This window comes from Amycolatopsis sp. NPDC043889, from assembly GCF_056435645.1.
Genome location: NZ_JBWKEC010000043.1, coordinates 1 through 54,455 on the forward strand (window position 1 = coordinate 1; position 54,455 = coordinate 54,455).

The 54,455-nt window shown below is 69.5% G+C and carries 29 protein-coding genes, 1 tRNA gene and 1 pseudogene; 13 read left to right on the forward strand and 18 right to left on the reverse strand.

Annotation, left to right across the window (positions count from 1 at the left end):
* A pseudogene (locus AC0685_RS40105) lies at window positions 1–77 on the forward strand (helicase-related protein); the annotation flags it as partial.
* Between the two features lie 315 nt (window positions 78–392).
* Here the strand turns inward: AC0685_RS40105 and AC0685_RS40110 are convergent.
* Window positions 393–848, reverse strand: a complete 456-nt coding sequence (locus AC0685_RS40110) for a hypothetical protein (RefSeq protein WP_478230277.1) — start codon at window positions 846–848, stop codon at window positions 393–395.
* 674 nt (window positions 849–1,522) lie between these two features.
* On the reverse strand, window positions 1,523–1,738 hold the full coding sequence (locus AC0685_RS40115; RefSeq protein WP_478230278.1) for a hypothetical protein: 216 nt from the start codon (window positions 1,736–1,738) through the stop codon (window positions 1,523–1,525).
* 50 nt (window positions 1,739–1,788) lie between these two features.
* Between AC0685_RS40115 and AC0685_RS40120 the strand changes: the two genes are divergently transcribed.
* Window positions 1,789–2,757: a tyrosine-type recombinase/integrase gene (locus AC0685_RS40120; RefSeq protein ID WP_478230279.1), complete on the forward strand. Its 969-nt coding sequence runs from the start codon at window positions 1,789–1,791 to the stop codon at window positions 2,755–2,757.
* 120 nt (window positions 2,758–2,877) lie between these two features.
* Here AC0685_RS40120 and AC0685_RS40125 read toward each other — a convergent pair.
* The 4 genes from AC0685_RS40125 to AC0685_RS40140 all read right to left on the reverse strand — a co-directional run bounded on the left by AC0685_RS40125 (window position 2,878) and on the right by AC0685_RS40140 (window position 7,708).
* Window positions 2,878–2,951, reverse strand: a tRNA-Pro gene (locus AC0685_RS40125).
* Between the two features lie 139 nt (window positions 2,952–3,090).
* On the reverse strand, window positions 3,091–4,260 hold the full coding sequence (locus AC0685_RS40130) for an alginate lyase family protein (RefSeq protein ID WP_478230280.1): 1,170 nt from the start codon (window positions 4,258–4,260) through the stop codon (window positions 3,091–3,093).
* A gap of 133 nt (window positions 4,261–4,393) precedes the next feature.
* On the reverse strand, window positions 4,394–5,419 hold the full coding sequence (locus AC0685_RS40135) for a lactonase family protein (protein WP_478230281.1): 1,026 nt from the start codon (window positions 5,417–5,419) through the stop codon (window positions 4,394–4,396).
* Between the two features lie 72 nt (window positions 5,420–5,491).
* Window positions 5,492–7,708, reverse strand: coding sequence for a glycosyl hydrolase family 18 protein (locus AC0685_RS40140; protein WP_478230301.1), 2,217 nt, complete (start codon window positions 7,706–7,708; stop codon window positions 5,492–5,494).
* Window positions 7,709–7,929: 221 nt separating this feature from the next.
* Here AC0685_RS40140 and AC0685_RS40145 point away from each other — a divergent pair, with 221 nt between their 5' ends.
* Complete coding sequence (locus AC0685_RS40145; RefSeq protein ID WP_478230282.1) at window positions 7,930–8,532, forward strand: RNA polymerase sigma factor; 603 nt, start codon at window positions 7,930–7,932, stop codon at window positions 8,530–8,532.
* Window positions 8,525–9,430, forward strand: coding sequence for a CU044_5270 family protein (locus tag AC0685_RS40150; RefSeq protein WP_478230283.1), 906 nt, complete (start codon window positions 8,525–8,527; stop codon window positions 9,428–9,430). Before AC0685_RS40145 ends, AC0685_RS40150 begins: the two co-directional genes overlap by 8 nt.
* Before the next feature lie 4 nt (window positions 9,431–9,434).
* Here the strand turns inward: AC0685_RS40150 and AC0685_RS40155 are convergent, their stop codons facing one another.
* On the reverse strand, window positions 9,435–10,214 hold the full coding sequence (locus AC0685_RS40155) for an enoyl-CoA hydratase/isomerase family protein (protein ID WP_478230284.1): 780 nt from the start codon (window positions 10,212–10,214) through the stop codon (window positions 9,435–9,437).
* Between the two features lie 36 nt (window positions 10,215–10,250).
* Window positions 10,251–11,141, reverse strand: a complete 891-nt coding sequence (locus tag AC0685_RS40160) for a PaaX family transcriptional regulator (RefSeq protein ID WP_478230285.1) — start codon at window positions 11,139–11,141, stop codon at window positions 10,251–10,253.
* 146 nt (window positions 11,142–11,287) lie between these two features.
* On the opposite strand from AC0685_RS40160, the gene AC0685_RS40165 reads away from it, so the two are divergent.
* Complete coding sequence (locus AC0685_RS40165) at window positions 11,288–12,925, forward strand: ABC-F family ATP-binding cassette domain-containing protein (protein ID WP_478230286.1); 1,638 nt, start codon at window positions 11,288–11,290, stop codon at window positions 12,923–12,925.
* A 54-nt stretch (window positions 12,926–12,979) separates the two neighbouring features.
* Here the strand turns inward: AC0685_RS40165 and AC0685_RS40170 are convergent, their stop codons facing one another.
* From AC0685_RS40170 to AC0685_RS40195, 6 genes are all read right to left on the reverse strand, one after another.
* Window positions 12,980–13,798 (reverse strand): carbohydrate ABC transporter permease, encoded by an 819-nt coding sequence (locus AC0685_RS40170; RefSeq protein WP_340682204.1) that lies wholly within the window; start codon window positions 13,796–13,798, stop codon window positions 12,980–12,982.
* Window positions 13,795–14,682, reverse strand: coding sequence for a carbohydrate ABC transporter permease (locus tag AC0685_RS40175; protein ID WP_478230287.1), 888 nt, complete (start codon window positions 14,680–14,682; stop codon window positions 13,795–13,797). Before AC0685_RS40175 ends, AC0685_RS40170 begins: the two co-directional genes overlap by 4 nt.
* 7 nt (window positions 14,683–14,689) lie before the next feature.
* On the reverse strand, window positions 14,690–15,961 hold the full coding sequence (locus AC0685_RS40180) for an extracellular solute-binding protein (protein ID WP_478230288.1): 1,272 nt from the start codon (window positions 15,959–15,961) through the stop codon (window positions 14,690–14,692).
* A 138-nt stretch (window positions 15,962–16,099) separates the two neighbouring features.
* Window positions 16,100–18,205, reverse strand: coding sequence for an alpha-galactosidase (locus tag AC0685_RS40185; protein WP_478230289.1), 2,106 nt, complete (start codon window positions 18,203–18,205; stop codon window positions 16,100–16,102).
* A 459-nt stretch (window positions 18,206–18,664) separates the two neighbouring features.
* Window positions 18,665–19,000 (reverse strand): PPOX class F420-dependent oxidoreductase, encoded by a 336-nt coding sequence (locus tag AC0685_RS40190; protein WP_478230290.1) that lies wholly within the window; start codon window positions 18,998–19,000, stop codon window positions 18,665–18,667.
* A 39-nt stretch (window positions 19,001–19,039) separates the two neighbouring features.
* Complete coding sequence (locus tag AC0685_RS40195) at window positions 19,040–19,987, reverse strand: methionyl-tRNA formyltransferase (protein WP_478230291.1); 948 nt, start codon at window positions 19,985–19,987, stop codon at window positions 19,040–19,042.
* Between the two features lie 137 nt (window positions 19,988–20,124).
* On the opposite strand from AC0685_RS40195, the gene AC0685_RS40200 reads away from it, so the two are divergent.
* The 4 genes from AC0685_RS40200 to AC0685_RS40215 all read left to right on the forward strand — a co-directional run bounded on the left by AC0685_RS40200 (window position 20,125) and on the right by AC0685_RS40215 (window position 45,088).
* On the forward strand, window positions 20,125–21,468 hold the full coding sequence (locus AC0685_RS40200) for a lysine N(6)-hydroxylase/L-ornithine N(5)-oxygenase family protein (protein WP_478230292.1): 1,344 nt from the start codon (window positions 20,125–20,127) through the stop codon (window positions 21,466–21,468).
* Window positions 21,469–21,511: 43 nt separating this feature from the next.
* Window positions 21,512–43,744, forward strand: coding sequence for a non-ribosomal peptide synthase/polyketide synthase (locus tag AC0685_RS40205; RefSeq protein WP_478230293.1), 22,233 nt, complete (start codon window positions 21,512–21,514; stop codon window positions 43,742–43,744).
* Window positions 43,741–43,950, forward strand: coding sequence for an MbtH family protein (locus AC0685_RS40210; RefSeq protein ID WP_007029404.1), 210 nt, complete (start codon window positions 43,741–43,743; stop codon window positions 43,948–43,950). The genes AC0685_RS40205 and AC0685_RS40210 overlap by 4 nt, the downstream gene beginning before the upstream one ends.
* 100 nt (window positions 43,951–44,050) lie before the next feature.
* Complete coding sequence (locus AC0685_RS40215; RefSeq protein WP_478230294.1) at window positions 44,051–45,088, forward strand: metallophosphoesterase family protein; 1,038 nt, start codon at window positions 44,051–44,053, stop codon at window positions 45,086–45,088.
* Window positions 45,089–45,188: 100 nt separating this feature from the next.
* Here AC0685_RS40215 and AC0685_RS40220 read toward each other — a convergent pair whose 3' ends face one another.
* From AC0685_RS40220 to AC0685_RS40230, 3 genes are all read right to left on the reverse strand, one after another.
* On the reverse strand, window positions 45,189–46,274 hold the full coding sequence (locus AC0685_RS40220; protein WP_340682195.1) for an iron-siderophore ABC transporter substrate-binding protein: 1,086 nt from the start codon (window positions 46,272–46,274) through the stop codon (window positions 45,189–45,191).
* 113 nt (window positions 46,275–46,387) lie between these two features.
* Entirely contained in the window at window positions 46,388–48,145 is a 1,758-nt protein-coding gene (locus AC0685_RS40225) for an ABC transporter ATP-binding protein (protein WP_478230295.1), read from the reverse strand.
* Window positions 48,142–49,827: an ABC transporter ATP-binding protein gene (locus tag AC0685_RS40230; protein WP_478230296.1), complete on the reverse strand. Its 1,686-nt coding sequence runs from the start codon at window positions 49,825–49,827 to the stop codon at window positions 48,142–48,144. The genes AC0685_RS40225 and AC0685_RS40230 overlap by 4 nt, the downstream gene beginning before the upstream one ends.
* Before the next feature lie 105 nt (window positions 49,828–49,932).
* Here AC0685_RS40230 and AC0685_RS40235 point away from each other — a divergent pair, with 105 nt between their 5' ends.
* Both AC0685_RS40235 and AC0685_RS40240 read left to right on the forward strand, forming a co-directional pair.
* Complete coding sequence (locus tag AC0685_RS40235) at window positions 49,933–50,976, forward strand: FecCD family ABC transporter permease (RefSeq protein ID WP_478230297.1); 1,044 nt, start codon at window positions 49,933–49,935, stop codon at window positions 50,974–50,976.
* A 23-nt stretch (window positions 50,977–50,999) separates the two neighbouring features.
* Complete coding sequence (locus AC0685_RS40240; RefSeq protein ID WP_478230298.1) at window positions 51,000–52,037, forward strand: FecCD family ABC transporter permease; 1,038 nt, start codon at window positions 51,000–51,002, stop codon at window positions 52,035–52,037.
* Here the strand turns inward: AC0685_RS40240 and AC0685_RS40245 are convergent.
* Window positions 52,018–52,869: a DMT family protein gene (locus AC0685_RS40245; protein WP_478230299.1), complete on the reverse strand. Its 852-nt coding sequence runs from the start codon at window positions 52,867–52,869 to the stop codon at window positions 52,018–52,020. The genes AC0685_RS40240 and AC0685_RS40245 overlap by 20 nt on opposite strands.
* A 176-nt stretch (window positions 52,870–53,045) precedes the next feature.
* Between AC0685_RS40245 and AC0685_RS40250 the strand changes: the two genes are divergently transcribed.
* Window positions 53,046–53,570 carry a DinB family protein gene (locus AC0685_RS40250; protein ID WP_478230300.1) on the forward strand — a complete coding sequence of 175 codons (525 nt, stop codon included), beginning with the start codon at window positions 53,046–53,048 and terminating at the stop codon, window positions 53,568–53,570.
* Between the two features lie 17 nt (window positions 53,571–53,587).
* Window positions 53,588–54,298, forward strand: coding sequence for an MBL fold metallo-hydrolase (locus AC0685_RS40255; RefSeq protein WP_465536689.1), 711 nt, complete (start codon window positions 53,588–53,590; stop codon window positions 54,296–54,298).
* The last annotated feature ends 157 nt before the right edge of the window (window positions 54,299–54,455 follow it).

Genomic DNA, 54,455 nt, shown 5'->3' on the forward strand with positions numbered 1-54,455 from the left:
TGGCCGCCCGGCTGCGGGACGAGGTCGCGGACCTCAAGAAGGAGCTCCGGGGCATGGACGCGGCCGGCATCAAATAGCCGCGTTTCGTCCTCTGGATGCGATCCTTGCGCCTGCAAGTACCGCATTCAGAGGACGAAACGCGAGGGCTGCTGGGGTGAGCGATGACGGTCGACGAGGTGATCGAGTACTGCCTGGCCGTCGGACAAGAACCACGCGGCGGCGATAACATAAACCCCCTGGCCACTCCCGCGACCAGGGGGTTCCCGTTGCGACGTGCCCCGGCGGGCCTTGACGTCAGCGGAAGCCGCGACACCGCTGCGGTGTCGCGGCTTCTCGGCGCTACCAGAAGCGTCCATTGCGGACAGCGAGCTTCATGAATCCGCGAGCGCAGGTCACCTGCAGCGAATACGGACGCTCTCGCTCTCCTTGCGGTCGCGGTAGTTATCCCTGCCATCGCGTGCGAAGTGCTCGGATACTGTCCGATAGCGGCCCCGCTCGCACTGAGCTTCGGCATCGGCGCGCACCCACCTGGCGTCCTCCCTCCTTCCCTGATCCTCCTCGACGTTCTCCCACTCGCCGTCATCATATTTCTGCAGCCACGTTCGTACCTCGATCACCCTTACCTCGTCGCGGCAGCGGGTTACGGCGCGGGCACGCACGATGTCGCCGTCTTGCGACGGGCGCTCGACCCGGCCCTCGCACTCCAATCGCGGCAGCGCCTCAGCCGTCCCAGTGACCGCCTCGGCGGCGGACGCGCCCCCCGCGAGGAGTCCGGAAATAAAGAGTGTCACACTCGCCGCGACCAGCGAGCGCCGAAAAATTGAATTCGACAAAACAATTCTCCTCACATATCAAGGAAAGAAAAGGCCGATGTAGCTCATTGTCAGGTCGAAAATCAGGTGAGGACAAGTAGCCACTTCCTGGCCCTGGAACCGGCAGCAAGACAGGCGGACAAGCCTCGCCCGCCACAGCTCCGGCCGCGAACTGGCACTCCGCTCCGCCGTACGGTCGATGCGCTGCTTCGGCCTCCTGGAGCAGAGTAAGCCTTGTCCCTCATGGTGACGGGGACTGACAAATGCAACCTATCCGAGGCGTGGGTCTCGTGACTGCGACGACTACTGCTTGCGCTATGCCGGACCACCACGCAGCTATGCGGCTGTTGTTTCGCAAGGCGTGTCTCAATGCGGTTGAGGCTGATCGCCAGTGCCTGGATCTGCTCGTCGGTGATCGGTGGCCAGTCGGCGACGATGACGGCCACGGCTGGCACCGGAACGGGATGGTCGCACCAGGGTTCCGGCGGAGGCGGGTAGCTCCCCGGCCAGGATCGTCTCCGCCGGGCGCCACGCGTTGCGGGAGGCGCGTTGACGGTACGGCTGTTCTTCGGGCGCCCGCGTCCCGGCACGGTGGGCGAGTCCCGCCGCGTGGTGCACGTGTTCGCGGTGCCGGACACAGACACCGTCCGGAGTCATGTGGACAGGCGAAGGTATTGGCGGCTGGAACGCTTATAGGGGGCTGCCGAAAATCACGGCCGATGGCGGCGCGTTCCCGGGCACCCAGGTCCCAGCCGATGGAATACCGCACCGTCCACGGTGATCAGCAGGTCACGGCGATAGCGGGCCGGGATCTGGGCGATGGCCTCATCCAGGACCTCGATGTGATCGGCCACCGTGTTGGAACCCGCGCTTCCCTTGCGCAGCAACAATGCCGGCGACTCGCCGGTGTTGTCATACCAGGCCATCAACGGAGCAGGCCTACCGGGACGGCATCGTCGACCACAACCCGGCGCGGGTGACCGGCTGGCAGAAACAGTACAAGCAGGCCGAGGACGAACTGGAAGACCCGCGGGCCCTGGCGCTGCCGGACTGGCACACCCTGACCAGGTTCGCCGACGCGCTCGGCGCACGCTCGCACGGTGAGTACCGCGGTTGGGGCGACGTGGTGCTGTTCGCGGCGTGCACCGCCGCCCGGATCGGCGAAGTCTCGGGCTGCCGGATGAAAGACATCGACACTACGACCTGGACGTGGAACCTCCGGCGGCAGACCGCCCCCGGGCCCGGCGGGCTGCTGGGCAAGGGCACCAAGGGCAAACGCGCCCGGAAAGTACCCCTGATCGAGGACATCCGGGAACTGGTCGAGCACCGGATCGCCCTGACCGACGGGAATCCCGACGACCGGCTCTTCCGCGGGCCCCGCGGCGGCCGCATCACCACCGCGGTGCTGCGCGACGCGACCGACGAGCACCTCCGCCGCCACGACCTGCGGCACACCGGGCTGACCTGGATGGCCGACGCCGGCGTTCCCGTGCACCACCTGCAGAAGAATCGCCGGCCACGGCTCGATCACGACAACCCAGAGGTACCTGCGCCCCGACCACCGCGCCATCACGGAGGCGGGGGCGAAACTGAGCGAACATCTGCGGGTACCACGGTCAGGACGGCTCCAGCTCGTCCGATAGAAGAATTTCCAGAAATTCAGGAGACGCTCCGCCTTCTCGAAGGCAGAGCGTTTCTTTTTGGCTTTTTAGGACCGGTTGGAAGCGCGTACCGGCCGACGGCACGAATGCCGGAAGCCGCCGGCGCCGCCGTATTCGGGCGTGCCCGTAAAACACGTTCTTCACGCTGCCGCACGCACCGCCCGCCTATGGGGCCGTACACACCGTTCCCCAGCCACCAGCCCGCCGCCTGGTCCACAGCCAGCCCCGGCGACCTGGCGCTGTTTTGCCCGGGTCAAGCGCGCCAGAGACGCCCCAGAACGTGACTTGGTCCCCGCGTGGTCCCCAAGCAGCTGCTTCGGTATTCACCGAAGAGTTTTGTTCGGTGGAACGAGAAAACCGCTTGGCTTGGGTCTTCACCCAAGCCAAGCGGCTTCGTCTTCCGGTCGGGCTGACAGGATTCGAACCTGCGACCCCTTGACCCCCAGTCAAGTGCGCTACCAAACTGCGCCACAGCCCGGACCCGCGCTCCGTGGAGTGCGATGTGAGTACTTTAGCGGGTCCCGGACGGGGGCTTGCAACCAGGGGTCACTGTGTGTCTGAGCTGGGAAAACGGTCCGTGAGGGCCGCCCTGCCGCATTCGGGTGGCCCACACGGGGTCACTGGGGGTTGCCGGCGTGGGTGAGGGTCTGCCAGGAGACGAACAGGTTGTTGGTGCCCGCCGGGCGCTGGCGCAGGGTGAGGGCCTCGGTGTTGCTCATGGTGTGCCCGAGGCGCGTGTGGAGATGGTTGTAGCCGACCTCGGTGATCGGGCCGAGGCCGAGCTTCAAGTCGCCGCCGCAAAGCCACGACGGGACGGCCGCGCCCATCTGGTACCTCGCGTGGAAGCCGAGGCCTTCGCGGAGGCGGTCGGCGATCTCGGGGTAGAGGTCCTGGCCCTGGATGCGGGTGGTCTCGGCGAAGTTCGCGATGGCGGCGAGGCCGTAGCCGGTGTGGGTGAAGTCGCGGCAGGTCTCCTGGGAGAGGCCGTTGACGAACGTCGTCTGGCCTTGCCAGTACTTGACGATCTTGTCGCGGGTGTCCAGGCCGCTGCCGGGCGCGGTCTTCGGGAGCGCACCGTCGCTGGTCAAGTAGAGGTAAGCGGGGACGCGGGTGCGGAACTTCGCGACGGCCTTGTCGTAGGCCGCCTTGTCGTCGAGGAACACGGCGATGCCGATCGCGGCCTCGGTCATGCTGAGTTCCCAGTTGCCGTTGCTGTGGCTGCCGTTGATCACCTCGGGCAGGTACACGTTCCGGAGCATAGTGCCGAAGCGGCCGGAATTCGGCCAGCTCGTGTACGTGTGCTTGATGATCTCCGCCGCGCGTGGCCACGAGGAGGCCGACCATGCCGACTGCAGGGGAGCGTTGCTGTTCGTGTGATCCTTCAGTATCGCGGACCACGCGTCCATGATCTCGATCGCTTTGGCCGCGTATTTCGCGTCGCGCGTGATGTACCACGCCAGCGAAAGCGAATACGCGGCGATCGCGTCTTGCCGCTCATCGGTACAGCCGATGTTCGGATTCGAATAGGAACCGCATTCGACGATGGCGCGGGGTTTCGGTGACCGCGACAGTGAGGCGTACGAACTCGACATCATCGCGTCGTAAGCCTGTTTCCACGGTTGCGCGCCGGCCTGCACCTTGGCGCGGACGAAATCCAATTGCGGGCGGCTGACCAGTACGCCGGGATGGGTGAAGGTGGCGGGTGCGGCCTGCGCGGGGGCGCTGAAAAGGCCCAGTGTCAACGGGACGAGCGTGGTCAGGGCGAGCAGTTTCCTCGGTAGGGACATGGGACTCCTCGAGTGGGTGTGAACCAGGTCACCGGCGGCGCGCGATTCAGTGTCATGGTCTGAACCAGGTGCGTCAAGGCCTTTGTTCACCTCGAAAAGAAAGAAGGCCCGCCCGTTCAGCGGGCTGAACGGATCAGTGCGGCCAGACACCGATGAAGGCCGGGCTTCCGACCGGATAAGTGCCGATCAGGCGCCAGGTCGCGCGTTCGTAGGCCTGGATCGCGTCAGAGTTCTGCGACGCGACATAGCAATGCTCGCCGACAACGGAGAAGTGCCGCGGCCATGCGCCGGTCCGATGGTCGGCGACGGCCTGCGGAAGCACACCGTCGAACGTGAACTCCGTGATCCTCTCGGGACCCCGGTTCGACAGGAACAGCCGGTCTTCGTGCAGGACGAGCTGTGCCGGGAGGTTCTCGCGGCCGGGTTCGAGCGTCGCGGGAACGGCGTTCTCGACGGCGAACGTGCCTGGTGGCTCTTCGCGCACTGTCACCAGCGAGGCGGCCAGTTCGCCGACGACGTACGCGTGATTTGTGCCGGGACGCCGGACCAGTTGCCGCGGACCGGTGCCCGCGGGCAGCGTCGACACTGACAAGGGGATCAGCTCGCCCTCTTCGCCGAGGCGGTAGCCGCGGATCTCGTCCGTGCCCAGGTCGACCGCGCTGACCAGTGTCCCGGTCTCGTCGACGACGGCCATGTGGACGTGCGCCGCCTCCTGCCGTTCGAGGTTCGGGCCGCTGCCTTCGTGCCGGACCAGCGCCGTCCGCACGGTGGGCACTCCGTCCGGGCCCAGCGCGAAAGCGGCCAGGCTGCCGCCGCTGTAGTTGGCGCACAGCAGGTACCGGCCATCGGGAGTGACCGCCAGGTGGCACGGATCCGCCCCGCCGGTCGGCAGCGAGTTCAGCGCCGAGAGCGTGCCGTCTTCGGCGACGGCCACCGCGGTGATCGCGCCTTCGGCCGTTTCGTTCACCGCGTAGAGCACAGGAAGCGTGGGGTGCGGCGTCAGCCAGCTCGGCGAGTCCAGCGCGAGCGAACCAGCCGGGGTCAGCTCCCCGGTCCGCGCGTCGCGCCAGAACGTGCCGATGCCCTCGCCGCTGCCGTTGCTCGCCGCCGTGTAGGAGCCGGCGATGAGCAGAGTCGGGTCATCATTCGCAGAAGTCACGAAGCACACTGTGCAGCAAGCCGAGGTGGAGGTGAAGCCCTCGCGCGTGGCTCACCACGCGCGAGGGAGTCGTCACTTCAGCGAGTTGTCCACCGTGGTCATGAGGGATCCGGTGTCACCGGACATCTCCCAGGCCATGACCCCGAGCAGCCCTCTGGTCTTGAGCCAGGCCACCTTCTGCTGGATGGACCAGGCGTCGTCGAAGGTCCACCATTGCCCTCCGTTGCCCGTGTAGCACGACGTGGCCACGGCCGCGGTGTCGTGCTGGACGGCGCAGTTGGGGACACTGGCCAAGAGATTCGCGTAGCCACGAGTACCTGCTTCCTCGGCGAACTGGCCTGGCGCGGCTCCGGTCGCGCTCTGCCATTCGCCCTTCTTGCCACCGTCCGCGACTCCTTGCCAGCCTCTCCCGTAGAAGGCGAGGCCGAGGGTGAGTTTCCGTGGATTGGCCCCGGCCTCGGTGTAGGCGTTGATCGCCGACTCCACGCTGAACTTGAAGTTGTACGGATCGTCCGCGTCGGCGTAGAGGTTCCCCTGGTGGCCGGTGCGGTTCGGCTCCCACGAGTTGTCGCTGCCGGAGCCGTGGAAGTCGTAGCCCTGCACGTTCGCGACGTCGAGGTAGTCGAAGATCTTCGGGATCTCCCAGCCGCCCTTCACCTTCGCCGGGTCGGCGGGGGTGAACGCCTGCAGTTCGTACCGTTTGCCGGTGGTCGCGCCGTAGGCGTCCATCTGCGTGCGGAACTCGGCGAGCAGAGCGGTCAGGTTCGTCTTGTCGTTGGCGCTCCAGTGGTTCCCGGGGTGCCCGTCGGGGCTGCCCGGCCACTCCCAGTCGATGTCGATGCCGTCGAAGATGCCCGCGGCCGTACCCGGACCGCCGGCGCCGCCGTACGGCTTCACGTTCCCCTTGAGGTACGTGTCGATGCACGACGCGACGAACTTCTGCCGCGACGCGGGCGTGGCCGCGACGTCGGAGAAGTACTTCGAGTAGGTCCAGCCGCCCAAGGAGATGAGAATCTTCAGGTTGGGGTACTTGGCCTTGAGCTTCTTCAGCTGGTTGAAGTTGCCGCGCAGCGTCTCCCAGCCGGTGTCGCCGACGCCGTCGACGGACTGGGCGGCGGACATCGGCCGTGAGTAGTCGGCTTCCGCGTCGCCGGCGCCGTCACCCTGGTTCGGGTCCTGGGGGTTCGACGTCGTCCCCTTGGTGACACCCGAAAGGCAGGTGTGGTTGACCGGGTCGATGTTCCCGAAGGCGTACAGCAGATGGGTCAGCTTGGCGGCGGATCCGTTGGTCACCAGGTTCTTGACGAAGAACTGGCGGCCGTAGATGCCCCACTGGACGAAGTAGCCGACCCGGGCGTACCCGTTCACGATGTCTCCGGTGCGAGCGCTGACGGCGGCGCTGGCGGCGGAGACGTTGTCGTAACCGTCGCGGGCTTTGACCGTGAAAGAGTACGAAGTGGACGGTGAAAGCCCGGTCACCGTCGCGGTCGTCCCGGTCACCGTGGTGGCGAGGGTCGTGCCGCGGTAGACGTCGTAGGAGACGACGCCGGTGTTGTCGGTGGACGCGTTCCACGCCAGCGAGATCGAGCCCGAGGTGACCGCGGTCGAGCGGAGGCTCGACGGCACGGTCGGTGCCTGGGTGTCGTCGCTCGGGTTGTTGGTGGTCACCGCCAGTGCCGGGGTGGGCGGCGACTTGGCGTCCTTCCGGTCCTTGGCGACGACGGTGAAGCTGTACGCCGTGTTCGGCGTCAGCCCGGTGATCCTCGCTTCGGTGCCGGTGACCGAGGCCGCCAGCGTGGTGCCCTGGTAGACGTCGTAGCCGACGACGGGCAGGGAGCCCGGGGCGGCGGCGTTCCAGGCCAGTGCGGCGGTCGTGGTCGTCTTCGCCACGAGCCGCAGGTTGGACGGTGTCGACGGCGGTGTGTCGCCGGAACCGTCGCAGTTCGCGTCGTCGATCCGGCACGTGAGCGGGTTGACCGCGGAACTGAGCCGGAACGACGGGCTGTAGGGATAGGTCGAACGGCCCGGCGCGAGCGATTTGATGTAGAACGCCGGGGTGAGGGTGACCTGGTCGCCCGACTGGGAGACCGTGGCGTGCGAGCCGCTCGTGGCGGTCACACCGGCGGGGACGGTGAAGGTGATGGACCAGTCGGCGACGGTTTCGCCGCTGGGGTTGGTGACGGTGTACTCACCGGTGGTTCCGGCCAAGGTGAAGGCGGCGCGGAGGCGGCCCGCCGCTAGTGCCGGAGTGCCCGCGGCTACCAGGAGCCCGGCGGCGAGGAGTGTCACGGTGAGTGCGCTGAGTAGTCGTTTTCGGGTGCGTCTCATGGCGGTTCTCTCCAAAAGAGGCGGCGAGACTGACCTGCTCTGAATGATGGCGCGTGTGGTCTAGACCACACTTGAATGTAGCGCGGGACGCATAAAAGGTCTAGACCGATTCGGCGGTCGTGAACCCGTTCGGCCCCGGCCGCGGACAGCAGGTGACACTGACGAACGGCGAAGGGCGGTCCATGAGCTCATCTGGGGCGGATCCGGGCGATCTCGAAGACGCTGAGTTGATCGCGAGATCGGTGACCAGGCCGGACTGGTTCTCCGCGATCTTCGACCGGCATGCCGCGCACATCCACCGTTACCTGGTCAGGCGCATCGGGCCCGCCGCCGCCGACGACGCGTTGGGGGAGGCGTTCCTCGTGGCGTTCCGCAAACGCGAGGGCTACGACACCGAGCGCCGCGACGCCAGGCCATGGCTCTACGGGATCGCCACCAACCTCGTGGCGCAGCGGCGCCGTGAGGAGACCAGGGAGCTGAAGCTGCGGGACGCCCTCGGCCCGCCGTCTCACGAAGAAGGACACGCCGAGCGCGTCGCGGAACAGGTGACAGCCGAGGCGATGGGGAAGCTGCTGGACTCCGCGTTGGCGGAACTGAACGACGGAGACCGGGACGCGCTCACGTTGTTCGCCGGAGAAGGCCTGAGCTACGAGGAAGTGGCCTCGGCGCTGGGTATTCCGCTCGGCACCGTCCGCTCGCGGCTCAACCGCGCCCGCCGCAAGGTCCGCGAGGCGCTGGGGCGCCCGGACACCACGACTTCGAAGGAGATCTCCACCCATGGATGAGCTGCAGTTGATCGCCGAGCGGACCGGCTCGGTGCCGCTCGCGGAATCCGGTGCACTCGGCCCGGCGCGGGCGCGCTTGATGGCCGAGATCGCCGCCGCCGAAGCGGAAAACGTGGTGCCGCTGCGGAAACGGCGGCGCTGGGTCTGGACCGGGGCGGGCGCGGCCGGGCTGGCCGCGGCCATCACCGCGGTCGTCGCGCTGGCGCCCGTCGAGCAGGTCGGTCTCGAACCACCCTCGGCCGCCGCGGATCCCGTGACGGTGCTCCGGAACGCCGCCGCGGCCGCGCTGAAGTCTCCCGCCACGCCGCCGAGGCCCGACCAATTCCTCTACACCAAGACCAAGGATCCCCACGGCGAACGGGAATCGTGGCTTTCGGCCGATGGCACCCACGACGGGGTGATCAAGGAGGCGGACGGAAGTTCGTTCCCGCTTCCGGGCTGTCGAAACGGGCGGGCGCAGGCGTACAAGGGCGAAGAACCGCTCAAGGGCGTCACGGAGCCGTGCGAGCCGACCGTCCGCGATCGCCGTGACCTCCCCACCGGCGCCGACGCGATGTTCGCCTACCTCAACGCCCACCACTCCGGTGAGGACGGCGACTACAACGCGATGGGCAAGGACATCCAGGAGCTGGCGAGTGGGTACTACCTGTCGCCCGCGACTCGCGCCGCCCTGTTCGAAGCCGCGGCGAAGGTGCCCCGGCTCCGGGTCGTGGAGACCGCCCACGACGCGGCGGGAAGGCCCGGAGTCGGGATCACGTGGCCGTTGAAGCCCAGCGACGGTCCGGACGCGGAGCCGATCGTGATCGTCTTCACCGCGGACACGTTCCAGTTCCTGGGCACGAATTCGACCGCGGTGACCGCGTCCGGCGTCGTGGACGCGGTCGGCCAGCGGCCATAGCGGATCAGCGGCCGGTGAAGGTCGCCTTGCCGGGGCCGTCGGCGAGGAACGACTTCACCGCGCCGCGCAGGTCCTCGGTGTCGAAGAGCCCGGCGGCGATCGTCGTGATGTGTTCGTTCGCCTCGGCGACGCCGCCGTGCTCGTAGTGCTCCAGGACCTTCTTGGTGGCGGCGTGCGCCTTCGTCGGCCCCTGGGCGAGGTCGGTCGCGAAGGCGCGTGCGGCCTCGTCGAAGCCGTCCACCGGGAGCACCCGGTTGACCACGTTCCAGCGTTCGAGTGTCGTGGCGTCGTAGGTCGCGCCCGTCATCACGAACTCCTTGGCGCGGCCGACGCCGGCGCGGGCGGCGAGCCGCTGCGTGCCGCCCATGGTCGGGGTCAGGCCGACGACCCGTTCGACCAGGCCGAACTTGGCCTTCTCGCTCGCGAGGATGAGGTCGCAGGCGACCGCGACCTCGAACGCCCATGTCAGGCACAGGCCGTGGGCGGCGAACACGGTGGGGAACGGGAGCGCGGCGATCCGGTCGGGGATCGCCAGCATCTCGTCGAAGAGCACCTTCGCCTCGGCCGCGCTCGACTGGGCGTCGAACAGGGAGACGTCCACGCCACCGCTGACGATCTTCCCTTCGGCGCGGATCAGCGCCGCGCGCGGCGGCGTGGCCTCCAGTTCACCGATCGCCTCGCCCAGTTCGGCCTGCAGATCCGCCGTATAGAGGTTCAGTGGCGGCGAAGCGATGGTCAGGACGGCGAGGTCGGCTTCACGGTCGAGGCGGATCGAGGCGGCCAAGGCGGGTTCCCTCCGATGGGGTCGTTTTCCGTGACCCTAGCCCGACGCCGCCACGAGTTCGTCCCATTGCGCCTGTGCTTCTGGTCGCCATTCGACGTGCTTGCGGTGGAACAGGTCCGCCGCGCGCACGCCGCTCCAACCGTCGGGGAGAAGTTTCAGCGGAAGCCGGGGATCGAGGAACGGGAAGCTGCGCCATTCGTGGACGAGTTCGGTCTGCGCCCGCAGGACGCCGCGTTCACCGGATGGGTGTAACCCGGTGAACCGGTCGATGAAGTCCTCGTAGCGGTCCTTGAGGTCACTCAGGTCCCAGGACCGCGCGACCATCGTCTCCTGATCGCCGACGTCACCGTAGGCGGCGGTGAACGACATCGCCTGCGCGTCGAGGCCGAGCTCCTGCACGATCTGCTGGGCCTCCCGTTGGCGGCTGAGATCCGGGCTGACCCAGACACCGGCCACCGGCGAACCGAACCCGGCCCACGTCAGGCGGGTGCGCAGCCTGTGCCGGAGATCCCGCTTCGCTTCGGGGACCGACACGATCAGCATCAGCCAGCGATCGTCCCAGGTCTTCTCCTCGTTGCCGAACGCGTAGATCCGTTCCGCGCCTTCGGTCAGGAGGCGCCTGCCGGGTGGAGTGAGCGACCAGCGCACTCTTCGTCCGACGCGTTCGGAGACGACCCAGCCCTCGGCGGAGGAACGGGCCAGCGCCTGCCGTGCGGACTTCTCCTCGATGTCCAGCACGCGCAGCGCCTCGACCAGCGTCGAGGTCCAGATCGCTTGGTCACGGAGCAGGACGTACTCGCCGAGGATCGTCATCAGCAGCGACCGCGCGCTGGCATGACCGACTTCCCGCCGCCTGCTCAACGTCGGCCTACGGGTACCGCCTTTCTGCTGGTGGACGACGGGGACCGGGGTGGCGGAGTCCGCCATTTGCTGTCACCGACCTCAATGCTCGGGGATTCGTTCGGGTCCAGAAGAACAACCAGGCTACCCACGTTCCGTGATCGCTTGGATACTTGCCACTCTTCCGAGGGACCACGAGGTGTCCAATCGGCCCCCGTAGACTTACCGATCTCATGAGCGCCACACTCGTTGCCAAGAATCTCGCCGCCGGCCACGGCGACCGCGTTCTGTTCTCCGGTCTCGACCTGGTCGTCGCGCCCGGCGAAGTGATCGGTCTCGTCGGTGTCAACGGGGCGGGCAAGTCGACCCTGCTGAAGACCCTCGGCGGCCTCGTCCCGCCGGAAGAGGGCAGCGTCCGGCTGAACCCGCCGACGGCCACCGTCGGTCACCTCCCGCAGGAGCCGGAACGCCGTGAGGGTGAGTCCGTCCGCGCGTTCCTCTCCCGGCGCACCGGCGTCACCGCCGCGCAGGCCGCGCTCGACGCCGCCACCGAAGGGCTCACCGCGGGCGAACCCGGCGCGGACGACGCGTACGGTCTCGCGCTCGACCGCTGGCTCGCGCTCGGCGGGGCCGACCTGGACGACAGGGCGGGCGAGGTCGTCGCGGATCTCGGGCTCACCGTGAGCCTCGACCAGCCGATGCTGTCGTTGTCGGGCGGGCAGGCGGCCCGAGCGGGGATGGCGTCGCTGCTGCTGAGCCGGTACGACATCTTCCTGCTCGACGAGCCGACCAACGACCTCGACCTCGACGGGCTGGAACGGCTCGAACGGTTCGTGACCGGGTTGCGCGCCGGGACCGTGCTGGTCAGCCACGACCGGGAATTCCTCGCCCGCACTGTGGACCGCGTCGTCGAACTCGACTACGCGCAGCAGCAGGTGCGGACCTACGGCGGCGGGTACGAGTCGTACCTGGAGGAACGCGCCGTCGCGCGGCGGCACGCCCGTGAGGAGTACGAGGAGTTCGCGAACACCAAGGCCTCACTCGAAGCGCGTGGTGCGATGCAGCGTTCGTGGATGGAGAAGGGCGTCAAGAACGCCCGGCGCAAGGCCACCGACAACGACAAGGTGGGCCGCAAGTTCCGGAGCGAGGCGACGGAGAAGCAGGCGTCGAAGGCGCGGCAGACCGACCGCATGATCGAGCGGCTCGAAGTCGTCGAGGAACCGCGCAAGGAATGGGAACTGCGGATGGAGATCGCCGCCGCACCCCGGGCGGGCGCGGTCGTGGCGACCCTGCGCGGCGCGGTGGTGCGGCGGGGCGAGTTCACCCTCGGCCCGGTGGACCTGCAGATCGACTGGGCGGACAAGGTCGCGATCACCGGGGCCAACGGTGCCGGGAAGTCGACGCTGCTCGCGGCGTTGCTCGGACGGGTCCCGGCCGACGAAGGCGCCGTGTCACTCGGTTCCGGTGTCGTGGTCGGTGAGGTCGACCAGGCGCGGAAGCTGTTCCTCGGCGACCTTCCGCTCGTCGAGGCCTTCGCCCGCGAGGTCCCGGAACTGGCCGACGCCGACGTGCGGACGCTGCTGGCGAAGTACGGGCTCAAGGCCGCGCACGTCCTCCGGTCCGCGGCCACGTTGTCGCCGGGGGAGCGGACCCGGTCCGCGCTGGCGCTGCTGCAGGCACGCGGGGTGAACCTGCTCGTGCTCGACGAGCCGACGAACCACCTCGACCTGCCCGCGATCGAGCAACTGGAGTCGGCGCTGGCGGAGTATCCGGGGACACTACTGCTGGTGACGCACGACCGCCGGATGCTGGACGCGGTGGCGACGACGCGGCGGCTGGAAGTCGCCGAGGGCAAGGTCACGGAACTCTGAGCATTTAGTCCTCTGAATGCTCAGCGCATTCAGAGGACTAAATGCGGCAGGAGGTCAGCCCTTGGTCGCCCCGCCGGTCAGCCCCTTCACGAACTGCTTCTGCAACGCCAGGTAGAAGATCAGCACCGGAAGGGTCGCCAGGAACATCAACGCGAACACGCTGCCGAGATCCGCCTGGTACTGCCCGATCGACCGGTAGATTCCGGTGGTGATCGTCGTGCCCTGGCTGGGGCCGAGGATGATCAACGGGTCGATGAAATCGTTCCAGATCCACACCCCGAGGAAGATCAGCACACTCGCCGTGGCCGGGCGCAGCAGCGGGAACACGATCCGCCAGAACACCTGCGTCCTGCTCGCGCCATCGAGCAGCGCGGCCTCTTCGAGCTCCACCGGAACCCCGCGGATGAACCCGGTGAACACGAAGACGCCGAACGGTACGTAGTAGCCGACGTTGAACAGCACCAAGCCCTGGATCGTCGCCATCAACCCGGTCAGCCGCAGCACCTCGGTGACCGGTATGAGGATCACCTGCGGCGGGATCATCAAGCCGGCCAACAGGATCAGCGCGAGCACCTTGGTCCATCGCTTGCCGGAACGCGCCAGATAGTGCCCGAGCATGGCCGAGAGCACGGTCAGCACGATGATCGACAGCAGGGTGACGAGCAGGCTGTTCGCCAGGCTCACCCAGAACAGGCCGTCGGGCCGCGTGAGGACGGCGTGGATGTTGGTCAGCGTCGGTGGCAGCGGGACCGACGCCGGCTCCTGGGCGATCTGGTCGCCGGGTTTGAAGACGTTGACGAGCACGTAGTACAGCGGCACGGCGAAGAGCGCGCTCGCCAGGATCGCCGCGGCGGGCCGGAGTTTCGTGGTCACAGGTCCACCTCCCGCCGCCGCAGGAACCGCAGCACGATCGTGGTCAGGACCGCCACGATCACCAGCATCACGACGGCCATCGCGGACGCGTAGCCGACATGGTTCGCGTCGAGGCCGGTGGCGAGGACGTCGAACGCGATGGTGGCCGTGGTCCCCGAACCCGGCCCGCCGTTGGTGACCACCTTGACGTAGTCGTAGGTCTTGAACGCCGAGATCAGCAGGACGACTGTGTTGATCGTCAGCGACGGCGCGAGCAGCGGCCAGGTCACCGCGCGGAATCGGCGGACCGGTCCGGCGCCGTCGATCTCCGCGGCCTCCAGCAGTTCGGCCGGGACACCTTGCAAGCCCGCGAGATACACGACCACGCAGAATCCCAGCATCTGCCAGCACACGATCGACGCGACCGAGTACAGCGCGAGATCCGGATCCGAAAGCCAGCCCGGCGGGTGCTCGACGCCGAGGGCGTGGAGCGCGTCGTTGACCGGGCCCCGGTCGTCGAGCAGTTTCGTCCAGATGATGCTCACCACGACGGAGCTGAGGATCACGGGCGTGAAGAACACGCTCCGCAGAACATTGTACAGCCGGCCTTTCCGGTCGAGCAGCAACGCGACGCCGAGCCCCAGCACGTTCGGGACGACCACGACGATCACGGTCAGGATCGTCGTGACCCGCAGCGCGGTCAGGAACTGTTCGTCCTGGAACAGCGACCGGTAGTTCTCGAGGCCCACGAATTCCGCGGGCGGGTTGAACGGATTGTGGTTCGTCAGGCTGTAGCCGAAGCTGATGAGGATCGGCGCCATGACGAAGCAGAGGTAGATGACGACGCCGGGCGCGCCGAACGAGGCGAAATGCCACACCCGCGGCAGGATCGGTTTTCTCCCCATCGTGGTGTCAGCGTGCCTTCGCCCATTCGGTGTCCAGGAACGCGCACGCGTCGGCCACCGTTTTGCGGCCGGTGATGACGTCCTGCGCGGCCTGGTAGACTTTGTCCTTCATCCCCGGCAGGAGCCCGTCGTCCGCGGTTTCCCAGCTGAAGGCGTTCACGATCGCGTTCTTCGCGACGGCTTCCTGGTACAGGTCGTAGCCCGCCTTGAAGACCGGGCCGACGTCGGAGGGCGGCGTGTGTCCCTTGATCGCGGGGAACAGGCCATCGGCCTTGACCGAGGCGTCGATCTGCTCCTTGTCGAGTTGGAACGCGAGCGCGAACTTCCTTGCCGCGTCGAGGTTCCGCGATTTGGCGTTGACGACGATGCCGCCGCCGGTGTAGGCGGGCACGACAAGTTTCCCGTCCTCGGAAGGGAAATTGAAGACGCCGATCTCGAACGGCGGGTTCTTGGCGTCGGCACTGGCGGCGAACCAGTTGCCCATCGGGTACATGGCGCCTTCACCGTTGAGGAAGGCCGCCTCGGTCGCCGAGTAGTCCCGCGAGACCTGGGTCTTGTCGAGGTAGCCCTTGGCCACCAGGTCGGCGAACTTGCCGAATGCCTGCTGGAAGGCCGGATCCGTGAACTTGACCTGGTCGGCCCGGCGCTGGGACAGCCAGTCCGGTGTCCTGCCGTAGACGTCGACGCTGACCAGGCCGTCCAGCAGCATCGCGGACGGGAACCCTTCCTTGCCGCCGCCGATGGTGAACGGGGTGATGCCCTTCGCCTTCAGTTTCTCCGACGCGGCGAGGAGTTCGTTCCACGTCTTCGGCGTCGACGTGATCCCGGCGTCGGCGAAGAGCTTTTTGTTGTAGTAGATCGGCGGGATGGTCTGGGTGTTGGCGGGCAGCTGATGGTGTCCGCCCTTGATCGGGTTGGCCGCCGGGAACTGGAAGTCCTCGAGCTCCTCGGGCGTCCACGCGTAGAGGTTGCCCGATTCGGCGAAACCGGCGGAGTCGATGGCGATCGCGACGTCGGGGAACTGGCCGGACTGCAACAGCTGCTTGGCGTAGCCGGTGCGGTCGGTCGACGGGGCGACCAGTTTCTTCACGCTCAGGCCGGGATCGCGGTCGGTGACGCGTTTGATGGCGGAGTCCCAATAGGACGGTGGGAGGTTCGGCGTCTCGAATGTCAGGAAGGTGATCTCGCTGCCGGAGGCGTTCGTCCCGCCGCCGACGGTGCATCCGGTGAGGCTCGCGGCGAGGAGTAGTGCGGCTCCCAACGCGAAGGACCTTCTCATGCCCCAGTCACCCTTCTCGCGGCGATGCACGGCGTCTCATATACGACGGCATTCGATCGGATGTCTAGAGTGATGTCAAGCGGCTTCTGTGGCTCAAATGCGCCGAAAGGGGGAGATACATCGGATCTATTTGGCCGCTCAGAGCTTCGTCAGCCGGATCACGACGCTGGCGAAGTCGCCCTCCGGCAAACCCGGGAACAGGCCGTGTGCCAGGAGCGAGGCACCGTGCCACACCTTTCCGGTGTCCTCGTCGCGGTAGCGGGCGGAGGGGTCGAGTCCGTCGAGCCGGACCAGTCGTTCGTGAGTGGGGAAATGTGCCGCTTGCCGGAACACGAACACCACCGCGCGTCCACCGTCGGCCGCAACGTACTGCAGCGCGGAGACCCCATCGGTGGCAGGCGGCACGAGACGATGGAGCCTGCCGTGCTGGACGATGGGCCGGATCTCCTTGTACAGCGCGATCTGTTCGCGCGCGTGGTCCAGCTCCTCCTCGGACCACTTCACGATGTCGCCGCCGATACCGAGCACCCCCGTCATCGCGACGTGGAACCGGAAGCGCAGTGGCGTGGATCGCCGGGTGACGAAGTTGGGATCGTCGGTGACCCACGCCGACATCGCGCGCGCCGGGTACACCTGGCCGTAGCCGTGCTGGATGACGAGCCGGTCGAGCGCGTCGGTGTTGTCGGAAGTCCAGACCTGGTCCGTCCTGGCCATGATCCCGAGATCGATCCGGCCGCCACCGCCGCTGCACGCCTCGATCCGCAGGCCGGGATGGCGGGCGCGCAGGCGGTCCATGATCGCGTAGACCGAGCGGGTGTGCTCCACCCACAACCTGTCCGGATTGCTGTCGGTGGGCCAGCCCGCCTCGCTGAACGGGCGGTTCATGTCCCATTTCAGGAAGTCGATCCCGTGCGTGCCGACGAGGGAGTCGAGCGTGTCGAACGCCCACTCGGCGACGTCCGGGCGGGCGAAGTTGAGGACCAGTTGCCGCCGGAGCTCCGACCGAGTCCGATGTGGATGATGGAGGACCCAGTCGGGGTGGGCGCGGTGGAGATCGCTGTCCGGATTGACCATTTCGGGTTCGACCCAGAGCCCGAACTTCATGCCGAGGCGATGCACTTCGGCGACGAGTGGTCCGAGGCCGTCGGGGAACTTCTCCCGGTTGACCTGCCAGTCGCCGAGGCCGGCGTGGTCACCGGTCCGGGCGCCGAACCAGCCGTCGTCCACCACGAACAGTTCCACGCCGAGAGCGGCCGCTCTTTTCGCGAGCGCGCGTTGCCCCGCGTCGCTGACGTCGAAACCCGTTGCCTCCCAGGAGTTGTAGAGCACCGGCCGGAGCTCGCCGGGATGCGGGAGGACATGGCCGATCGTGTACGCGTGCCAGGCGCGGCTCGCGGCACCGAATCCGCCCTCGGTGTACAACCCGGCGAAAACCGGTGTGGTGAGCGTGTCGCCGGGTGCGAGCCGGGGGACCACGCCGTCTTGGCCGAAACCGCCGGTCACGGTGAGGCGGCCGGTGGACGAGCGGGTGGTGGTGATCCGCCACGAACCGCTCCACGCGAGCACGGCGCTGTAGACCTCGCCGTGCCGCTCGGTGGCTTCGCCGTCGTCGAGCATCACCCACGGATTGGCGTGGTGGCTCGTGTTGCCGCGCCTGCTGCCGAACGTCGTTTCGCCGTGGGGGACGGGCTCGCGGAGCAGTTGGCTTTCGGCTGCCCAGCGGCCGGTGACGTGGCTGATCCGGTAGCCCGGCCGGTCCGGCACGACCCAGGTCGCCGAGTCGGCCCGGATGATCTCGATCGGGCCGTCCGTGCCGTCGTGGCCGAGTTCGGTCCAGCGCTCGATGACGTCGGTGCCTTCCGGGACGCGGTAGCCGAGCGTGATCCGGAGGGGGTAGTGGCGATCGCGGAACCGGACGCGCAACTGTCCGCCGTCGATATCGTGGCCGAGGTAGCGCCATTCGAGGGCCCGGGTCCCGTCGGCGAACCGGACCTGGAGGGCGGGGGTCCAGTACCGGGTGCCGCCGTCGGCGGCGAGTTCGTCGAGTCCCTCGTTGGGATCGTTGAAGGAGTCCCAGCGTTCTTTGGTCCGGGGGAGGAGGTCGGTGACCTGGTCTGCGGTGAGTGCAGGACCCCAGTAGACGTGGGAGGGCGTGTCGTCCTCGGTCAGCCTGAGCGCGTAACTCGTGGATGCCGCGCCGATGAGCCAGGAACGGGTGTTCTCGTCGAAAACGATCTCGGCCACGGGGTCATCCTGGCGCCGAACGGTGGCGGCGGCCAGAGGGCTCCCGCTCGGCGGTACATCGGGTTTCGTGAGTGGTCCGTCCGATCACGCCGGACGGACGACACGCGTGTGGGGATGGACGACACTCGGCGAAGTCCGGGCCGTGTCGTCCATCCAGTCACGCGAGACCGCCGGTTCGGTGCAGGCTCTTCCTTCCCCTCGTACATGAAGCCCCCTTCCCTCGGCTGAGCCGGGGGAAGGGGGCCTACGTGGCGGTCACCAAGGTAGTGAAGGCCTCCTTGCCTACCCTGAAGGTAGGCAAGGAGGCCTTCACGGACTCGGGCGGGCAAGGGAAACCGGTGCGGAGACCGAAGCCTCTCAGCTGCCGACCTTCGCGATCGCCACGAAATGCTCCGGCCGCACCCGCACGATCACCTTGCCCGGAGACGTCGCGTACGCCAGCCAGCCATCGATGGCCTCCTACCCGGTTTCACCGAGGTACCGCCGGGCGATCGACTCCGAACCCGCTCGGACGCCGTCCGGGGCCGAAACGATCTCCGCGACCCCTTCGACGCTCACGAACGAGTAGGGCGGCACCGGGTCGTCGACGACCACCGAGACGCGGGGATTCTCCTTGAGCGCCTTGCCTTTGACGGTGTCCGCGCCCAGGTTGACCAGAATGTCGTCCCCGTCGAGGGCGAACCAGATCGGGACCGCGTGCGGCCTGCCGTCCGGGCGGACCGTCGCGAAGACGGCGGTGCGGGTGCCTTCGGCGAGGAAGGCGCGGCGCTGATCGTCGGTCATCTTCTCCGGCATGACGTTCCCTCCAGGGTGGCTGTCGAACCGTGGGCCACCTTAAGGGCGCGAGGTGAGATAACCACCCATGGTGCGGAAGTACTCGTTCGCGGTCAGTTCGGTGCCGTCCTCGGTCCGGACCCGCTCGATGACGAGACCGTGCGACCGGCCCCGGCGCGACTCCGGCCCAGCGACGATCACGACGCCGTCACCCTCACGGATGAAGATCCGGCCGGGGGTGCCGCCGTAGTGACCCACCGACACCGACGAGCGGATCACGCGCAGCTGCTTCCCTCGGTGATAAGTGAACGCGTTGGGATACGGATCGGACTGCGCGCGCACCAGCCGCTCGATCTCCTCGGCGGGCCAGGACCAGTCGATGAGGCTGTCCTCAAGGGCGCGCTTGTGGAAGAAGCTGGCCTTCGACCTGTCCTGTTTGACCGGTGTGTAGTCGCCGCTCGCGATGAGCTCGATCGCCTCGGTGGTGATCGGCGCGATGAGCTCGACCGTCCGGTGGAACAGATCGGTCGTCGTGTCCTTCGGACCGACCGGCACGGCGCGCTGCAGCACGATGTCGCCGGCGTCGAGGTCGGCGTCCATCATGTGGGCGGTGAGGCCCACTTCCTTCTCGCCGTTGATGAGCGCCCAGATCAGCGGCGAGAAGCCGGCGTAGGCGGGCAGCAGCGAGTCGTGGACGTTCAGGGTGCCGTGCCGCGGCATCTCGAAGATCTCGGGTGGCAGCCAGGTGCGCCAGTTGTTGGCGACGATCAGGTCGAGATCGGCTTCCTTCAGCTCCGCCAGCAGTTCCGGGTCGTCGGGACGCTGCCGCAGCAGTGCGCGGATGCCGTTCTCCCCGGCGAGGTCCGCGACGGAATCGGACCAGATCTTCTCGTAGGCGTGGTCACTCTTCGGATGGGTGACGACGAGGGCGACATCGTGGCCCGCGTCGATCAACGCCCGCAGGGTGCGGTGTCCCCAGGTCTGGTATCCGAACATGGCGACCCGCATGGGACCGGCCTCCTCCTGGTCGAGGGATGAACATCACCACTGAAAGTACTAGTTGAGCCTCACCTAACTTAGGTTAGGGTTCCCTGGTCTTTGTAACGAAGTACCGAGATGCGGCTGAGCCGCGCTAGGGGTTCAAGATGGCACGAGCAGTGGTCGGTGAACGGGTTCCGGTCTACGACGTGGTCGGGGTCGGGTTCGGTCCCTCGAACCTCGCGCTCGCCATCGCCGTCACCGAGCACAACGCCGCGCCGGGGGCGGAGACCGTCACCGCCCACTTCCTCGAGCGCCAGGTGCGTTTCGGCTGGCACCGCGGGATGTTGATCGACAACGCGACCATGCAGGTGTCCTTCCTCAAGGACCTGGCGACGATGCGGAACCCGACGAGTTCGTTCAGCTTCCTGTCGTATTTGCACAGCAAGGACCGGTTGGTCGATTTCATCAACCACAAGAACCTGTTCCCGCTGCGGATCGAGTTCCACGACTACTTCGAATGGGCGGCCGAGAAGGTCGACGACCTGGTCTCCTACGGTACGGAAGTACTTTCCGTGACTCCCGTCTTCGAGGGCGACGAGATCGTGTTCTTCGACGTGCACGCGCGGACCGACGGCGAACTGGTGAATCTGCGCGCCCGCAATCTGGTGATGGGCACCGGCCTGCGGCCGAACCTCCCCGAAGGTGTGACGCCGGGCACACGGATCTGGCACAACAGCGAACTCCTGCACCGGCTGGAGGGCATGTCCGCCGAGAAGCCGCGCCGGTTCGTCGTCGTCGGTGCCGGCCAGAGCGCGGCCGAGGTGAGCGCGCTGCTGCACGACCGCTTCCCGCGGGCCGAGGTGTGCGCGGTGTTCGCGCGGTACGGCTACAGCCCGGCCGACGACAGCGCGTTCGCCAACCGGATCTTCGACCCCGAGGCGGTCGGGCGGTTCTACGAAGCGCCGGCTGAGGTCAAGGACCGGCTGATGCGCTACCACGGGGCGACCAACTATTCGGCCGTGGACATCGAACTCATCGACGAGCTGTACCGGCGCGTCTACCGCGAGAAGGTGCAGGGGATCGAGCGGCTGAAGCTCATCAACGTCTCCCGCCCCACCGAGGTCACCGACACCGGCTCCGAAGTGCGGGTCACCGTCGAAGCGCTGGAGACGGGGGAGCGGACCCGGCTCGACGCCGACTTCGTCGTGTACGCCACCGGGTACAGCCCGGCGGACCCGACACCGTTGCTCGGTGAGCTGGCCTCCGCCTGCGCGCGCGACGACGAGGGCAGGCTGCGGGTCGAGCGCGACTACCGGATCGTCACCGAACCGCCGCTGGACGGCGGGATCTACCTGCAGGGCGGCACGGAGCACACGCACGGCATCACGTCGTCGCTGCTGTCCAACACCGCCGTCCGGGTCGGCGAGATCCTGCGGTCCATTGTGGACCGGCGGGCCGCCGGAGCGTCCCGGCCCGAGTACGCGGTGAGCGGGACCGGGCCCGCCTGAGGCACGGACGATCCCGAAAGCTCTGAACGGTGGAGGCGACCCGATGAACCGCGGCTTTCCCCTGACCCCGGCACAGCAGGGGATCTGGCTCGCGCAGCAGCTCGACCCGGCCGATCCGGTCTACACGATCGGCTGGGTCGCCGAGCTGCGCGGCGACGTCGACATCGCCCGGCTGGGTGAAGCCGTCCGGCGGGCGGTCGCGGAGGCGGAATGCCTGCACGTCACGGTCGAGCTGGACGGCGACACGCCGGTCCAGCGTCCGGTCGCGCCCGGTGAGGTCGCGGTCCTCGACTTCTCCGGCGAGCCGGATCCGGAGCGGGCCGCGGACGAGTGGGCGCGGGCCGAGCTCGCCGTGGTGACCGACCCCGGCCGCGGGCCGCTCACCGCGCACGCACTGCTCGTCCTGGCCGCGGACCGGGTCCGCTGGTTCCAGCGCTACCACCATCTGGTGATGGACGCGCACGGGCAGGCCGTCCTGACCCGTCGCGCGGCGGCCCTCTATTCGGGCACCGCCGAGGAGGTCTCCTGGCCGCTTTCCGGGCTGACCGAGGCGGACTACGACGCGAAGGCCGACCGCGACTACTGGCTCGGTGAACTCGCGGGCAGGCCCAATCCGGTGCGGCTGCTCGGCCGCGCGTCGTCCGGTCAGGTCCGACTGCGGCGGCATTCGTGGGAGCTCCCCGCGGCGAAGACCGGTCGCCTGCGCAAGTTCGCGCTCGACGCCGGAACGAGGCTGTCCCGGGTCGCGATCGCCGCGGTGGCGGCGTACGCCCACCGGGTGACCGGCGCCGAAGATCTCGTTCTCGGGCTGCCGGTCACCGCGCGGAGCACCCGCGCCCTGCGTGAGCAGCCGGGCATGGTCTCCAACGTCCTGCCGTTGCGCCTGACGGTGCGCCCTGAGACGACGCCGGCGCAGCTCGTCGCCCAGGTCGCGGAGAAGGTCTCCGCGCTCCTGGAACACAGCCGGTACCGCGGGGAGGACCTCGCCCGCGAGCTCGGCGCGAGCGGCGGGGTGCGCGAACTCGTCGGGCTGAGCGTCAACTACATGGCCGTGGACGGCGAACTCGCGTTCGGCGACGCGAGCGCGACGGTGCACAACCTCGAACTAGGGCCGATCAGCGACGTCGCCATCGCCGTGTACGACGCCGGTGAGGGCCGCGGGCTCCGGTTCGACTTCGACGCCGACGAGTCCGTGTCTTCCGACGACGAACTCGCCGATCACCGTCGCCGGTTCGCCGAGGTGCTCGATGCCCTGGTGGCGGGGCCGGACCTGCCGCTGGCCGCGATCGACCTGCTCACCGTCGAGGAACGTGCCCGGGTCCTGGCGCTCGGGACGGCGGTCGCGGAGTCGCCCGAGGTGTCCTGGCCCGAGGCGTTCGCCCGGGTCGTGGCGCGGAAGCCGGACGCGGAGGCGGTCGTCTGCGAGGACGTCCGGATGACCTACGCAGAGGTCGACGCCGCCGCGAACCGGCTCGCCCGGCTGCTGCGGCGACGCGGCGTCGGTGACGAGGACGTCGTCGGCGTGGCGATGCCGCGGTCGGCGGCTCTCGTCGTCGCCCTGCTCGGCGTGATGAAAGCCGGCGCCGCGTACCTCCCGCTCGACCTCGACCACCCTGAGGATCGCCTGGCGTACATGCTTTCCCATGCGGGCGCCGAACTCGTCGTGTCCACTGTGGACGAATCGGCGCAGCTGCCGTCCGGTGTGGACGTCGAGCGGATCCTGCTCGACGATCCCGAGATCACCGCGGAACTCGCGGCGCTCGAATCGTCCACTGTGGACGTCAGCGGGATCGCGCTGAGCCAGGCCGCGTATGTCATCTACACCTCGGGCTCGACGGGGAAGCCGAAGGGTGTGGTCCTGTCCCACGACGGGATCGGCAGCCTGATCAGCACGGCGACCGAACGGATCGGCATCGGCGAAGACAGCCGGGTGGTGCAGTTCGCCTCCACCGGCTTCGACGTGACGGTCTGGGATCTGGTCATGTCGCTGTGCGTCGGCGGGACGCTGATCGTGGTCCCGTCGCATCGCCGGGTCGCGGGCGTCGAACTGACCGGTTACATCGCGGACAACGCGGCGACGCACATGATCCTGCCACCGTCGCTGGTCGCGGCGCTGCCGCCGGACTGCGAACTGCCGAACGGCGCGGTGCTGATCGTCGGCACCGAGACCGTCCCACCGGAGCTGATCGCGCGCTGGGCCGAAGACCTGCGGGTCGTCGCCGCGTACGGGCTGACCGAGGCGACGGTGAACTCGACGCTGTGGGCGGCCGAGCCCGGCTGGACCGGCCCGATCCCGATCGGCGTTCCGGATCCGAACACCCGCTGCTACGTCCTCGACACCGCGCTGCGGCCGGTCCCGGTCGGCGTCGAAGGGGAGTTGTACGTCGGCGGACGCGGTCTCGCGCGGGGCTACGCGGGACGTCCGGGACTGTCGGCGGAACGCTTCGTCGCCGACCCGTTCACCGGCGGCGGCGAGCGGATGTACCGCACCGGCGACCGGGTCCGCTGGCGGGCGGACGGGAACCTCGACTTCCTCGGCCGCACCGATCACCAGGTCAAGATCCGCGGGTTCCGGATCGAACCGGGGGAGATCGAGTCCGCGCTCGCCACGTTCACCGGGGTCGAGCGGATCGCCGTCGTGCCATGCGAGGTCAAGGCGGGGGATCGGCGGCTGGTGGCGTACGTCGTCCCGGGGGCGGGCGGATCACCGACGCTGCTCAAGGACCTGCGGGCCCACGCGGAATCGGCGCTGCCGCACTACATGGTGCCGTCGGCGTTCGTGGACCTCGACCGGCTGCCGATCATGCCGAACGGCAAACTCGACCGCACCGCATTGCCCCTGCCGGATTTCGGCGCCGCCGCCACCGGTCGCGCGCCGCGCACCGAACGCGAGCGGATCCTGTGCGATGTCGCCGCGCGGGTCCTCGGCCTGGCCTCGATCGGCGCCGACGACGACTTCTTCTCACTTGGTGGCGACAGCATCCTGTCCATCCGGCTGGTGCTGGGCACGGCCGAACACGGTCTCGCCATCACCCCGCGCCAGGTGTTCCAGCATCGGACGCCGGAGGCGCTCGCCGCCTGCGCGGAAGCCGTCACCGCGGAGTCCACTGTGGACGAGCGGCCGCTGCTGGAGCTGACAAGCGCCGAGCGCGCGTCTCTCGCCGAGTACGCCGACGTCCTTCCCGTGACGCCGTTGCAGGAAGGGTTCTTCTTCCACGCGGAGTTCGAAGGTGGCCAGGCCGCGGACATCTACACGGTGCAGGAGGTTCTGGACCTCGAGGGTGACGTCGACGCCGACGCGCTGCGCCGGTCGGCGCAGGCGCTGCTGGACCGGTATTCGTCGCTGCGGTCCGGCTTCCGGCAGCTCGACGGCGGCCAGGTCGTCCAGACGGTGACCCGGCACGCCGAGCTGCCGTGGCGTGAGGTGGCCGCCGAAGACGCCGCGGAAGCCTTCGAGGCCGATCGCGGGCGCCGGTTCGACTTCGCCCGGCCGCCACTGCTGCGGGCGACCTTCACCCGGCTCGATGAGCGTCACGCCAAGCTGGCCCTGACGTTCCACCACATCATCGCCGACGGCTGGTCGGTCGTGGTGCTGCTCCGTGACCTGCTGGCGGCCTACGGGGGAGCGGACGCCACGCTCCCGGAGCCGGACACCCGTGCCGACCACCTGCGGCGGCTCGCGTCCCGTGATCACGAGGCTTCGCGCGCGGCCTGGCGCACGGCACTGTCCGGAGTGGACGAACCCACCCGGCTGGTCGAGGCACGGGCCGGGGCGAGGAGACAGCCGTCGCGGCTGCAGCTGAGCTTCGGCGAGCAGGCGACGAAGGCGTTGTCGGCCATGGCTCGCACACACGGTCTCACCCTCGGCGCCGTGCTGCACGGCGCGTGGGGACTCTTACTCGGTGGGCTCACCGGCCGGGATGACGTGCTGTTCGGCAGCACGGTTTCCGGCCGCGACAGCGGTGCCGCCGGTATCGATTCGGCGGTCGGCCTCTACATCAACACGGTGCCGGTGCGGTCGCGCTGGTCGGGATCCGAGACCGTCGCCGCCGTACTGCGGCGACTGGGGGACGAGCAGGCGGCGTTGCTGGATCACCAGCATCTCGGCCTCGGCGAACTGCAGCGTATCGCCGGTACGGGGCAGGAAGAACTGTTCGACACCCTCGTGGTCGTCGAGAACTTCCCGCGTGACGACGAACGCGCGTCCGGAACCGTCCGTCTCACCGGCGTCGAGGTCACCGACGCGGTGCACTTCCCGGTCGCGGTGATCGTGACACCGGGTGAAGACCTGGAGTTCAGCTTCAAGTTCGACGCCGCCCGGATCGACGCGGTCGCGGCCGGGCAGCTCGCCGAACGGTTCGCCCGCCTGCTGGAGACGCTGACCGCGAACCCCGAACTGCCGGTCGCCGCCCTCGACCTCCTGTCGTCCGCCGAACGCGGCCGTCTGGCCGAACTCAACGCGACTTCGCATCCGGTGCCCGAGCGAACGCTGGCCGAGGCCTTCGCCGAGCAGGTCGCCAAGACGCCGTCCGCGACGGCGGTCGTGTTCAGGGACACCGAACTGTCCTATGCGGACCTCGACGCCCGCGCGGAGAACCTGGCTCGCAGGCTGCGTTCCCTCGGGGCCGGTCCCGAAGAGGTCGTCGCCGTCGCCGTGCCGAGGTCGGCCGAGCTGATGGTCGCCCTGCTCGGGGTCCTCAAGGCCGGCGCCGCCTACCTGCCGATCGACCTCGACTATCCGGCAGACCGGCTCGAATACATGCTCGCCGACTCAGGTGCGCGCCTCGTGCTGTCCGAACCCGGGACTGCCGCGCGGATCCCGGTCGTCGCCGGGCTGACGCAGGTTCCCGTCATCGGTGAGCCTGTCGACGACGTGCAGGGCGCGGCCGCCGGACCGGACAACACCGCCTACCTGATCTACACCTCCGGATCGACAGGGCGGCCGAAGGGCGTGGCCGTCACGCATCGCGCGATCGTCAACCGGCTCGCGTGGATGCAGCACGAGTACCGGCTCACGGCCTCGGATCGCGTGCTGCAGAAGACGCCGTCGAGTTTCGACGTGTCGGTATGGGAGTTCTTCTGGGCGCTCTGCGAAGGCGCCGCGGTGGTCCTGGCCGAACCGGACGGCCACCGCGACCCCGCGTATCTCGCGCGGGTGATCCGGGAGCGGAAGATCACCACCCTGCACTTCGTCCCGTCGATGCTCACCGCGTTCCTCGGCAGTGAGGAGGCCACCGGCGACCTGGGATCGTTGCGCCGGGTGTTCTCCAGCGGTGAGGCGCTGACCGGCGAGACCGCCGCCCGCTGGCGTTCGCTCACCGGCGTTCCGCTGCACAACCTCTACGGCCCCACCGAAGCGGCCGTGGACGTCACCTTCTTCGCCGGCACTGGGGTCGAGGGCGCCACTGTGCCCATCGGCCGTCCGGTGTGGAACACGCGGGTGCACGTCCTCGACGGCTGTCTCCGCCCGGTGCCCGACGGCGTGGCGGGCGAGCTGTATCTCGCCGGTGTCCAGCTGGCCCGCGGTTACCACGGACGGCCCGGCCTGACCGCCGAACGCTTCGTCGCCGACCCGTTCGGTGAGCCGGGGCAGCGGCTGTACCGGACGGGTGACCTGGTGCGGCGCCGCGCCGACGGCGAGATCGAGTACCTCGGCCGCACCGACCGGCAGGTGAAGATCCGCGGCAACCGGATCGAACTCGGCGAGATCGAAGCCGTCCTCGTCGCGCTGCCGGAGGTCACGGCCGCCACGGTCGTCGCGAAGGACGGCGCGCTCGTCGGTTACGTCGTCGGCACCGCGGATCCGGAGCGGCTGCGCGCCGCCGTCAGCGAGGCCCTGCCGGCGCCGATGGTCCCGCAGGCGTTCGTCGTCCTCGACGAATTCCCCTTGACCCCCAGCGGAAAGCTCGACGTCCGCGCCCTGCCCACGCCCGAGGCCGCCAGGCCCGCGGCCGTGGCCGGGAACGACCGGGAACGCACACTCGCACGGATCTTCGCGGACGTCCTCGGCCTGGACGCGGTCGGCGCCGCCGGGGACTTCTTCCTGCTGGGCGGCGACAGCATCTCGTCGATCGCCGTGTCGAGCCGCGCCCGGCGGGCCGGGTTCGAACTGAGCCCCAAAGACGTGTTCGAGCTCCGGACCCCGGCCGCGCTCGCCGCCTCCGCCGCACCTGCCGAGCCGACGGCCGTCGCCGACGGTGTCGGCGCCGTGCCTCTCCTTCCCGAAGTGCTCAGGCTGCGGGAACTCGGCGACGCGGTCCAGCCGGAGTCCGTGCTGCTGACCGTGCCCTCCGGCGCCGACGTCGAGACGCTCGCCGCCGCCCTGCAACTCGTGCTCGACCACCACGACGGCCTGCGGCTCGAACTGTCGCGGGTCGCTTCGGTGCTGTGGTCGCTCGAAGTCCGTCCACAAGGGACGGTTCAGGCGGCGGATCTGCTTCGTCACGCGACCGGGTCCTTGGCGGACGAATACCGGGACGCCGCTGACCGCTTGCCGGACAACCTGCTGCAGGCCGTCTGGTTCGACGAGCCGGGCAGGCTGCTCCTGGTCGCCCATCCGGTCCTGCTGGACGCGCGGAGCTGGGCGACGGTGGCGGCCGATCTCGCGATCGCCTGGCAGGCGGTGACCGACGGCCGCCCGCCGGTGTTCGCCCCGGTGCGGACGTCGCTGCGGACGATCGCCCGCCGGATCACCGACGAAGCGCAGGATCCCGCGCTGCTCGGCGAGATCGAGCACTGGGCAGGGACCTTGGCGCCCGGCTCCACCGAGATTTCCGGCGACGTCGCCGAACGTCGCATCACCCTGTCCATCGAGGACACCCGGACGCTCGTCGGAGCGCTCCCGTCGGCCGTGCACGGCGACGTGACCGACGTCCTCCTGACCGCGCTGAAAATGGCCGTCGACGGCGACCTCGTCGTCGATCTCCACGGCAGGGTGGACACCTCGGACACGGTCGGCGCGCTGACGTCGGTCCTCCCGGTGCGGATCACCGCCACTGGCGAACCGCTCGCGATGCTCAAGGCCGTCAAGGAGACCGTCCGCACGACGCCCGAGGGCTACGGCCCGCTGCGCTACCTCAACGTCCAGACCGGCCCGTTGCTGGCCGGGCTCCCGAAGCCGCGGATCGCCCTGCGCTACGACGGCCGGATCCCGGCCGGCCCGGGGGAGTGGCAGGTGGCCGGGCACGCGGCCGTGCCGCCGTCCGGAGACCACGCCCTGCGGATCGGGGTGGCCTGCGAGGAGACCGCGGACGGGCCGAGGCTGACGGCGACGTTCGCGGGTGCGGCCGGAGCGCTCGCCGACCGCTGGCTCGCGGCCGTGCGCGAGCTCGCGGCCGTGGACACGCACGCGCCGGTGGGCCTCACGCCGTCCGACCTCGAACTCGTGTCGCTGACGCAGGAGGAGATCGCCCGCGTCGAGCGGGTCAGCCCGGTGCCGGTCGCCGACGTCTGGCCGTTGTCGCCGCTGCAGGAAGGCCTGTTCTTCCACTCCAGCTACAACTCCGACCGGGTCGACATCTACACGATCCAGGAGGCGATCGACTTCGATCACCGCCTGGACGCCGACCGGCTGCGGGCGGCGGTGGCCGCCTTGCTGCGCCGGATCCCGAGTCTCGGCGCCGGGTTCACCAGTGAGGGGCTGCGCGGGCCGGTGCAGTTCGTGGCGGCCGAGGTCGAACCTCCGGTGTCCGAAGTGGACATGTCGGAGCTGCCCGAGGACGAGCGGCGGGAACGCCTCGACGCTTTGATGGCCGAGGACCGCGCGACGCGGTTCGACCTCGGTGCCCCGCCGCTGTTCCGGTTGAAACTGGTGCGGCTCGGCGACGGACGCGACCGTGTGGTGCTGAACCGGCACCTGCTGCTCTGGGACGGCTGGTCCGCCTGGCTGTTCATCGAGCAGCTGTTCTCGCTGTACGACCTCGGCGACGACCGCGCCCTGCCCGCCGCCGGGTCCTATGTGGACTTCTTGCGCTGGCTGGACCGGCAGGACATCGAGGCGGCCACGAACGCGTGGCGCGAGGCGCTGTCGGGGCTCGCGGAGCCGACGGTCATCGGCCCGGAAGGCCGGGATCTGGTGCCGTCCACCCCGGTCAACCTGGACACGACGCTGCCCGCCGACCTCGGCCGCGGACTGCGTGAACAGGCCCGGCGGCACGGCCTGACCGTCAACTCCGTGCTCAACGCCGCCTGGGGCCTGGTCCTCTCGACCATGACCGGGCGGACCGACGTCGTCTTCGGCGCCGCGGTCGCGGGCAGGCCCGCCGCCGTACCCGAAATCGAGAACACCATCGGCCTGTTCCTCAACACCGTGCCCACCAGGGTGCGGCTCGACGCGGGCGAATCCGCCCTGGACCTGGTGCGGCGCTTGCAGTCCGAGCGCATGGACCTGACTCCGTACGAGTTCATGAGCCTCGGTGTCCTGCAGCGGGAGGCCGGGCACCGCGTCCTGTTCGACACGCTCTTCGTGCTGCGCAACGCCGACGGCGACGAACGGCGCGACGGCCTGCGCCACCGGCACGGCATCACCGGCCTGCTGAACATCGACGCCACGCACTACCCGCTGACGCTGGTGGTCACGCCGGGCGAGGAAATCCGGATCACGGTGTCGTACCGGGACGACGTGATCGACGCCGCCGAGGCCGCGTCGGTGCTGGACCGGTTCACGTCACTGGTCGCACAGATCGTCGAAGACCCGGCGAAACCGGTCGCCGCGCTCGCGACGGTGTCCGCCGAGGACCGTGCGGCGCTGGAGGCGGGCTGGGCCGAGGCCGAGCATCCCGTCGTCGACGACACGATCGCCGATCTGCTGGCCGTCCAGTCCGAGCGGACCCCGGACGCGACCGCTTTGGTGTTCGGTGACGAGCACCTGACCTACGCCGAACTCGACGCGCGCATCAACCGGATGGCCCGCCTGCTGCTGGCGAGGGGGGCCGCGCCGGAACAGGTGATCGCGCTCGGCCTGCAGCGATCGATCGACATGGTCGTCGCGCTGTTCGCCGTACTCCGGACCGGCGCGGCGTACCTGCCGCTGGAGCTCGACTACCCGGTCGACCGGCTCACGGTGATGCTGGAGGACGCCCGGCCGCTGTGCCTGGTGTCCACAAAGGACGTCTCGGCGACACTGCCCGGCACCACGCCGCGGATCCTCGTCGACGACCACGAAGACAGGGCGTTCGGCGACGGCCCGATCTCCGACGCCGAACGCCCGCTGTTCGCGCGCGGCCGCGCGGACCGCATGGAGCACCCCGCGTACGTCATCTACACGTCGGGCTCGACAGGAAAGCCCAAGGGTGTCGTCACGCCGTACCGCGGCCTGACGAACATGCAGCTCAACCACCAGGGCGCCATCTTCGCCCCGGCCATCGCGTCGGCGGGCGGAAGGCGGCTGCGGATCGCCCACACCGTGTCGTTCGCCTTCGACATGTCCTGGGAAGAACTGCTGTGGCTCGTGGAAGGGCACGAGGTCCACGTCTGCGACGAGGAACTGCGCCGGGACGCGCGGGCGCTCGTGGCGTACTGCGACGAGCACGAGGTCGACGTCGTCAACGTGACGCCGACGTATGCCCACTTGCTGATCGAAGAAGGTCTGCTGGAAGGGCACCGGCCGGCGCTCGTCCTGCTCGGTGGCGAAGCGGTGTCCGAGTCGGTGTGGAACCGGCTGCGGGACACCGACGGGACCTACGGCTACAACCTGTACGGACCCACCGAGTACACGATCAACACGCTCGGCGGCGGCACGACCGACAGCGACACCCCGACCGTCGGCAAGCCGATCTGGAACACGCGCGCCTACATCGTCGACGCCTGGCTCCGGCCGGTCCGCGACGGTGTCGCGGGTGAGCTCTACATCGCGGGCGAGGGGCTGGCCCGCGGTTACCTCGGCCGGCCGGGGCTGACCGCCGAACGGTTCGTCGCCGACCCGTTCGTGCCCGGTGGCGGGCGTATGTACCGCACCGGTGACCTGGTGCGCCGCCGCCCGGACGGCAATCTCGACTTCCTCGGCCGCACCGACGACCAGGTCAAGATCCGCGGCTACCGCGTCGAACTCGGCGAGATCGAGACCGCGCTCAGCCGGTACCCGGAGGTCGCGCAAGCCGCCGTCATCGCGCGGCCCGACCCGTCGGCACCCGGTTCGCAGCGGCTCATCGGGTACGTCGTCCCGGCCGAACTGAGTGGGGACGCGCGGGCCGAGGCCGAAGCCGACCAGGTCGGCGAATGGCAGCAGATCTACTCCGACGAGTACACCGAGATCCCGACGGCGTTGTTCACCGAGGACTTCGCGGGCTGGGATTCCAGCTACGACGGCGAACCGATCCCGCTGGAGCACATGCGGGAATGGCGGCGGGCGACCGTCGACCGCATCGCCGAGCTGAAGCCGGAACGGGTGCTGGAGATCGGCGTCGGCACCGGTCTGCTGATGGGGCAGATCGCGCCGCTGGTCCGGGAGTACTGGGGCACCGACCTCGCCGCGCCGGTGATCGCGAAGCTGAACCGTGAGCTGGAACAGGATCCGGGCCTGGCGGCCAGGGTGAATCTGCGGGCCCAGCCGGCGCACGTGTTCGACGGCCTGCCGGCCGGCCGGTTCGACACGATCGTGATCAACTCCGTCATCCAGTACTTCCCGAGCGTCGACTACCTGACCGACGTGATCACGAAGGCGATCGGCCTGCTGGCGCCCGGCGGTGCGCTGTTCGTCGGCGACATCCGGAACCTGCGGCTCGCCCGCGCCTTCCACACCGCGATCCAGCTCACCCGCGCCGACGCGACGTCCGACGTCGCCCAGGTGCGGCGCGCGATCGAACGCGGTGCCGCGCTGGAGAAGGAACTGCTGATCGACCCGGACTACTTCACCGCGCTCGCGCGGCGGCTTCCGGACGTCGCCGCGCAGGTCCGGATCAAACGGGCCCGGCTGCACAACGAACTGAGCCGGTACCGCTACGACGCGGTCCTCATGAAGGAACCCGCCGAGACGGTGTCGGTCGCTCAGGCGCCGCGCGTGTCCTGGGACGAAGTGGGCTCCCTGGCCGCGCTGGAGGACCGTCTCTCCGGCGTGGAAACGCTGCGGGTGAGCCGGATCCCGGACGCCCGGCAGGCTCCGGAGGTCGAGGCGACGCGTGCCTTGGACGCCGGCGCGCCGCTCGTCGACGTCCTCGCGTTGTTCCGCGCTTCCCGTGGTGTGGAGCCCGAGGACGTGCACGAACTCGGCGACCGGCTCGGGTTCCGGGTGTACTGCACCTGGTCGGCCGAGGGCGCCTTCGAGGCCGTGTTCGTCCACAAGGGACAGACGGAAGCGCTGGTCACCGGTGTGCATCTGCCGCTCTCCCTCGGCACGAATCTGGCCAAGTACGCCACGAGCCCGACGGCGGCCCGTGGCGGCGGCGAGCTGGTGCAGCGCCTGCGGGACAGGCTCAAGACGGAACTGCCGGACTACATGGTCCCGTCCGCTTTCGTCACGCTGGGCGCGCTGCCCCTGACCGACAACGGCAAGCTCAACACGCGGGCGCTCCCGGACGCAGAGCAGACGGTGCGGCTCGCCGAAAGCCGCCCGGCCGAGACCGCCGAGGAGGAGACGCTGTGCGCGCTCTTCGGCGAGGTCCTCGGGGTGGACGGGGTCGGCGTCGAGGACAACTTCTTCGATCTCGGCGGTCATTCCCTGCTCGCCACCCGGCTCATCAGCCGGGCCAGGACCGAACTCGGCGCCGAACTGGCCATCCGTGACCTGTTCGAGGCGCCGACGGTGGCCGAGCTGGCCGCTCGCGCCGGTGGCGGCGAACCGGCTCGCCCGGCGGTGGTCCGCGCCGAGCGCCCCGACCGGATCCCGCTTTCGGCGGCCCAGCGCAGCCTTTGGCTCGTGGACCGGATGGAAGCGAACGCGGTCGCCTACAACTTCCCGCTGACCTTCCGCCTGCGCGGCGACCTGGACATCGAAGCGCTGCGTGCCGCGCTCGGCGACGTGCTCGGCAGGCACGAGGTCCTGCGGACCGTTCTCGCCGAGCGCGACGGGGAGCCCTACCAGCGCGTTCTCGACGCGCCGGAGATCCCGTTCGCCGTCGAGGAGTGTGACGAGGACGGTCTGGCCGCGCGGATCGCCGAGCTCTCGCGGACGCCGTTCGACCTGGCGACGGAGATCCCGGTCCGGCTGCGGGTGCTGGGCCTCGGCAACGGCGACCAGGTGATCTCGCTGGTCCTGCACCACAGCGCGACCGACGAATGGTCCGACCGGCCGTTCCTGGGCGACCTGACCTCGGCCTATCGGGCCCGGCGGGCGGGCGAGGCTCCCGTATGGACGGATCTCCCGGTGCAGTACGCCGACTTCGCGTTGTGGCAGAGGGACTTCCTCGACCAGCGCGGAGCCGCTCAGGTCGCCTTCTGGGCCGACTCCTTGCGCGGGGCGCCGGACGAGCTGACCTTGCCACTGGACCGGCCCCGTCCGCTCCGGCCGACGGGCAAGGGCGGAAAGGTCAAGTCCCCGCTCTCCGAGGAACTGTCGGCCGCTGTACGCGATCTGGCGGCGAAGGCGGGAGCGAGCCCGTTCATGGTGCTTCAGGCGGCGGTGGCCGCGCTGCTGCACCGGACCGGCGCTGGAGACGACATCCCGCTGGGCGCCCCGATCGCCGGACGCACCGACGCGGCACTCGACGACCTCGTCGGGTTCTTCGTGAACACGCTGGTGCTGCGGACCGATCTTTCCGGCGCGCCGACGTTCGCCGCGCTACTCGACAGGGTGCGCGAAGCGGACCTCGCCGCGTTCTCGCACGGTGACCTGCCGTTCGAGCGCGTGGTCGAGGAGCTGAACCCGCCCCGGGTGCCGGGCCGCAACCCGCTGTTCCAGGTGATGGTGGGCTACCACCGGCAGAGCGACGCGCACGACGTGCTCGGGCTGCCCGCCGAGTGGTTCGAGATGGACACCGGCATGGCGAAGTTCGACCTGCACTTCACGATGGTCGACGACGGGACCACCGCCACGCTGATGCTGGAGTACGCCGAGGACCTCGCCGACGCGACGACGGCCGAACGGTTGCTGACCCGGCTGACGTCCTTGCTGGAGCAGGTCACGGCCGAGCCGAAGCGGCCGGTCGCGGCGCTCGACGTCCTCGTCGGCGACGAACTCGCGCGGGTGACCGAGTGGAACCGCACGGCTCGTGAAGTCCCGGTCGCGACATTGCCGGAGTTGTTCGAGGCGCAGGTGGCGCGGACGCCGGACGCGCCCGCTGTGGTGTTCGAGGACGCCGAGCTGTCGTATGCCGAGTTCGACGCGCGGGCGAATCAGCTGGCGCGGTGGCTGGTCGAGCGGGGTGTGGGTGCGGAGTCGGTGGTGGCGGTGTCGCTGCCACGGTCGCTCGATCTCGTGGTCGCGCTGTATGCCGTGCACAAGGCCGGTGGCGCCTATTTGCCGCTCGACACGGACTATCCGGCGGACCGGCTGGCGTTCATGCTCGAAGACGCGGCGCCGGCGGTCGTTCTCGACGAGCTGCCCGTTTTGGACGGCTACTCCAGTGAGAATTTGGGGCGGGTCGTGGATCCGTCGTCTCCGGCGTATGTGATCTATACGTCCGGCTCGACGGGGCGTCCGAAGGGTGTGGTGGTGCCGCATTCCGGCATCGTGAACCGATTGCTGTGGATGCAGGACGAGTATGGTCTGACGGCTGATGATCGGGTGTTGCAGAAGACGCCGTCGAGTTTCGACGTGTCGGTGTGGGAGTTCTTCTGGCCGCTCATCACCGGCGCCACGCTGGTGGTCGCCAAACCGGACGGCCACCGCGATCCGGCGTACCTCGCGGAGCTGATCCGCACCGCCGGGATCACCACCGTCCACTTCGTCCCGTCGATGCTCGCGCTGTTTCTGGAGACCGCGACGTGTACGGGCCTGCGGCGCGTGATCTGCAGTGGCGAGGCGCTGCCATCGGAGCTGGCGGCCCGCGTGGACGTCCCGCTGTACAACCTCTACGGCCCGACCGAGGCGTCCGTCGACGTGACGGCGTGGCGTGCGGCCGTCGAAACGACGCCGTTGGTCCCGATCGGACGTCCGGTGTGGAACACGCGGACGTACGTGCTGGACGCGCGGTTGAACCCGGTCCCGCCCGGTGTCCCCGGTGAGCTCTACCTCGCCGGCGTGCAGCTCGCTCGCGGATACCTGGCCAGGCCGGGGCTGACCGCCGAGCGGTTCGTCGCCGACCCGTTCGGCGGCCCTGGTGCGCGCATGTACCGCACCGGGGACCTCGCGCGCTGGTCCGCGGACGGTGTCCTCGAGTTCCTGGGCCGTGTCGACGACCAGGTCAAGATCCGCGGCTTCCGCGTCGAACTCGGTGAGGTCGAGGCTGCCTTGACCGCGTCCGGATCCGTCTCGCGTGCCGTGGTGGTCGCTCGCGAAGACCGACTGGTGGCATACATCGTCGGCTCGGTCGAAGACCTGCGGGAAGCGGTGGCGGCGAAGCTGCCGGAGCACATGGTGCCGTCGGCGTTCGTCCTCCTCGACGAGATCCCGTTGACCCCGAACGGCAAACTCGACCGCAAGGCGTTGCCCGCGCCGGAGTTCGCGACCACCGAAGGCCGCGGGCCGCGGAACGCGGGGGAATCGGCCCTGTGCGCGCTGTTCGCCGACGTGCTCGGCGTCGAGCGGGTCGGGATCGATGACGGTTTCTTCGCCCTCGGCGGGCATTCGCTGCTGGTGATGCGCCTGGTCAGCCGGATTTCGGCGAGCATGGACGCCACGGTGTCGGTCCGCGACGTCTTCGACGCCCCCACCGTCTCCGCGCTGGCCGAACGACTCGTCGGCCCGTCCGCGCAGCCGGTCCTGAGCGCCGGGAACCGGCCGGACGTGCTGCCGCTTTCGCCCGCGCAGCAACGGTTGTGGTTCCTGTACCGGCTCGAAGGGGTCACGTCCACCTACAACATCCCGCTCGCCTGGCGCCTGCACGGCGAACTGGACGCGGACGCGCTGCGCGCGGCGATCGGTGACCTCGTCGAGCGGCACGAACCACTCCGGACCGTGTTCGCCGAAGAAGGCGGCGTCGCGGCGCAGCGGATCCTGGCCGACGCGCGCCCGGAGGTCCGTTTCGAGACGGCCGAAGACCTTCCAGCGCAGTTGTCCGCCGAGGCCGGTCGCGGGTTCGCGCTCGACGAGGAACTCCCGATCCGGGCCACGGTCTTCGCCGTGTCGCCACGGGAGCACGTCCTGCTGCTGGTGATCCATCACGTGGCGACGGACGAGTGGTCACAAGGGCCGCTCATGGCGGACCTCGCCGCGGCGTACGACGCTCGTCTGGCCGGGGCCGCTCCACAGTGGACTGAACTGCCCGTCCAGTACGCGGATTACGCCTTGTGGCAACGGGAACTGCTCGACTCGACGGCTCCCGCACACCTCGACTTCTGGCGGGAAGCGCTGGCCGGACTGCCGGACGAACTGGCCCTGCCCATGGACCGGCCACGGCCTGCCGAGTCGAGCCATCGCGGCGGTCTCGTCACCTTCCCGATCGACGGCGGGCTCACCGAGCGCCTGCGTGCGGTCGCCCGGCGGCACGACGTCAGCATGTTCATGCTGGCGCAGGCCGCGGTCGCGGCACTGCTGCACCGGCTCGGCGCCGGGGACGACATCCCGCTCGGCGCACCGAGCTCGGGCCGCGTCGACGAGCGGCTGGAGCCGCTGATCGGCTTCTTCGTCAACTCGCTCGTGCTGCGCACCGACCTGTCCGGTGACCCGGCGTTCGGCGACCTGCTCTCGCGGGTGCGCGCGACCGACCTCGCCGCCTTCGAACACCAGGACCTGCCGTTCGAGCGCCTGGTCGACGCGGTCAACCCGGAACGTTCGCTGGCCAGGCACCCGTTGTTCCAGGTGATGGTGGTCTACCTGCCCGAATCGGGCGAGGGGCTGGAGCTGCCCGGTCTTCGTGCGGTCCAGGAAGAGTTCGCGCAGGGCGTCGCCAAGTTCGACCTCGAGTTCGGGTTCCTGGAGAACGGCGACGGGATCTCGGGCGCGATCGAGTACAGCGCCGATCTGTTCGACCACGCCACGGCCGAGTCGTTCGCGCGGCGCCTGGTCGCCGTTCTGGACCAGGTCGCCGCCGATCCCGCGATCCCGGTCGGCGAACTCGACATCCTCGGCGAAGACGAGCGCGCCCAGCTCGGGCACTGGAACGACACCGCGCACGACGTCCCCGCGACCACTCTGCCGGAGTTGTTCGAGGCGCAGGTGGCGCGGACGCCGGACGCGCCCGCTGTGGTGTTCGAGGACGCCGAGCTGTCGTATGCCGAGTTCGACGCGCGGGCGAATCAGCTCGCGCGGTGGCTGGTCGAGCAGGGTGTGGGTGCGGAGTCGGTGGTGGCGGTGTCGCTGCCGCGGTCGCTCGATCTCGTGGTCGCGCTGTATGCCGTGCACAAGGCGGGCGCGGCGTATCTGCCGCTCGACACGGACTATCCGGCGGACCGGCTGGCGTTCATGCTCGAAGACGCCGCGCCTGCGGTCGTCCTCGATGAGCTGCCCGTCTTGGATCGTTACTCCAGTGAGAGTCTGGGGCGGGTCGTGGATCCGTCGTCTCCGGCGTACGTGATCTACACGTCCGGCTCGACGGGGCGTCCGAAGGGTGTGGTGGTGCCGCACTCAGGCATCGTGAACCGATTGCTGTGGATGCAGGACGAGTACGGTCTGACGGCTGATGATCGGGTGTTGCAGAAGACGCCGTCGAGTTTCGACGTGTCGGTGTGGGAGTTCTTCTGGCCGCTGATCACCGGCGCCACGCTGGTGGTCGCCAAACCGGACGGCCACCGCGATCCGGCGTACCTTGAAGCACTGATCCGGGACCAGCGGATCACGACCCTTCATTTCGTCCCGTCGATGCTGGAGGCGTTCCTCGCCGAAGAGCCGGCGTGGCACGACGTCCGCCGCGTCCTGTGCAGTGGCGAGGCACTGCCGCCGGAACTGGCCGCTCGCGTGGACGTCCCGCTGCACAACCTCTACGGCCCGACCGAAGCCTCGGTGGACGTGACCTCTTGGGAGGTCGTCGATGACACCGTCCCCCTTGGACGTCCGGTGTGGAACACCCAGGTACACGTGCTCGACGCCCGGCTCCGGCCGGTGCCGCCGGGCGTGGCGGGGGAGCTGTACTTGGCGGGTGCGCAGCTCGCGCGCGGCTATCTCGGCCGGGCGGGGCTGACCGCCGAGCGGTTCGTGGCGAACCCGTTCATGGCCGGGGAGCGGATGTACCGCACGGGTGACCTCGCGCGGTGGCGGGCCGACGGCGCGCTCGAGTACCTCGGCCGCGCCGACGACCAGGTCAAGCTGCGCGGCTTCCGGATCGAGCTGGGCGAGATCGAGTCCGTGCTCTCCGCGCGGGTGGTCCTGCGCGAGGGCAGGCTCGTCGCCTACCTGGCGGGGGAGGCGGACGTCGAAGAGGCCCGGCGGCTGGCCGAGGCCACTCTGCCGGAGTACATGGTGCCGTCCGCGTTCGTGGTGCTGGACGCGTTCCCGTTGACACCCAACGGGAAGCTCGACCGTAAAGCGCTGCCCGCGCCGGACTTCACCGACGCGGTGACCGGCGACGCCCCGCGCACACCACGCGAGGAGCTGCTCGCGTCGCTCGTCGCCGCTGTGCTCGGACTGGACAAGGTGGGCATCCACGACGACTTCTTCCGCCTCGGCGGGGACAGCATCGTCGCGATGCAGCTGGTCGGCCGCGTGCGGAGCGCCGGGCTGCTGCTGAGCCCGCGTGACGTCTTCCGGCACCGGACCGTCGCGGCCCTGGCCGAGGTCAGCTCGGTGCGGCTCGACGCGCCCGTGTCCAGGAAGCCGTTGGTGGAGCTCGATGCGGGCGAACGCGCGGAGATCCTCGACGTCGCGCCGGACACGGCCGAGGTGTGGCCGCTGACGCCGTTGCAGGCCGGGCTGCTCTTCCACGCGACGATGGACGGCGACGGACCCGATGTCTACACCGTGCAGGTGTCGTTCGATCTCTACGGGCCGCTCGATCCGGAGCGACTGCGCGAGGCCGCGCAGTCGCTCCTGGACCGGCACGCCGTCCTGCGCACCGGCTACCGGTACCTCGCGTCCGGCCGTCCGGTCGCGCTGGTGGCGCGTTCGGTCACCGTTCCGTGGCGGTTCGTGGCCTCGATGGAGGATGCCGAGGCGGAGCCGGCCCACGATCGGCGCCGCTTCGACCCGGCCAGCGCGCCGCTGCTGCGATTCCTGCTCATGGCCCTGCCGGACGGACGGCACCGGCTGGTGTTCACCCACCAGCATGTCCTGCTCGACGGCTGGTCGGTGCCGCAGCTGTTCGCCGAGCTGTCCCAGCTGTACGCCGGCGCCGACCTGGCGCCCGCACGTCAGTTCCGCGACCATCTCGGTTGGCTCGGGGACCAGGACCGGGAGGCGGCGGAGGCCGCTTGGCGGCAGGCGCTCGACGGCCTGACCGAGCCGACGCATCTCGTCCCGCACGACCCGCAGCGGGTCCCGGCCCTGCCGGAGCGGTTGTCGCTGGAGCTGCCGGAGCAAGCGACCGAGGCACTGGCCGCGGTGGCCCGCTCGCGCGGTCTGACACTGAACACGCTCGTCCAGACCGCGTGGAGCATCGTGCTCGGCAGGCTGACCGGCCGGTCGGACGTCGTGTTCGGCGCGACGGTCGCCGGGCGCCCGCCCGAACTGGCCGGGGTCGAGCGGATGATCGGCCTGTTCATCACCACGATCCCGGTGCGGATCGGGCTCGACCCGGCCGAAAAGCTGGGCGATCTGCTCGACCGGGTCCAGGACGAGCAGTCCGGCTTGCTGGCGCACCAGCACTTCGGGCTCGCCGACATCCAGCGCGGCGCCGGGCTGGGAGAGCTGTTCGACACGCTGATGGTGTTCGAGAGCTACCCTGGTGCGGACGAGGACGAGACCGGCGCCGGGTTGCGTGGGGAGATCGTGCGCCACGAGGATTCCACGCACTATCCGCTCACCTGGGCGGTGGAACCCGGCACACGGCTCAAGCTCACCGCCGAGTACCGCTCCGATCTGTTCGAGGCCGGTCTGCCGGAACGGCTTCTCCCGGCGATGGAACGCGTACTCGCCGCGATGGTGTCCGATGTGGACGTCCCGGTCGGCAGGGTGGACATCCTGGCCGAGGCCGACCTCGACCTGATCCTGCGGGAGTGGAACGGCACGGCGTTCGCCGTCGAACCGTCCACTGTGGCCGGTCTGTTCGAGGACCAGGTGCGGCGTTCGCCCGACGCGACGGCGGTGGTGTCGGGCGAGGTCGCCTTGACCTTCACCGAACTCAACGAGCGCGCGAACCGGCTCGCCAGGGCCTTGGTCGCCCACGGTGTGGGAGCCGAGGACTTCGTCGCGTTGGCGTTGCCGCGTTCGGCGGACGTGCTGTTGGCGATCCTCGCGGTCCACAAGGCGGGGGCGGCGTATCTGCCGCTCGACCCGGACTACCCGGCCGAGCGGCTGGCCGCGATGCTCGCGGACGCGCGACCCAAGCTGATCTTGACCGAGCCTGAACTGCTGGAGTCGTTGCCGCGGAACGAGATCGAGACGCTGGCGCTGTGCGCGCTCGTCACCGAGGACCGGCAGGCCCATGACCTGACCGATCGAGACCGGGTCCGCCCGCTCGACCCGGAACACCCGGCGTACGTGATCTACACGTCCGGCTCGACCGGGACGCCCAAGGGGGTCGTCGTCCCGCATCGCGGCGTGGTGAACCTGTTCCACAGCCACCGCGCCACCTTGCACCGGCCCGCGGTCGAGGCCACCGGCAAACCGCACCTGCGGGTGGGACACGCGTGGTCGTTCTCCTTCGACGCCTCCTGGCAGCCGCAGCTGTGGCTGCTCGACGGGCACGCCGTGCACATCGTGGACGAGGAGACCCGGCGCGACCCCGAACTGCTGGCCGCGATGATCGAGCGGGACGGCTTCGACTTCATCGAGGTCACGCCGTCGTTCTTCGCGCAGATGGCGGACGCGGGGCTGCTCGACGGCGACCGATGTCCGCTCGCCGTGATCGGTGTCGGCGGCGAGGCGGTGCCCGAGAGCCTGTGGCGCCAATTGGCCGGTTTGGACGGAACCGAGGCCTTCAACCTGTACGGGCCCACCGAGTCCACAGTGGACGCATTGGTCGCAAGGATCGGCGACAGCGAGAAGCCGCTGGTCGGCAGGGCGGTCGCGAACACCCGCGCCTACGTGCTGGACTCGGCACTGCGGCCGGTGCCGCCCGGAGTCACCGGGGAGCTGTACCTCGCCGGCTCCGGGCTCGCCCGGGGTTACCTCGGTCGGGCGGCGCTGACGTCGGAGCGGTTCGTGGCGGATCCGTTCGGCCCGGCGGGGGCCCGGATGTACCGGACCGGCGACCTGGCCCGCTGGACCGCGGACGGGCGGCTGGACTTCGGCGGGCGCGCCGACGACCAGGTGAAGATCCGCGGCTTCCGGGTCGAACCCGGTGAGGTCGAGGCCGTGCTCGACCGGCACGAGGACGTCGCGCAGGCGGTCGCCCTGGTGCGTGAGGACCACCCGCGGGTCAAGCAACTGGTGGCGTATGTCGTTTCGACCGCGGACCGTGAGGAGCTGCGGCGGTTCGTGGCCGAGACGCTGCCGGACTACATGGTGCCGGCGGCGTTCGTCTCGCTCGACGCGCTTCCCGTGCTGTCCAACGGAAAGCTGGACCGCCGGGCGCTGCCCGCGCCGGACTACACGGAGCTGGCAGGTGGCCGGGCGCCCGAGACCGCACGGGAGAAGGCACTGTGCGCGCTCTTCGCGGAGGTGCTCGATGTGCCGGAACTCGGCGCCGACGACGACTTCTTCGCCCTCGGCGGGGACAGCATCGTCGCGATGCGGCTGGTCAGCCGGGCTCGTGCCGCCGGGCTGAAGATCACCCCGCACGACGTGTTCGCGCGCCGGACGGTCGAGGCGCTGGCCGAGGTCGCCGAGAGCATCGAGGACGACGGCACGGTCGCGCTCACGCCGATCATGCACGCGCTCCGCGAACTCGGCGGCCCGATCGACGGTTACCACCAGGCGGCGTTGCTGCGGACGCCGTCCGGGATGACCGGTGACCAGCTGAAGACCGTGCTCGGCGCGGTCGCCGCGCGGCACGACATGCTGCGCGCGCGGCTCGACCGGTCGGTGGACGGCTGGGCGCTCCGGGTGGCCGAATCCGCCGACGTGCACATCGAGCGCGTCGACGTCGGGGACGGTGATCTGTTCGCGCTGATCGAGCGGCACGCGGAGCCGGCCCGTGCCCGGCTGGACCCGGACGCCGGCGTGATGCTGAGCGCGACGTGGTTCGACGCGGGGCCGTCGGCGCCCGGACGGTTGCTGCTGATGATCCATCACCTCGCCGTCGACGGTGTGTCGTGGCGGATCCTGTTGCCGGACCTCGCTTCCGCCTGGGACGCGGTCGCGCTCGGCGGGAAGCCGGAACTGTCCTCTGTGGACACTTCGTTCCGGCGATGGTCACGGGCCCTGTCCACCGAGGATCGTGCCGGCGAGCTGGATCGATGGAAGTCGGTGCTGGGTGGCGGGGATCCGATCCCGCTGGACCGGCCGCTCGACCCCTCGCGGGACGTGGCGGCGACCGTGAAGAAGGTGTCGCTGACGTTGCCCGCCGAGCGGACGGCCCCGCTGCTGTCCCGGGTTCCGTCGGCGTTCCGGGCGACGATCAACGACGTCCTGCTCACCGGCCTCGCCCTCGCTGCCGCCCGGTGGCGCCGAGACGGGGGACAGGCGGTGCTGGTCGACGTCGAGGGACACGGCCGCGAAGAGGAACTGGTCGCCGGCGCGGACCTTTCGCGGACGGTCGGCTGGTTCACCAGCGTCGTCCCGGTGTGCCTGGACCTGGGCGACCTCGACCTCGACGACGCGTTCGACGGCGGAGCCGCCGCCGGTGAGGCGCTCGAACTGGTCCGGACCCATCTCGACAGGCTGCCGGACGGCGGTATCGGGTACGGCCTGCTCCGGTATCTCGACCCGCGCACCGGCCCTGAGCTCGCGAAGTTGGCGAAGCCGCAGATCGAGTTCAACTACCTGGGCCGGATCGGTGTCCCCGAGGCTGCCGACTGGTCGTACGCCGCGGAGGCCGAGGCGGCCGAACTCGGCGCCGACGACGGGATGCCGGTCTCGCACGCGCTGACGGTCGACGTCGTGACCGAGGACCGCCCCGGCGGCCCCGAACTGGGCGCACACTGGTCCTGGCCGGAGGCCGTGCTCACCGAAGACTCGGTGCGGGAACTCGCCGAAAGCTGGTTCCTCGCGCTGGACGCGCTCATCCGCCGGGCTGATTCACCGGCCACGAAGAAGGAGAACAAGGAATGACGAACCCGTTCGAGAATCCCGACGGCACGTACCTGGTGCTGGTCAACGACGAGGGCCAGCACAGCCTGTGGCCCGAGTTCGTCGAGGTCCCGGCGGGCTGGACCACGAAGTTCGGCCCCGCTTCGCGTCCGGAGTGCCTCGAATACGTCGAGACCAACTGGACGGACCTGCGGCCCGCTTCGCTCGTCAAGGCCATGGAGTCCTGACCCGCTTCGTTCCGTGAAGACCTCCTTGGTCGCTCAAGGAGGTCTTCACGGACTTGCGTTGTTCAGAATCCGGCCATAAAACGTGAGTAGCGTTCGGGTTATGGATCGAAGAGCGTTCATGGTGACCGCCGGTGGTGCGGCGGCAGGGGCAGCGATGCTGCCGGGTCAGGCGGAGGCGCAACTGCGGACACAGGGGAAGTGGGGCCCGCATGGGCCGGTCGTCCGCTTCAACGTCCTCAGCGACATCCAGGGCGACCTCACCGACTTCGGCAAGGCGCTCGACGACCTGCACGCGATCAACCCGGGCAGCGCCGGGCTGGGCATCGCGGGCGACCTCACCCCGCGCGGCTACGACTTCGAGTACGCCCAGCTTCGCGCGACGTTCGACAAGCACCCGCATCCGCGCGAGGTCGCGTGGGCCATCGGCAACCACGAGTTCTACGTCCCGAAATGGCGGGATCCCGACACCCTCGCCCAGGAGACCTGGCCCAACGGGACGACCGAGGATTCCCTCTTCCGCGGCTTCTACCGGTTCGCGGGCCGCAACACCGTCTACAACGAGACGTCGTTCGGCGGCGTTCCGGTGCTCTGCCTCGGCACCGAGCGGTACGCGAAGTACCACGACCCCAAGCTGTGGGACGAGGTCTGGATGAGCGACCGCCAGTTCACCTGGCTCGAACAACGCCTGCGGTACTGGTCGAACCGGCGCAGCCCGGTGATGGTGCTGACGCATCATCCGTTGCCCAACACCGTTTCGGGCACGCACAACAAGCTCTACCGGTCCGATTACCTCCAGCCCGACAGGCTGCTTTCGATCCTCGGCCGCCACCGGGACGTGTTCCTCTTCTCCGGGCACACGCACTGGGATCTGAACCTGTCGGACTGGGTGGTCCGCCGCGTGGTGCCTGGTACCGGCAATCTCGAAGGGTTCACCGTCGTCAACACCGCCGCCGTGCAGACCGGCTGGACGGACGACGGCAAGGGCGGGGAAGTGTCCCTCGGCGGCGCGTTCAACCAGGGGCTGCAGGTGGAGGTCTCGCCGTTCTCGGTGGTCATCAAGGCTCGCGACTTCACCACCAAGACGTGGCTGAAGCAGATCACCGTTCCGCTGCACGACTCCTGGGGGTTCCCGCACTGAGCGAGCGTCGGTACGGCCGTGGGCATCCCCGAAGGTAGCGAAGGCCTCCTTCCCTACTGTGAGGGTAGGGAAGGAGGCCTTCACGGACCGGTCGAACGGCTCAGTTCGCCGGCTTGACCTCGGTCTTCGGGTCACCGTCGACCGCGGCGGCGAGTTGCGGGACGATCCGGTCGATCACGTACGGCAGGCTCAGCACGGTCACGAAGGAGACCGCGCTGCCATAGGTGCCCTCGTTCTCGATGAAGACCTCGCGCTTCTCCTTCGCCACCTTCAGGCCGGTGTAGAGCGCGTCCTTGCCGAGGATCTCCTGCGCCTTGGCCGGGGTGTCGATGAGCCACACGAGCGCGTCGCGGTCGAGCAGGTCGGTCCGCTCGGCGCTGAGGCTTTTGCCGAACTTGTCACCGATGACGGCGTCGAGGTCGGCGGGCAGCTTGAAGCCGAGCGATTCGAGGATGTGCGAACGCCCGTCCTGGCTGCCGTAGACGAAGTAGCCCTCGTAGGTCGAGGCCATCAGCGCCGACTTGCCCGCGAACTCCGGGTGCTCCTTGCGGGCCTGGGCGAACTTGTCCTCGACACCCTTGACCAGTTCGTTCGCCTTGGTGGCGCGGCCGACGGCCTGGCCGACCTTCTTGGTCGCCTCGTTCCACGGGATGCCGTAGTCGTTGTACTCCTTCGGCTGCGCGACGACCGGGACGCCGATCTGGCTCAGCTTGTCGTACTGCTCCTTGGTGAGCCCGGAGTACAGCGCGATGATCAGATCCGGCTTGAGCGCGGCGATCTTCTCGTACTGCGGCCCGTCCACGTCCTTGAGGACCTCGGGCAGCGCGGCGCCGCCGAGCTTGTCGGTCGCCCACGGGCCGATGGTGCCGGGGAACTTGCCGAGCCATTCGGTGACACCGACCGGGACCACGCCGAGCGCGAGCAGCGCGTCCTGCTCGGTCAGGCCGACCGTGACGACGCGTTTGGGCTCCTGTGTGATGGTGGTGCTGCCGTACTTGTGCTCGATCGTGGTCGGGAACGCGTTCGCGTCGACCGCGGAGCCGGCGGAGTTCTGCGCGGCCGGGGTGGCCGACTCGCCGCCTCCTCCGCACGCGGTGAGCGAGGCGGCCAGCACCAGGGTGGACGCCAGCAGGCCGGCGGTCTTCAGGCGCCCGCGCACGGCGGAGAGGGTGGGGATTCGGGCCATCGTCCGTCCTTCGTGATCGGCTGTCCGGCGGAATGCCGGATTAATCAAGGATCAGGTTTGGCTAACCTAAGACGCCGACCGCCCGATTGCAACCGGTGACGGTGCGTCCCGGATCACGTCCGTGAACGGTTGTCCGACCAGGCCGCCCAGAGCGTTGCGTAGTGACCGCCGGAGGCCACGAGTTCGTCGTGCGTCCCGCTTTCGGCGATCACGCCCGCGTCGAGCACGACGACGCGGTCCGACGCCGCGGCCTGCGTCAGCCGGTGCGCGACGACCAGACCGGTCCGGCCCTCCAGCGCCGCGGCTGCGGCGGCTTCGAGGGTCTTCGCCCCCGCGCTGCCGGCTTCGGCGGTCGCCTCGTCGAGGATCGCGATCGGCGGATCGGCGAGCACCAGCCTCGCCAGCGCCAGCTGCTGCGACTGGGTGACGGTCAGCTGATGCCCGCCCTCGCCGACCACGGTCGCGAGGCCTTCGCTCAGCGCCTCCGCCCAGCCGCGCGCGCCGACTTTTTCCAGCGCCGCCAGCAACTCCGCGTCGGAAGCGCCGGGACGGGCGAGCCGGAGGTCGTCCGCCAGCGAACCGGCGAAGACATGCACCTCCTGGCTGATCAGCGCGACCGCCTGTCGCGTGGCGGACGGCCCGAGTTCGTCGAGCGGGACCCCGCCGACGGCGATGGTCCCCGAGGCCGGGGTGTGGATCCCGGCGATCAGCTTGGCCAGTGTCGTCTTGCCCGCCCCGCTCGCGCCGACCAGCGCGACCCGCTCACCGGGGGAGAGGCTGAGATCGACGTCCCGCAACACCGGATGACCGTCCACATAGGAATGGGAGATGCCCGCCGCCTTCACCGAGGCGTCGACGGGTTTCGCCGGTCGTTCGGGTTCGCGCGGCGCGGGCAGATCGGCGACACCGATCAGCCGGGCGAGGCTCGCGGCGGCCGCTTGCGCGTCGTCGACGAGCGCCAGCGCGGTGTTGATCGGACCGAAGAGGCTGTGGAAGTACAACGCCGCCGCGGTCGCCGCGCCGACGGTCACGGCGTCGGCGCCCACCAGCAGGAAGCCGGCCGCGAGTACGGCCGAGAGACCGACGAACTCGGCAAGGTTGAGCCGGGCGAAGAACTTCGTCATCAGCCGGACACCGCGCAGCATCAGGTCCATCGCTCCCTCGGACCGCTGCCGGACCCGCTCCACGTGGGCGTCGGCGAGCCGGAACGCGCGGACGGTCTTCGCGCCCCCGATCGTGTCGAGTAGTTGCTGCTGCTGCGAACCCGTCGCGATCCGCTGCTTCGCGTACAACGGGACGGCGTTGCGGACGTACCAGCGGACGGTGTGCAGCTGGATCGGTGTCGCGAGCAGCGCGGCCAGGAGGAACCGCCAGTCGAGCACGGCGAGCGCGCCGAGGGTCAGCACGATCGTCAGCACCGAGCGACCCAGTTCGGGCAGGGCTTCGCGGACCGCCCTCGCGACCACCGTGACGTCGTTGGTGACGCGGGCGGTGAGGTCTCCGGAGCCCGCGCGTTCGACCTGTTCCAGCGGGAGCCCCAGCGCCCGGTCGACGAACCGTTCGCGGAGTTCCGCGAGCAGTGTTTCGCCGAGCTTGGCGGTGAGCGAGACACCCAACGCGGTCGCGATGGCCTGTGCGACGGCGACCAGGACCAGTGCCACCACGGGGGTGGTCAGCTCGGTCGCGGGCCGCTTCTCGATGACCAGGTCGACGATGTGGCCGAGCAGCCGGGCGGTGAGCAGCCCGATCGCGGTCGCGCCGACGAGCATCGCCAGCGCGCCGATGGCACGGGCCTTCGAGGTGCGGAGCAGTTCGCCGAGGACGGCGCGGATCCGCTTGCCGTCGGCGGTGGGGAGGAGTTCACGGGTCATGACAGCACCGCCGCGCGGTAGTCGGCGCGATCGCGGGCGAGTTCGGCGTGGCCGCCCTCGCCGGTGATCCGGCCGCCGTCCAGGACGACGACGCGGTCGGCCACGGCGAGCAGGGCGGGACTCGTGGTCACCAGGATCGTGGTCCGTCCTCGTCGTAGCCGGGCGAGCCCGGTGGCGATCTTCGCCTCGGTCACCGTGTCGACCGCCGTCGTCGGGTCGTGGACGACGAGCACCGGCGCGTCCGCGGCGAGCGCGCGGGCGAGCGCGACACGCTGCCGCTGGCCGCCGGAGAGGGAACGTCCGCGTTCGGTGACCGCGGTCGCGGTGCCGTCCGGCAAGGCCGCCGCGACCTCGTCCGCGGCCGACGCGGCCAACGCCTCGTCGGAGGAAAGGCCGTCCGCGTGGACGTTCTCCGCGAGCGTCCCTTCGAACAGGTCCGCGTCGTGCGCGGCGACCAGGACGACCTCCCGCACTCGCTCCGGATCCACAGTGGACAGATCGACGCCGTCGACGTGGACCTTGCCCTCGGCCGGATCTCCCGCGCGGCCGAGGCAGTCGAGCAGATCGGTCGCGGCGGCCGGATCCGCGGCGACGACGCCGATCAGCTGCCCGGCCGGGATTTCGAGGTCGACGCCGCGGAGGCTGCCGTACGAGACCTCGGTGAACCGGACGTTCCCGCCGGCGGGGGAAGGGAGTTCGCCGTCCCCTGGTTCGACCGCCACCTGCGTGGTCAGCAGGTCGGCGACCCGGGACGCCGACGCGCGGCCCTGCGCCAGTTCGCCGTTGACCCACGAGAAGATCAGGAACGGCGTGAGCAGGAACTGGGCCAGCCCCACCGCGGCGACGAGATCGCCGACGCTGATCGAGTCCGACGCCGCGAGATGCCCGCCGACGAGGGCGACGACCGCGATGAAGCCGCCGGTCAGCGCGAGCACCGCGCCGTCGTGCCAGGCCTTGGCCCGCGCGGCGCGCAAGGTCGCCTTGAGCGAGCTCTGGCTCGTGTCGCGGTAGCGGGCGACCGCGGCGGGTTCGGCGCCGATGCCCTTGAGCACCCGCAGGCCGGACACCAGGTCCGTGGCGACGCCCGAGGCGTGCGCGGACCGTTCCTGTTCGGCTTCGCTGCGGCGCTCCAGCGGCTTGCCGATGAGATGCGCGAGGTACAGCAGCGGAGGTGTGCCCAGGAGCACGAGGAGCCCCAGCGGAAGCGAGATCCGCAGCAGCGCGATGGCGCTGACCAGCACCCCGGCGAGCGCGGCGATCCCGAACGGCAGTGCCGCGTTCACCACCCCGACGCGTTGCGCGTCGCTGGTGCCGATGTTGACCAGCTCGCCTGCGAGCTTGCCCTTGTCGGCGCCGCCACCGGGATGCAGGACCCGTCGGCTGATCGCGATGCGCAGGTCGTGCGCCGCCCGCAGCGACGCGCCCTCGGCCGCGCGCGCGGCGAACCGGTAGCTGTAGGACAGTCCGGCGAAGATCACGCCGAGCACGGCGATCCAGAACACGAGCGTGCCCACGGAACCGCCGTCGACCGCCTGATCGATCACCACACCGATGATCACCGGGACGAGGGCTTCACCGCCCTGGTGCCCAGCGGCGAGCACGGAGGCGAGAGTGACCCGCCGTCGCTGCCCGGAAATCGCCTGCCGCAGGACACTCCGGCTGGTGGTGGCCGTTGCGGTCACCGGCGCCTCCGTTCGTGGTGGGGAAGGTAAGGCTAGTCTAAGTAGGTAGCTCGTTGAGGTGAACTCCCGCGTTCGGTTAGCCTCGCCTCACTCGAAGGAGGTTCCGTGGTCGTCACCGAACGCCCGCCCGCTGCGGCGTCCCCGCCCAGCGCGGCGGCACGGACGTTCCGCGCCGGCGGTCTGGTGGTCGGGCTCGCCCTGCTGGCGCTGGTGTTCCTGCTCAGTATCTGGGTGGGGTCGAAGAGCATCCCGTTCACCTCGACCTGGTCGGTGCTGTGGCACAACGACGGCTCGACCGACGCGGTGATCATCCACGACCTCCGTATCCCGCGTACCCTGCTGGGCGTGGTCGTGGGGGCGGCGCTCGGCCTGGCGGGCGCGGTGATGCAGGCGCTCACCCGGAACCCGCTCGCCGATCCCGGCCTGCTCGGCGTCAACACCGGTGCTTCGGCCGCGGTCGTGTCGGGGATCGCGTTCGTCGGGGTCACCAGCGTGCTCGGCTACATCTGGTTCGCCTTCGCCGGCGCCGCGATCGCCTCGGTCGTGGTGTACGTGCTCGGCTCGGCGGGGCGCAGTGCCACGCCGGACCGGCTCGTGCTCGCCGGTTCGGCCGTCATGGCCGTGCTCCAGGCCTACATCGTCGGGATCCTGCTGCTGATGCCCGAGACGTTCAACCAGTTCCGCTTCTGGAACGTCGGTTCGCTCAGCGGCCGCAAATGGGACGTGTTCCTGCAGATCTCGCCGTTCGTCGCGGTCGGTGTGATCATCGCGCTGCTGCTCGCCCGGCCGCTCAACGTTCTCGCGCTCGGCGACCAGACCGGCAAGGCGCTCGGCGCCCACGTGGGCCGCACCCGGGTGCTGGGCGCGGTCGTGGCGATGCTGCTCTGCGGTGCGGGGACCGCGGCGATCGGACCCGTACTGTTCCTCGGGCTCGCCGTGCCGCACGCCGCGCGCATGCTGGTCGGCCCGGACCAGCGCTGGGTCCTGCCGTATTCGATGCTGCTCGCGCCGATCGCGCTGATCGGCGCCGACGTCGTCGGCCGCGTGCTGAACCCGCCGGAGGAACTGCAGGCGGGCATCGTCGTCGCGTTCCTCGGCGCGCCGGTGTTCATCGCGCTCTGCCGCCGCAGGAAGCTGGCCAGGCTGTGACCGCGATCAAGGAGCACCCACGGATGAGCACCCGCGTCCTGCGCACCCCGGGCGGCGGACTTTCCCTTCGCGTCACCCCGCGAGCCGCGATCGTCGTCGCGCTGCTGGCCATCGCCGTGTTCCTCCTCGGCGCGGTCAGCATGACCACCGGCGACTACCCGTTGTCCGTCGGCGAGGTCGTCCAGACGCTGTTCGGCTTCGGCGACCGGAGCACGGAGTTCATCGTGACCACCCTGCGGTTGCCTCGCCTGCTGACCGCGCTGCTGGTCGGCGGCGCGCTCGCGGTCAGCGGCGCGATCCTGCAGAGCCTGTCCGGGAATCCCTTGGGCAGCCCCGACTTCATCGGCTTCACCGAAGGCGCGGCCGCCGGTGCGCTGCTGACGATCATCGTGGTGCACGGCGGCATGCTCCAGGTGTCCTTGGGAGCGCTGGTCGGCGGGGTCGCGACTGCGGCGTTGATCGCCTTGCTCGCGCTGAAGGGCGGCGTGCACACCTTCCGGCTGATCCTCGTCGGTATCGGGGTGAACGCGATGCTCATCGCGTTCAACTCCTACCTGATCACCAGGGCCTCCTGGCAGGACGGTCTCGCGGCGCAAGCGTGGCTGGTCGGCGGGCTCAACGGGCGCGGCTGGGAGCATGTCGGCCCTGTCGCGATCGCCATCGCCGTCCTGCTTCCGCCCGCTTTCGTCTACGGCAGAAGGCTTTCCCTGCTGGAGATGGGGGACGACTCGGCCAAGGGGCTCGGCGTGCCGGTGCAGCGGAGCCGGGTCGTGCTCCTCGGGGTCAGCGTCGGGCTGTGTTCGATCGCGACGGCGGCCGCCGGTCCGATCGCGTTCCTGGCACTCGCCGCGCCTCAGCTGGCGAAGCGGCTTACGCGGTCTTCGGGGCCGGGCCTCGCCGCGGCCGCGCTGATGGGCATGCTCCTGCTGGTGACCAGCGATCTGATCACCCAGCAGTTCTTGGCGGGCCTGCCCGTCGGTCTCGTCACCGGGGCGATCGGCGGGCTGTACCTGGCCTGGCTGCTGGTGTCCCGGCGCGGGGTCAGCCGAGCTGCGCGCTGACCGGCTCGATCGGCGCGGGCTCGCCGAAGCGGGCCAGCGCGAGCGCCGCCGAAACCGCGAGCACGAACCCGACCGCCGCCACGGCCGCGAACCCCGGTCGCGTGGTGTCGCCCAGTACGAGCACCCCGATCAGAGACGGGAAGACGGTCTCGCCGATCACCATCATCGCGGTCGACGTCGTGACACTGCCGCGCTGCAACGCGGTGGCGTAGAACAACATCGCCAGCGCACCCGCCACACCCAGCGTGTACGTCGCTGGGTCGGTCAGCAGATCCAGCGGGGCGAGGCTGGTGAGCGCGCGCCCGGAAAGGGCGACCACGCCGAAGCACAGGCCGGCGATCAACCCGAGCGCCGGTGTCCGGATCCGGCGCGACGCGCGACCGGCGAACATCCCGGCCGTGCCGAGCACCGCGACCGCACCGATCAGCACGAGCCGGAAACCCAGCCCGGTCGACGCCGAGCCCTCGCTTTCCGCGGACATCCCGAGCAACGCGAGCCCGGCGCAGACGACCGCGACCGCCGTCCACTCGCGACGCCCCAGCCGGACCCCGAGCGTCCGCGCGGCCACCGCCGTCACGGCGAGGCTTCCGGCCAGCGCCGCCTGGACCACGAACAGCGGCAGTACCCGCAGCGCGGCGACCTGGGCGACGAACCCGATGACGTCGAGCGCGAGACCCGCGACGAACTTCCACTGCCGCAGCACCCGCACGAGCAGGCGGGGATCGACGCGATCTTCCGCGCCCGACGTCGCTTTCGCGGCTATCGCCTGCATCACCGAAGCGACGCCGTACGCACAGGCCGCGAAGAACGCGCAAACCAAACCCCACCACATGAACCGTGAGCCTAGCCCCGCAGTGTCCACACGGGGATCTCACGTGATTGGGCACGTAACTCGCGTGATCAAAGGGCGATCTCGCGTGATTGGGCGCGTAACTCACGAGTTACGCCTTCAAGCACGCGAGTTACGCCTTCAGTCACGCGAGATCGCCGTATGTGTACAGTGACCGCATGTCGAACACGGGTTCGAGCGCCGCCGAGCCGGTGGAGCGCGCCTGGCCGAACGGGATCGCCGAGGACGAAGCCGCGCTCCAGTGGGACTTCCTGCGTTTCCTCCGCGCGACAGCGGTGAACAAGGTCGCCGGGCTGACCAGGGACCAGGCGGCCGCGACACCGCTGCCGTCGTCCCCGCGGATGAGCGCGCTGGGGTTGCTCAAGCATCTGACCGCGGTGGAGCGCTGGTGGCTCTCGATCGAAGCGGGCGGCGTGGACCTGCCTTCGCTGTGGGAAGGCTCACCGGATCCGAGCTGGGACCTGACCGAGGACGACGATCCGCGTTCCGTCGTCGAGGCGTACCGCGCCGAGTGGGCCTTGGCGGAATCGTCGCTGGCCGGGGTCTCGCCGGACGATCGCGCGCGCAAGTCGGGCAAGTTCACCGTCCGCTGGGTGCTCGCGCACGTCGTCCAGGAGACCGCCCGGCACGTCGGGCATCTGGACATCCTTCGGGAGCTGGCCGACGGAACGACAGGGGAGTAGCGCCGTAAGGTGTCCGCATGGCTGACAGGCTGTACTTCCGGCAATTGCTCGCTGGCCGTGACTTCGCGGTGGGGGATCCCGTCGCGACGCAGATGGTCAACTTCGCCTATCTGATCGGCGATCGGGAGACGAACGAGGCCGTCGTCGTCGACCCGGCGTACGCGGTCGGTGATCTGCTGGACCTGCTGGAAGCCGACGGCATGCGGCTGACCGGTGTCCTCGCCACGCATCACCACCCCGACCACGTCGGCGGCGAGATGATGGGCTTCTCGCTGCCGGGGATCGCGGAACTGCTGGAACGCGTCCAGGTGCCGATCCACGTCAACGGCGCGGAGGCCGAGTGGGTCCGCCGGATCACCGGCGTCTCCGGAACCGACCTGCGCTCGCACGAACACGACGACGTGCTGGAGGTCGGCGCGGTGCCGATCCGGCTGCTGCACACGCCGGGGCACACTCCGGGCAGCCAGTGCTTCCTGGTCGACGGGAAGCTCGTCTCCGGCGACACTCTGTTCCTCGAAGGCTGCGGCCGGACCGATTTCCCCGGCGGGGACGCGGAGGCGATCTACCGGAGCCTGCAATGGCTGGCCGGACTGGACGGCGATCCGGTCGTCTACCCGGGACACCAGTACTCGGCGGAGCCGTCGGCGAACCTGTCGCGGGTGAAGGACACGAACTTCGTGTTCCGGCCGAAGTCGCTGGACGAATGGCGGCTGATGTTCGGCGGCTGACCGCGTTTAGTCCTCTGAATGCGGGAAGGGCCCACCGCGCCCCGTCTACGCATTCAGAGGACTAAGGGGTCCTAACAGAATGACCTTTGGGGTGTGGTTTGATGCCGTGTCTCGTTGATCTTCGGTGAGAGGTGGGCTGGGTGGGGCAGCGGCGTCC

Coding starts and splice junctions, on each gene's coding strand:
- AC0685_RS40205 (WP_478230293.1), top strand. CDS start 21,512: ATGAACCGCGGCTTTCCCCTGACCCCGGCACAGCAGGGGATCTGGCTC.
- AC0685_RS40225 (WP_478230295.1), bottom strand. CDS start 48,145: ATGACCCGTGAACTCCTCCCCACCGCCGACGGCAAGCGGATCCGCGCC.
- AC0685_RS40145 (WP_478230282.1), top strand. CDS start 7,930: ATGAGCTCATCTGGGGCGGATCCGGGCGATCTCGAAGACGCTGAGTTG.
- AC0685_RS40255 (WP_465536689.1), top strand. CDS start 53,588: ATGGCTGACAGGCTGTACTTCCGGCAATTGCTCGCTGGCCGTGACTTC.
- AC0685_RS40220 (WP_340682195.1), bottom strand. CDS start 46,274: ATGGCCCGAATCCCCACCCTCTCCGCCGTGCGCGGGCGCCTGAAGACC.
- AC0685_RS40150 (WP_478230283.1), top strand. CDS start 8,525: ATGGATGAGCTGCAGTTGATCGCCGAGCGGACCGGCTCGGTGCCGCTC.
- AC0685_RS40130 (WP_478230280.1), bottom strand. CDS start 4,260: ATGTCCCTACCGAGGAAACTGCTCGCCCTGACCACGCTCGTCCCGTTG.
- AC0685_RS40200 (WP_478230292.1), top strand. CDS start 20,125: ATGGCACGAGCAGTGGTCGGTGAACGGGTTCCGGTCTACGACGTGGTC.
- AC0685_RS40210 (WP_007029404.1), top strand. CDS start 43,741: ATGACGAACCCGTTCGAGAATCCCGACGGCACGTACCTGGTGCTGGTC.
- AC0685_RS40250 (WP_478230300.1), top strand. CDS start 53,046: ATGTCGAACACGGGTTCGAGCGCCGCCGAGCCGGTGGAGCGCGCCTGG.
- AC0685_RS40180 (WP_478230288.1), bottom strand. CDS start 15,961: ATGAGAAGGTCCTTCGCGTTGGGAGCCGCACTACTCCTCGCCGCGAGC.
- AC0685_RS40190 (WP_478230290.1), bottom strand. CDS start 19,000: ATGCCGGAGAAGATGACCGACGATCAGCGCCGCGCCTTCCTCGCCGAA.
- AC0685_RS40175 (WP_478230287.1), bottom strand. CDS start 14,682: ATGGGGAGAAAACCGATCCTGCCGCGGGTGTGGCATTTCGCCTCGTTC.
- AC0685_RS40215 (WP_478230294.1), top strand. CDS start 44,051: ATGGATCGAAGAGCGTTCATGGTGACCGCCGGTGGTGCGGCGGCAGGG.
- AC0685_RS40245 (WP_478230299.1), bottom strand. CDS start 52,869: ATGTGGTGGGGTTTGGTTTGCGCGTTCTTCGCGGCCTGTGCGTACGGC.
- AC0685_RS40160 (WP_478230285.1), bottom strand. CDS start 11,141: ATGGCGGACTCCGCCACCCCGGTCCCCGTCGTCCACCAGCAGAAAGGC.
- AC0685_RS40165 (WP_478230286.1), top strand. CDS start 11,288: ATGAGCGCCACACTCGTTGCCAAGAATCTCGCCGCCGGCCACGGCGAC.
- AC0685_RS40240 (WP_478230298.1), top strand. CDS start 51,000: ATGAGCACCCGCGTCCTGCGCACCCCGGGCGGCGGACTTTCCCTTCGC.
- AC0685_RS40195 (WP_478230291.1), bottom strand. CDS start 19,987: ATGCGGGTCGCCATGTTCGGATACCAGACCTGGGGACACCGCACCCTG.
- AC0685_RS40115 (WP_478230278.1), bottom strand. CDS start 1,738: ATGGCCTGGTATGACAACACCGGCGAGTCGCCGGCATTGTTGCTGCGC.